The following is a 45,255-nucleotide window of genomic DNA, read 5'->3' on the forward strand; positions in this document are numbered from 1 at the left end:
ATAGCGTGAGGGGTACGCCCGGTTACTTTCCGAACCCGGAAGCTAAGCCTTGCTGCGCCGATGGTACTGCATGGGGGACCGTGTGGGAGAGTAGGACGCCGCCGAACAATTCTTGATGAGAGGCCCCGCCGGGGGTGAGAATTCCCGGCGGGGCCTCTTGCTGTTTTCCGCCGGGCGGGCAGGATGTTCTTATGTCATCACCATCCCAGCCCGATGTGCTCTGGTCCCCGGATTTCCGGCTTGTGGGGTACGGCATTCATCTGCGGCAGTGGGCGGATGAGGATCTGGCCGGCATGGTGGAACTCTTCGACGATCCCGATGTGGCCCGATGGACGCCGCTGGCCTCACCATTCGATCTGGAGGCGGCCCGGGCCTATGTCGTCAAGGCGCGGGCGCTGCGGGCCGGCGGACAGGGGGTGAATCTGGCGGTCACCCTCGACGGCGGTGAGGCGCTCGGCGGAGCGGTGATGTTCCGGAACGCCGAGGAGGAACGGGAAATCGAGCTGGGGTATGTGATCGGGCCCCGGCACCGGGGGCGCGGGCTGGCGCGGCGGGCGCTCAGGCTGCTGGCGGAACATGCCCGGGCGGCGGACTTCGGGCGGATCGTGCTCCGCATAGAGCCGGGCAATCTGGCGAGTACGGCGGTGGCACGGGCGGCCGGGTTCCGGCTCACCGAGGAGCGGGCGGACCGCGAGCTCAAGGGGGAGACCACGGTGCTGGAGACCTGGGTGCTGCCGTAGCGGCGGCCCCGGGCGGCGGGGTGAGGACTCAGAGGCGGCCGGCGCTCTTGAGCGCGAGGTAGGCGTCGGCGACGGCGGGCGGCAGGTCCTCGGGCGGGGCCTCGACAACGGTGACGCCCATCCTGCGGATGCGCTCGATGGTGCGCCGGCGTTCCGCCACGTGGGAGGCCGCGGCGGCGGCCTCGTAGACGCCGGGGACCGTGCCCCGGGTGCCGGCCATCTCCCGGATGCGGGGGTCGCCGACGGCGGCCACCAGCACCGTGTGGCGGCGCAGCAGGCGCGGCAGAACGGGCAGCAGGCCGCTCTCCACCGGGCCGGTGTCCAGGCCGGTGAAAAGCACCAGCAGCGAGCGGTGCGGCGCGGACTCCAGGGCCGCGCCGGCCAGGGCACGGTGATCGGTCTCGATCAGCGCCGGCTCCAGGGCCGACAGCGACTGGACGACGGCGGGCAGCACATCCTTGCCGGTCCGGCCGCGCACCGTCGCCCGCACGCGGCGGTCGTAGGCCAGCAGGTCGACCCGGTCCCCGGCGTGCGAGGCGAGCGCGGTGAGCAGCAGGGCGGCGTCCATGGCCGCGTCCAGCCGGGGCACGTCGCCGACCCGGCCCGCCGAGGTGCGGCCGGTGTCCAGGACCAGCAGCAGATGCCGGTCGCGCTCCGGCCGCCAGGTGCGCACGGCCACGGTGGACTGGCGCGCGGTGGCCCGCCAGTCGATGGAGCGGACATCGTCACCGGGGACGTACTCGCGCAGGGAGTCGAATTCGGTGCCCTCGCCGCGGATGAGGACGGTGGTGCGGCCGTCCAGCTCGCGCAGCCGGGCCAGTTTGGCGGGCAGATGCTTGCGGCTGGTGAACGGCGGCAGCACGCGGACCGTCCAGGGCACGGCATGGGAGCCCTGGCGGGCGGCCAGGCCGAGCGGGCCGTAGGAGCGGACGGTGATCCGCCGGGCGGAGTGGTCGCCGCGCCGGGTGGGCCGCAGCACGGTGGTCAGCCGGCGGCGTTCCCCGGCGGGGACGGTGACCCGGTGCCGGGACGCCTCCCAGGCGGCCTTCGGCGGCCAGCTGCTGGGCGGCCAGGCGTCCCGCAGATCGGCCCGCAGGAGGCGCCCGGAGGGGTTGGCCAGGGTGAGAGTGACGGCGGCCTCCTCGTTGAGCCGGACCGAGGTGGCGCCGGAGCGGCTCAGGGCCAGTCCGCGGACCGGTGCCGCGGCGGCCAGATCGGCCAGGACCGCGGCCAGCAGCGGCAGGCCGACGGCGGCGATGCCGTGCGGGCCGGGCAGCAGCAGGCCGACGATCAGTGCGCCGAGGGCGGCGATGAGTGCGGTGCGTCCGGTGAGTGCCATGGCGGTGTCCGCGGGTGCCGGGGCCGGGGCCGGGTCAGCGGGGGACGGCGACCTGGGCGAGCAGGCCGGTGAGGACGTGGTCGGCGGTGTGGCCCTCCATCTCGGCCTCGGGACGCAGCCGGACCCGGTGCCGCAGGGTGGGCAGGGCGAGCGCCTTGACGTCGTCGGGGGTGACATAGTCCCGGCCGGTGAGCCAGGCCCAGGCGCGGGCGGTGCTGAGCAGGGCGGTGGCGCCGCGCGGGGAGACGCCCAGGGCCAGGGAGGGTGATTCGCGGGTGGCCCGGCACAGGTCGACGATGTATCCGGTGATCTCCGGGGCGACGGTGACCTGTGCCACGGCCCGGCGCGCGGCGGCCAGATCGCCGGGGCCGGCCACCGGGCGCAGGCCGGCGGCGGCCAGGTCGCGCGGGTCGAAGCCGGCGGCGTGCCGGGTGAGCACATCGATCTCGTGCTCCCGGCCGGGGACGTTGAGGATCAGTTTGAGCAGGAAGCGGTCGAGCTGGGCCTCGGGCAGCGGATAGGTGCCCTCGTACTCGATCGGGTTCTGGGTGGCGGCCACCAGGAAGGGCTCGGGGAGCGGGCGCGGCTTGCCGTCCACCGACACCTGGCGTTCCTCCATGGCCTCCAGCAGGGACGCCTGGGTCTTGGGCGGGGTGCGGTTGATCTCGTCGGCGAGCAGCAGATTGGTGAAGACCGGCCCGGCCTGGAAGGAGAACTCGGCGGTGCGGGCGTCGTAGACCAGCGAGCCGGTGACGTCGCTGGGCATCAGGTCGGGGGTGAACTGGACCCGCTTGGTGTCCACGTCCAGGGCGGTGGCCAGGGCGCGGACCAGCAGGGTCTTGGCGACGCCGGGGACGCCTTCGAGCAGCACGTGGCCGCGGCAGAGCAGGGCGATGACCAGGCCGGTGACGGCGGCGTCCTGGCCGACGACGGCCTTGCCGATCTCACCGCGCAGGGATTCCAGAGCGGTGTGCGAGCGGTCGTCCGGGCCGGGGGCGCCGGCGTCGGCGGCGGGGAAGTCGGTGGTCACGGGCGTCCTCGTGGTGGGTCGGGTTCGGTCGTCGCGGTGGCCGGGGCGGCGTCGGCGCCGGTGCCGGTTGCGGTTGCGGCTGCGGCTGCGGCTGTGGTGGCTGCGGTGGCCGGGCCGAGGCGGCGTTCCAGTGCGTCCAGCTCGTCGGCGAGGCGGACCAGCGCCGGGTCGTCGGCGGGTGCGGGGCCGTACAGCAGGTGGTGGACGGCTGCCGCGGAGGCGCCGGTGCGGGCGGCGACGGCGGCGGGCAGGGCGGTGGCATCCCGCGAGCCGGCGGTGGTCACGCCGAGCAGCGGGGCGATGCGGTGGCGGGTGGCGTCGCGCAGCGCCTCGGCGGCGCGGTCGCGGGCACCCGCCCGGTGGTAGAGGCGGGCGCGGCCCTCGGTGGTCTCGGCGGCGCGGACCACCACCGGGAGCGGTTCGGTGACCGCCGGGCCGAGGCGGCGCATCCGCCAGAGGGCGGCCAGCGCGGCGGCGATGCCCAGTTGCAGGGCGGCCCAGCGCCAGCCGGCGGGCAGCAGGTCGAGCAGGCCCTCGCTGCCCAGGAAGGGCAGCTCCTCGCGTTCGCCGTCCGGGCCGACCGGGACGTCGTCCGGGGAGGGCAGGTACCAGACCAGATGCGGGCGGGCGCCCAGCAGCTGCATGGCCAGGGAGGCGTTGCCCAGGTCGTCGAGGTGTTCGTTCTGCAGCGGGTCGGGGGTGCCGAGCAGCACGGTCTCGTCGTCCGGGCCGCCCTCCTCGGGGGCGGTGAGGCCGGTGAGGGTGACCAGGGAGGGCAGGCCGTCGGCGCGGTAGCAGCCGGTGAGGCGGTCCGCTGCGGCGGCGGCGCCCGGGCCGGAGAGGTAGGTCCAGCCGCCCAGGCGGGCGGAGCCGGCCCGGGTGGCGGCCGGGTCGGTGCAGCCGGGGTCGCGTTCGCCGGGCTCGGCATAGCCGTCGATCTGCACGCCGGGGGCGAAGCGGTCAAGGGCGGGCGGGGTGGGGCCGAGCAGTACGGTGCGGACGCCGCTGCCGGCCGCGGCGCCGTACAGGGTGTCCCACTGGGACTCGGCGAGCAGTTCCGGTACGGCGACCACCAGGGTGGTGTCCGGGCCGGCCGCGGCGGCGGCCTCGGCGGTGGTGGTGACCACGGTGGTGTCGACGCCGTGACCGGCCAGCAGCCGGGCCACGGCGCGGGTGCCGCCGGGGGTGGGGGAGCGGGGGTCGAGGCGTCCGCCGTCGCCGCCCCGCAGCAGGCCCAGCACCAGGCCGGCGAGCAGCACCACGGCGATGCCGGCCAGCGGGCCGCGGGCGCGGCGGAAGAGGTCGCCGGCGGTGGGCGAGACCGAGGTGGCGGCGGGCGCGGCGGTGGCGGGGGCCGGGGCGGTCATCGGCGGCCTCCGCCGCCGGGGGCGGTCCAGGCGGCGGCCGGGGCGGCGGTGTCGCCGGGCTGCCGCGGCCTGGTGCGGCGCTGCTCCTCGTCCAGCTCGCGCAGCGCGGCGTGGTCCGACGGGCCGGCCGGGACGCCGCCGTAGGTGACGTCGTCGAAGGTGCGGGCGGCGGCGCGCAGCCGCGGGCCCAGCGCGGGCAGGGCACGGGCGGCCTCGGTGGCGGCCTCGTCGGCGGTGCGGCCGGGGCGGGGTTCCAGCAGGGCGCGTTCCTCCTGGGAGCGGACGATGGCCCGCATCCGTTCCTGTACGGCTTCGGTCCAGCGGCCGGCCGCGGCGTGGGCGTCGGCGGCGGCCCGGTGTTCGGCGGCGGTGCGCGGCGGGCCGGTGAGCAGGCCGGGGCGGGCGGTGGAGGCGGCCGATTTCAGCGCGCCGAGACGCTTGCGCAGGGCGAACAGCAGGGCGAGCGCGATGCCGCCGAGCAGCAGCAGCCCCAGCCAGCCGCCGGGGGTGGACAGGGTGCTGGTCAGGACCGGGTCGAGCAGGTGGTCGTAGAGCCAGTCGCTGATCCGGCGCAGCAGGCTGGGCCGGTGCTGTCGGTAGATCTCCTGGGTGAGCTCGTCCCGGGCGGCCTCGCGGGCTTCGTCCCGGCCGATGACCACGGGCGGCCGGTCGCCGTCGGCGGTGACTGCGCGGAAGACGCCCGCGGCCATCCGCTCACCCCTGCGGTGCGGCCGGTCCGGCCGCACCGCCCGGCGTGGCGGGGCCGTCGGCTCCGGCGGCGCGGGCCAGCTCCAGGTCCAGGGCCTCGCGGCGGATGCGCTGGTCCATGTAGAGCAGGGCGGTGACGCCGGCGCTGATGGGCAGGGTGACGGTGGACGAGAGCACCCCGCCGACACCGGTGATGGCCAGGTAGGTCCAGCTCAGCTCCAGCGAGCCGGTGAGGAAGTCGCCCTCGTCACCGCTGACCAGCCGCGCGACGACGTCGATGGGCAGTTCGATCATGCCGGAGACGAAGAGCAGCAGGATGAAGGCGAGCAGCTGGATGCCGAAGATCCGCCACCAGGAGCCGGCGACCAGCTTCCAGGAGCGGCGCATGGCGTGGAACACCCCCTGGCGCTCCAGCATCAGGGCGGGTGCGGCGAGCGAGAACTGCACCATCAGCCACAGCATCAGCGCCACCGCACCGAGCCCGACCAGCACGACCAGCGGGGCGAAGCCGGTGAGCGCGGCCAGCAGCAGCGGAACGGCCACGGCGACGGCGCCGATCAGCGGGAGCAGCACGACCAGGCCGAGCAGCCGCAGCACCTGGCCGCGGGACTCCGCCCAGGCCTCGCCCACGGTGACGCCGCGGCCCAGCACCGCGCGGCTGACCACCATGGTCAGCATGGCGGTGGCCAGGACCACGCCGAGGATGGTGACCACCCCCGTGATGGAGGTGAAGGCGAAGAGGTCGCCGAACGCGGCGCGCAGCTCCTCGTCGGTGGGCTCGGTGCGCTCCGTCAGGGCCGCGAAGTCGGACTCCTCGCCCAGGAAGGCCCGCATGGCGGGCAGCGTGACGACCTGCACCACGACCGAGATGGCCAGCGAGATGGCGAGCACCGGGCGCCAGTGGGCGCGGGCGGTGGAGACCGCGCCGTCCAGGATCTCGCCCACCCCGAGGGGGCGGAGCGGGATCACACCGGGCTTGGGCGCGGCGGGCGGACCCCAGCCGGGCGCTCCCCAGCCGGGGCCGGACCAGCCCTGCTGCGGTGGGGGCGCGCCGGGGCCGCCGGGCGCCCCCGGGCCGCTCCAGCCGGCGGGCGGCGGTGGGTTCTCGCTCCAGCCCTGCGGGGGTGTCTTGTCGAGCCGGGGCTGCTCGGCGGACCCCTGCTGCTGCGGTTCGTCCTCCGGCTGAGGAGACCCGGGCGAGGTCCAGCGGTCGCTCATCGTCGCTCCTTGTATGGGATCCTGCCGCCCATCGTGCCATGCGTCCCGTGGCTTGTACCCGGCGGAGGCGGTTTGGTGATCAGTCCGTTCCCGGGCCGTCCGCCGGGCCGTCCGCCGGGTGGTTCTCCGGGCCAAAGGCCCTGCACGGCGGTCTGCCGGGGCTCTAGGCTTCGAGGATGGCGCGGCGCCGGGCGGCGTCGCGGGCGAGCGGCCCACCGGGCCGGCCGCCGGCGCCCGGCGGCGGAGGAGTCGTCCTGGCCGGACGTCCTTCCGCAGCTCAGGGCGTGTTCCCGGGGGACGGGCACGCCGTCCCCGTGACCGGGATCACCACCGGTCACATGTTCGGAAGAGGCAATGGGATGATGAAGGCATGAAGGGACGCGTACTGGTCGTCGACGACGACACCGCTCTGGCCGAGATGCTGGGCATCGTGCTGCGCGGCGAGGGGTTCGAGCCGTCGTTCGTCGCGGACGGTGACAAGGCGCTGGCCGCGTTCCGGGAGATCAAGCCCGATCTCGTGCTGCTCGATCTGATGCTGCCCGGCCGGGACGGCATCGAGGTGTGCCGGCTGATCCGCGCCGAATCGGGCGTGCCGATCGTGATGCTCACCGCCAAGAGCGACACCGTGGACGTGGTGGTCGGCCTGGAGTCCGGCGCGGACGACTACATCGTCAAGCCGTTCAAGCCCAAGGAGCTGATCGCCCGCATCCGGGCGCGGCTGCGGCGTTCCGAGGAGCCCGCGCCGGAGCAGCTCGCCATCGGTGATCTGGTGATCGACGTGGCCGGGCACTCGGTGAAGCGGGGCAGCCAGACGATCCAGCTCACCCCCCTGGAATTCGACCTGCTGGTGGCGCTGGCCCGCAAGCCGTGGCAGGTGTTCACCCGCGAGGTGCTGCTGGAGCAGGTGTGGGGATACCGGCACGCGGCCGACACCCGCCTGGTCAATGTGCATGTGCAGCGGCTGCGCTCCAAGATCGAGCGGGACCCGGAGCACCCGGAGATCGTGGTGACCGTGCGCGGCGTGGGATACAAGGCGGGTTCGAGCTGACGTGACGGAGTCGTCGGTGGCGCCGGAGGCGGCCGGAGTGCCGGAGGCGGCCGGGGAGCGCGGACCGCGCGGCGCGGCCGACGCCACCGGCCCGGCCGGCGGCCCCGGCGCCCGGTCCTGGCGCAGCACGCTGCTGCCCGAGGGCGCGACCGGCGGCCGGGCACAGCCCGCCATCCGGATCTTCGGCCGCTGGGCGCGCGGTCCGCTGCTGCCCGCCGTCCGGCTGTGGCGGCGCAATCTCCAGCTCCGCGTGGTGGCCTCCACCCTGCTGCTGTCCCTGGCCGTGGTGCTGGTGCTGGGCGTGGTGGTCATCGGGCAGGTGCGCAACGGCCTGCTGGACGCCAAGCGGCAGATCGCGCAGAGCCAGGCCGAGGGCGGCTTCGCGGTGGCCGCGGAGCGCGCCGCCGCGCCCGACGCCACCGCCGAGGGCACCGGCCCCGCCGGGGACCCGGGCACCTGGCTGACCGGCCTGGTCTCCCAGCTCGCCAGCGGCGGGCAGGGCGTCTACTCGGTGGTGGCGCTCAGCTCCGACCTGGACGACTCCCGGTTCGGCTCGGACGGCATCGGCGGGCCGCGCGGCCCCCGGGCCTCCTCCGACATCCGCCCCGAGCAGTCCATCTCCCTGGAGATGCGCGAGGCCGTCGACGCCAGCCCCGAGCTGCACTGGCAGTACGGCACGGTGGTGCGGCAGGACGGCTCCACCCAGCCGGCGCTGATCGTGGGCAAACGCCTCAGCGACATCCACGGCAACAACTACCAGCTCTACTACCTCTTCCCCTTCACCCAGGAGGACGAGTCGCTGAGCCTGGTGAAGACCACCATCGCCACCGCCGGAGTGTTCCTGGTGGTGCTGCTGGGCGTGATCGCCTGGCTGGTGGTGCGCCAGGTGGTGACCCCGGTGCGGATGGCCGCCCGGATCGCCGAGCGGCTGGCGGCCGGCCGGCTCCAGGAACGGATGAAGGTCAGCGGCGAGGACGACATCGCCCGCCTCGGCGAGTCCTTCAACAAGATGGCGCGCTCCCTCCAGCGTCAGATCCAGCAGCTGGAGGAGCTGTCCCGGATGCAGCGCCGCTTCGTCTCGGACGTCTCGCACGAGCTGCGCACCCCGCTGACCACGGTGCGGATGGCGGCCGATGTCATCCATACCGCCCGGGAGGACTTCGATCCGGTGACCGCGCGCTCCGCCGAACTGCTGATCGGCCAGCTCGACCGCTTCGAGGCGCTGCTCGCCGACCTGCTGGAGATCAGCCGGTTCGACGCGGGCGCCGCCCTGCTGGAGGCCGAGCCCACCGACCTGCGGACCGTGGTGCGGCGGGTGGTGGAAGGCGCCGAGCCGCTGGCCGAACGCAAGGGCAGCCGGCTGGTGGTGCTGGGCGACGCCTGGCCGGTGCGGGCCGAGGTCGACGCCCGGCGGATCGAGCGGGTGCTGCGGAATCTGGTGGTCAACGCGATCGAGCACGGCGAGGGCCGGGACGTGGTGGTACGGCTGTCGGAAGGGCTCGGCGAGGACGCCGCGGTGGCGGTCGCGGTGCGCGACTACGGCATCGGGCTGCGGCCGGGCGAGGCGGAGCGGGTGTTCAACCGTTTCTGGCGGGCCGACCCGGCGCGGGCCCGGACCACCGGCGGCACCGGCCTCGGGCTGTCCATCTCGCTGGAGGACACCCATCTGCACGGCGGCCGGCTGGAGGCGTGGGGCGAGCCGGGCGGCGGCTCCCAGTTCCGGCTGACGCTGCCGCGCACCGCCGGGTCGCCGCTGCGCGAATCGCCGATCCCGCTGGTGCCGGACGACTCCCGGGCGGCGCGCGCCCGGGCCCAGGCCCTGGCGCAGGCCCGGGCGGTGGAGGTGACCGCCGGGGCGGGCGCGGCCACCAGCGCGCCCGGGGCCGTACCCGCCGCCCTGCCGCATCTGCTGCCGGACGCGGCCCGGGACCCGGGCCGGGACCCGGCCCGGGATGCGGGGACGGTGCACGACGGGCAGGACGGCGGCAAGGCGGCCGGCCGGCGGCCGGAGGAGGACGGCCATGACCGCTGAGGGACGTGAGGGACGGCGGCGCCGGGGCCGGGCCGCCCGCCGTCTGCTGGGCTGCGCCGCCGGGGCGCTGCTGCTCGCCGGCTGTGCCTCCATGCCGGGCAGCGGCGATGTGCACCGGGTGGACTCCGCGCAGCGGCCCGAGGGCGACGGCCAGGTCCGGGTGTTCGGCGTGCCGCCGGAGGAGGGCGCGGTTCCGCAGGAGATCGTGCTCGGGTTTCTGGAGGCCACCACCAGCGACGAGGCGGACTTCGCCACCGCCCGGCAGTATCTGACCCCCCAGGCGCAGGACACCTGGCGGCCGCTGGCCAGCACCACCGTGCTGCGCGGCTCGCCGCTCCCCACCAGCCTGGGCGGCGAGCAGACCGACGACGGCGAGAGCCGCCTGTTCGAGGTCACCGGGACCCGGCTGGCCACGGTCGACGAAGGCCGGGTCTTCCACCCCGACGACGAGACCTACCGGGGCCAGTTCCGGCTGCGCCTGGTGGACGGCGAGTGGCGGATCAACGAACTGCCGGACGGGCTGGTGCTGGCAGAGGAGGACTTCCGCCGCAACTACCGCACGGTGGACACCTACTTCTTCGCGGACGCCGGGGCGGCCGCGGCCGAGGTGCCACGGGTGGCCGACACCCTGGTGCCCGACCCGGTGTTCGTGCGCAGCCGGGTGGACCCGGTGGGCGAGGCGGTGTCCATGGTGCTGCGCGGCCCGAGCGAATGGCTGGCGCCGGTGGTCCGCAGCTACTTCCCGGCCTCCGCCCGCCCGGCCGGCGACCAGCGGCTGACCGTGACCGAGGCCGGTCTGCTGTCGGTGCGGCTGACCGGGGTGCCGGAGGATCTGCCGGCCGGACGCTGCGAGCGGATGGCCGCGCAGGTGCTGTTCACCGTGCGGGACCTGGGGGTGGGTGAACCCGGCGTGGTGGAGCTGGCCGACGAGGACGGTTCCCGCCACTGCTCGCTGACCGAGTCCGAGGCGCTGAACTGGCGGCCCGGGCTGCTGGTCGGCAGCCAGGACCGGCAGTACTTCCTGAACGAGGACCGGCGGCTGGTCTCGGTGGGCGAGGAGGCCGACCAGGCGCGCGTCGTGCCGGGCCCGCTGCAGGACGCGCAGCTCCGGTCGGTCGCGGTCAGCCGGGACGAGGAACTCGCGGCCGGCGTGTCCGTGGGCGGCGCCGAGCTGTATGTGGCCGGGCTGACCGGCTCCGAACCGCTGCCGGAGCCCGTCCATGTCACCGAGCCCGGCGGCGAGGGCCCGGGCGCGGACGGGAACGAGGGCGAGAACGGGAGCGAGAACGGGAGCGGGGGCGAGGACCCGGGCGGGGAGGAGCCGGAGACCGAGCCCGGCGGGCTGTCCACGCCGGGCTGGGACGGGCTCGGGGACCTGTGGTTCGCCGACCGGGGCGGCGACCCGGGGCTGTACCGGATTCCCGGCGGCACCGGCGAGGCGGTGCCGGTGACGGTGGAGGGGCTGCGGGCCAGCCAGCGGATCGAGGAGGTCCGGCCGGCTTCGGACGGGGTGCGGATCGCGCTGCTGCTCAGCCGGGGCGACAAGCGGACGCTGTACCTGGGACGGGTGGAGCGCACCCCCGCGGCCGGAGCCGCCGAGGCCGGCAGCGCGGTGGAGGCGGCACGCGGCACCGACCATGTGGTGACGGTGCGCGATCTGCGGCCGGTCACCCCGCATCTGGACAATGTCACGGCCGCGGCCTGGGCCGGGGACAGCAGGCTGGTGGTGGTCGGCCGGCCCGCGGACGGGGTGGAGCAGCTCCAGTTCGTGTCCACGGACGGCGCCGCGGTCAACACGCCCAGCCTGCCCGGTCTGGGCGAGGTCACCGGGGTGGCGGCCTCCGAGGAGGAGAAGCGGCCGCTGCTCGCCGAGGTCGCCGAGGGCGTGGTGCGGCAGCGGCCCGACGGCCAGTGGCAGATCCTGGCCCCCGGCGGCAGCGATCCCGTCTATCCCGGCTGAGTCCCGGGACCCGGGCGCCCGCCCGGCGCGGGCCGGGGAGTTTTCCACAGGGGTCGCGGGGGCGGGGTGCGGCGGGGCAGGGTGGGGGTGTGTTCGGGGGATGGATGCGGGAGCTCGGCGGCCTGGTGCTGCCGGCCGAGTGCGCGGGCTGCGGCGCGGCGCGGACACCGCTGTGCGCCCAGTGCCGGGCGGCGCTGCCGGCGGGCGGGGCGCGGCGGGTGCGGCCGCGGCCCGAGCCGCCCGGTCTGCCGCCGGTCTACGCCGCCGCCGTTTTCGCCGACCGGGCCCGCGCGGTGCTGCTGGCGCACAAGGAGCGCGGGGCGCTGGGCCTGGCCGGGCCGCTGGGCGCGGCACTGGCCGGGGCGGTACGGGCCGCGGCCGGCCCCGGGCCGGTCGCCGGGGTGCTGCATCTGGTGCCGGTGCCGTCCGCGGCGGCGGCCCGGGCCCGGCGCGGGCACGATCCGGTGCGGCGGACGGCCCGTTCCGCCGCGGCGCGGCTGCGTGCCCGGGGAATGCCGGTGCGGGTCTGGTGTGCGCTGCGGCATCGTCGCCGCGTCGCCGACCAGGCGGGGCTGGACGCCCTGGCCCGGGCGGAGAATCTCAGGGGCGCACTGGCCGGGCCCCGGGGCCGGTCGGCCCTGCCCGGCCCGCTGGTGCTGGTGGACGATCTGATCACCACCGGTGCCACGCTGGCCGAGGCGGCCAGGGCGGTGCGGGAGTCCGGGGCCACCGTGCTGGGCGCGGCCGTGGTCGCGTCGGTCCCCGGTAGCTGACCCAGGAGGAATCGCCATGGACAGGGCCTTGCATACGGGTGACGGCAGTCCATCGTTGGAGGTACGTTCGAGGGCATGGGTATGGTGGATGTCCTGGAAATTCCAGGACAAATCCATACGCACTCCTGAGCCGCTCCATGGGGTCCGCCGGGACAGTGGGCCCCGTTCCTGATTCGCAGGGATGGGGAGCCCGTCGCCGGGGGAGAAGGAGGTGACAGGCGCGCCTGCCGTAGCGCCGGAGAGGTCCGTCCGTCGGGACCTGTCCGGACTTACTGCAAGGATGTGCTCCGCCTCACCGGCGGAGGTGATCCGGGAACGGAGTTCTGCGTGGACATCGTCGTCAAGGGCCGTAAGACAGATGTGCCGGAGCGTTTCCGGCGGCACGTGGCCGAGAAGCTGAAGCTGGACAAGATCCAGAGGATCGACACCAAGATCAACCGGGTCGACGTCGAGGTGTCCAAGGAGCACAACCCGCGGCTGGCCGACCGTTCCGACCGGGTCGAGATCACGGTACGCCACCGCGGCCCGGTGATCCGGGCCGAGGCCGCCGCGGCGGACCCGTACGGAGCCCTCGACCTCGCCGTGGAGCGGCTGGAGAACCGGCTGCGGCGACTGCACGACAAGCGGACCACCCGGCGCGGCAAGGGCCGCATCCCGGCCAGTGAGGTCGGCGCCGTGGTGCCCGGCGCGGCACGGATGAACGGCAACGGCGAGCTGGGCCACCGGCCCGAGCCGGAGGCCGAGGCCCGCCCGGAGAAGAAGGGACCACTGGAGATCGACGGCGAGGGCCCGCTCGTGGTGCGCGAGAAGACCCACACCGCCGCCCCCATGACACTGGACCAGGCCCTGTACGAGATGGAGCTGGTCGGGCACGACTTCTATCTCTTCGTCGACTCCGAGACCAAGGCCCCCAGCGTCGTCTACCGCAGGCGCGGCTACGACTACGGCGTGATCCATCTGGAGACCGACCCCTTCGTCCAGCAGGCGCCGGAGGGCGCCGGCGGAGCGCTGGGCGGCTGACCCGGCGCCCCGCGGGGGCGGCGGGCCGCGGGCCCCCGGCCACGGCGTGCACCGTCCCCGGCCGGATCTCCGTGATCCGGCCGGGGACGCCGTCGTGAAATCATGGGGCGAGCCCGATGGGCCGGGCGCGCGGACGACCGGTGCGCGAAGGCAGCAGGGGGAGATGACGATGACGGACAGCTTCGGCCCGACGATGCCGCACGCCCGCGCCGGGGGGCCGGACGATCCGTTCGCCGCGGGCCGGCCCGCGGAGCCGGTCCGGGTGCTGGTGGTGGACGATCACGAGCTCTTCCGGCGCGGTCTGGAGATCGTCCTCGCCCAGGAGAAGGACATCCAGGTGGTCGGGGAGGCCGGGGACGGCGCCGAGGCCGTGGAGAAGGCCGCCGACCTGCTGCCCGACATCGTGCTGATGGACGTGCGGATGCCCAAGCGCAGCGGCATCGAGGCGTGCACCGCCATCAAGGAGGTGGCCCCCAGCGCGCGGATCATCATGCTGACCATCAGCGACGAGGAGGCCGACCTCTATGACGCGATCAAGGCCGGCGCCACCGGATATCTGCTGAAGGAGATCTCCACCGACGAGGTCACGGCCGCCATCCGGGCGGTGGCCGACGGCCAGTCCCAGATCAGCCCGTCCATGGCGGCCAAGCTGCTCACCGAGTTCAAGGCGCTGATCCAGCGCACCGGGGAGGAGCAGCGGCTGGTGCCCGCGCCCAAGCTCACCGGACGGGAGCTGGAGGTGCTCAAGCTGGTGGCCACCGGCAAGAACAACCGCGAGATAGCCAAGGAGCTGTTCATCAGCGAGAACACGGTGAAGAACCATGTGCGGAACATCCTGGAGAAGCTCCAGCTCCACTCCCGCATGGAGGCCGTGGTCTATGCGATGCGGGAGAAGATCCTCGATCTGGAGAACGGCTGACGGCGGTGGGGCCGGGCCCCGGGCCGGCGCTCAGCGCGGATCGAAGCCCCGGGCGATCGCGGTGGTCAGCGGTTCGCGCAGTTCGCCCGGGGTGACCCGCTCGACGCGGATGTCCCCGGCCCAGCCGACCCAGCCCGCGGCCCAGTGCAGCGCCTCCGCCATCGCCGGCACCGCCCTGGCCGCCTGCCGCGGCGTGCCCTCGAAGCTGGCGTGCCGGGCGACCAGCACCTTGCCCTCGCGGGCCGGGTCCACCCGGCCCAGCAGCCGGCCCCCGGACAGCAGCGGCATGGCGAAGTAGCCGTACACCCGCTTCTCCCTGGGGGTGTAGGCCTCCAGCCGGTGCGTCATGCCGAATATCCGCTCCGTGCGGCGCCGGTCCCAGATCAGGGAGTCGAACGGGGACAGCAGGGTGGTGCGGTGCCGGCCGCGCGGGGGCGTGGCCAGCGCGGCGGGATCGGCCCAGGCCGGGGCCTGCCAGCCGTGGACCGTGACCGGCACCAGCCCGGTGCCCTCGATCACCGCGGCCACCTCGGCCTGGGTCATCCGGTGGTAGTCGGCGAGATCGCCCAGCGTGGCCACGCCCAGCGCGGCGCCCGCCCGGGACACCAGCTGCCGCCGGCACCCCTCGTCAGGCGGCTCCCGGTCGCGCAGCTCGGCCGGGACGGCCCGCTCGGTCAGGTCGTACACCCGCTTCCAGCCGCGCCGCCGGGTGCACACCACCTCTCCCGTGTCCAGCAGCCACTCCACCGCGATCTTGGTCTCCGACCAGTCCCACCAGGGGCCGCCGTTCTTGGCGCCGCCCAGCTCGGCGGAGGTGAGCGGGCCCTCCCCGGCGAGCCGCGCCCGCACCTCGGCCAGGGACCGGGCGGCGTCCTTCATCCGGTGCCAGCGGTGGCCGCGGGCCAGGAAGGCCCGGCGCCGGAAGGCGAACAGCGGCCAGTCCTCCATCGGCAGCACACAGGCCGCGTGCGACCAGTACTCGAAGGCGCTCCGGCCGCTCCAGTAGGCGGCCTCCACGTCCTGCCGCGGCACCGGGCCGAGCCGCGCGAAGGGCACCAGCTCGTGCGAGCGGGCCAGCACGGAGATGGTGTCGAGCTGCACCGCGCCGAGCCGGCGCAGCACCCCGGGCACCCCGGCCCGGCGGTCCGGCCGGCCCATCAGGCCCTGGGCGTGCAGCGCCAGCCGCCGGGCCTCGTCCGCCGACAGCTCGGCCCCGGCCCGGGGCACGGGCACCCGCGCCGCCGCCGGGGCGGCGCGGTCCGGGCCGGCCGCCGGGCCCGGCTCGTCGGGCTGGGAAACGGTGTGCGGGTGCGGGGCAGTCATGCGGGGGATCGTAGGGCCGGGCACTGACACTCCGCTTGCGCCTCGCATACGATGGCCGATGCGGCGGGCACGGAACGCCGCGCCCATGCACCCGACCGTGCAGGGCCGGACAGGCCCTGGGCCGACCGGCAAGGAGACCAGTTCCCGTGTCCCTCTTCAACAAGATCATGCGAGCGGGCGAAGGAAAGATCCTGCGCAAGCTGAACCGCGTCGCACAGCAGGTGAATTCCATTGAAGAGGACTTCCTTGACCTGTCGGACGCCGAGCTGCGTGCCCTGACCGACGAGTACAAGGAACGCCTCGCCGAGGGCGAGAGCCTGGACGATCTGATGCCGGAGGCCTTCGCCACGGTCCGCGAGGCGGCCAAGCGGGTCCTGGGCATGCGCCATTTCGACGTGCAGATCATGGGCGGTGCGGCGCTGCACTACGGCTATGTCGCCGAGATGCGCACCGGTGAGGGAAAGACGCTGGTCAGCACCTTGCCCGCGTATCTGAACGCGCTTGCCGGCGAGGGCGTGCACCTGATCACCACCAATGACTACCTGGCGCAGCGGGACGCCGAGTGGATGGGCCGGGTGCACAAGTTCCTGGGTCTGTCGGTCGGCTGCATCACCTCCGGCATGGCCCCGGCCAAGCGCCGCGAGCAGTACGGCTGCGACATCACCTACGGCACCAACAACGAGTTCGGCTTCGACTATCTGCGCGACAACATGGCGTGGTCGAAGGAGGAGCTGGTCCAGCGCGGCCACAGCTTCGCCATCGTCGACGAGGTGGACTCCATCCTGATCGACGAGGCGCGCACCCCGCTGATCATCTCCGGTCCGGCCGATCAGCCCACCAAGTGGTACGCGGACTTCGCCAAGCTGGTGATCCAGCTGGAAAAGGGCGAGCCGGCCGTGCCCACCAAGGGCGAGGTGGAGACCGGCGACTACGACGTGGACGAGAAGAAGCGCACCGTCGCCATCCATGACGCGGGCGTGGCCAAGGTCGAGGACTGGCTGGGCATCGACAACCTCTACGAGTCGGTCAACACCCCGCTGGTCGGCTATCTCAACAACGCCATCAAGGCCAAGGAGCTGTACAAGCGGGACCGCGACTATGTGGTGCTGGACGGCGAGGTGGTGATCGTCGACGAGCACACCGGCCGCGTGCTGCCGGGCCGCCGCTACAACGAGGGCATGCACCAGGCGATCGAGGCGAAGGAAGGGGTGAAGATCAAGAACGAGAACCAGACCCTCGCGAAGATCACCCTTCAGAATTATTTCCGCCTCTACGGCAAGCTGTCCGGCATGACCGGTACCGCCATGACCGAGGCGGCCGAGTTCAACCAGATCTACAAGCTGGGCGTGGTGCCCATCCCGACCCACAAGCCGGTGGCCCGCACCGACCACGCGGACCTGATCTACCGCACCGAGGTGGCCAAGTTCGAGGCCGTGGTCGAGGACATCGTGGAGCGCCACCGCAACGGCCAGCCGGTGCTGGTCGGCACCACCTCGGTGGAGAAGTCCGAGTACCTCTCCCAGCAGCTCCGCAAGCGGGGCGTGAAGCACGAGGTGCTGAACGCCAAGAACCATGCCCGGGAGGCGGCGATCGTCGCCAAGGCCGGCCGCAAGGGCTCGGTCACCGTGGCCACCAACATGGCGGGCCGCGGTACCGACATCAAGCTGGGCGGCGACCCGGAGGAGCTGGCCGAGAACGAGCTGCGGCGCCGCGGGCTGGACCCGGTGGAGCATGTGGAGGAGTGGACGGCCGCCCTGCCGGAGGCCCTGGAGCGCGCCGAGAAGGCGGTGGCCGCCGAGTTCGAGGAGGTCCGTGACTCGGGCGGGCTGTATGTGCTGGCCACCGAGCGGCACGAGTCGCGGCGGATCGACAACCAGCTCCGCGGCCGGTCCGGACGCCAGGGCGACCCGGGCGAGTCCCGCTTCTATCTCTCGCTGGGCGACGACCTGATGCGGCTGTTCAAGGCGCAGCTCGTCGAGCGGGTGATGTCCATGGCCAATGTGCCGGACGATGTGCCGATCGAGAACAAGATGGTCACCCGGGCCATCGCCTCCGCGCAGGGCCAGGTGGAGCAGCAGAACTTCGAGATCCGCAAGAACGTCCTGAAGTACGACGAGGTGCTCAACCGGCAGCGCGAGGTGATCTACACCGAGCGGCGCCGGGTGCTGGAGGGCGAGGACCTGCACGAGCAGGTGCGTTTCTTCATGGACGACACCATCGACGCCTATGTCCAGGCGGAGACCCAGGAGGGCTTCGCCGAGGAGTGGGACCTGGACCGGCTGTGGAACGCCTTCAAGCAGCTCTACCCGGTCACGGTGACGGTCGAGGAGCTGGAGGCGGAGGTCGGCGAGCGCGAGGGACTGACCGCCGAGTTCATCGCCGAGGCGGTCAAGAAGGACGTCCACGCCCAGTACGACGCCCGGGAGGCCGAGCTGGGCGCCGAGGTGATGCGGGAGCTGGAGCGCCGGGTGGTGCTCTCGGTGCTGGACCGCAAGTGGCGCGAGCACCTCTATGAGATGGACTACCTCCAGGAGGGCATCGGCCTGCGCGCCATGGCGCAGCGCGACCCGGTGGTGGAGTTCCAGCGGGAGGGCTTCGACATGTTCACCGCGATGATGGACGGCATCAAGGAGGAGTCGGTCCGCTACCTGTTCAACCTGGAGGTCCAGGTGGAGAAGAAGGTGGAGGAGGTCCCGGTGCAGGCGGGCGCGCCGGCCGGAGCGCCGGAGGAGGCCGTGCCCGCCGCCCAGCCCCAGGTGCCGGCCGGGCGGCGGCCGGAGATCCGGGCCAAGGGCCTGGAGGCGCCGCAGCGCGCCGACCGGCTGCACTTCTCGGCGCCGACCGTGGACGGCGAGGGCGGGGTCGTGGAGCGCGACCTGACCACGGAGAACGAGACCGCGCCGCAGCAGACGCGTGCCGAGCGCCGCCGCGCCCAGAAGGGCGGACGCCGCCGCAAGAAGTGAGCCGGCGCGCGGCGGCGTTCGCCGCGCACCGGCGAAGCGGGGGCCGCCCGGGGGGCGGCCCCCGCTTCCGTGTGCGGGCCGCGACGCGCTCAGGGGAACGGGGTGTCCAGGTCGAGGGCGGTGCAGTACCAGCGGCCGGCGGGGGCCCGCTCCAGGCGGAAGGCCAGTGCCCGGATCCGGCCGCCGACCGCGATCCGGGCGAACGCCTCGATCACATCCGGGCGGGGGCGGCAGGCGCCCACCCGGCGCAGCGCGGGTGCGCCGCGGGTACCGGCCGGCGGCAGCAGCGGGGTGTGCGGGGCGGCCCGGCCCAGCCGGTCGTACGCCTCGGCGCGGGCGTGGCCGAGCAGCACATGGACCGGCCGCAGGCCGCTGAGCACCAGCAGCAACTGCTGGGCGAACCACTGCTGGGGGTGGCGCGGATCGGGCCGCCGCGGATCGGGTGTCCGCGGCGGTGCGGCGGATGCCGGTGCGGCGGACACCGGGCCGCGGGGACGGCCGCCGCCGGGCCGCCGGCTGTCGCGCCGCCCCGGCGGCGCACCGGCACGGACGGGACGGCCGGTGCCGCGTTCACCGATCCTCAAGACAACCCCTCCCCTCGCCGGACTCCCCGGAAGCTGCCGGGCGGAGTCCTACTGTCCAGTAACAATACGGAGTGTAGGTATCCGGATACGGGGCCGACAAGGAAGGTCGCCCGTCCGGGTGGCGCCCGCCGGACGGCTGACACCGGGTGCCGCCGGGAGCGGCGGCGCTCCGGCGGGGCGGCCGGGGCCGCGAAGGCCGTATTGTGAGCCCCATGCGCGTCTATGTCCCGCTCACGCTCCCGGCGCTGGCCACGCTGAACAGCACCGGAGAGGTCGGTCCGGCGCCGCTGACCGCCTATGCCGTCACCCCCGGTCTGCGCGAGTGGTATCTGTCCGGCACCGAGGAGGAGCTGGAGTACGCGGCCATGGGGCGCGCCGCACAGGCCTCGCTCCGGCTGATCGCCGCCGATCTGGAGATCCCGCCGCGCCGGGTGGTGCTGGCCGCCGATGTCGCGGACGGCACCGTCACCCCGGCCGCCGACCCGGGGCTGGGCCTGGACGCCGTCACCCTGGGCGAGGTGCGGATCGCCGGCACGGTGCCGCTGGCCAAGTGCGCCTCGGTGCATGTGGACGGCGTGGACGCCGAGCCGGACATCACCGCCGCCGCCGAGGCACTGCCCGCCGCCGAGGCCGGTGACGAGGACGCCCGTTTCGTGGTGGACGGCGCCGCCGACCACGAGCTCCTCTGGTACGCCGTCCAGGAGCTGGACAGCCTGCTGTAGCGGCGTCCCGGGCCGTTTTTTGCCGAAACCGCAAGCTTTCTTGCCCGCAGCGTGCGGCAGGCCGCACGGTGGCCACCGTATCCAGAGGAGGTGGCACGCATGGGCGGGCACAACAGCAACGACACAGCCGCGGCCGGAACCGTTCCGGCACACCGCTACGACGTCGCCGTGATCGGCGCCGGCGCCGCCGGACTGAGCGGCGCGCTGATCCTGGGCCGGGCCCGGCGCTCGGTCCTGGTGGTGGACGACGGGCAGCCGCGCAACGCACCGGCCGAGGGGGTGCACGGCTACCTGGGGCACGAGGGCACACCCCCGGCCGAGCTGCTGGCCACCGGCCGCGAGGAGGTCCGCCGCTACGGCGTGGAGTTCCTCACCGGCACCGTCACCGAGGCCGTCCGGGACGGGAAGGACGGGACGAACGGGGAGGACGCCGGCGGCGCAGGCGGCTTCACGCTGCGGCTGGCCGGCCGGCGCACCGTCCGGGCGCGCCGGCTGCTGGTGACCACCGGCCTGACCGACGAACTGCCCGAGGTGCCCGGCCTGGCCGGGCTGTGGGGCCGCGATGTGCTGCACTGCCCCTACTGCCACGGCTGGGAGGTGCGCGACCGGCCGATCGGCGTGCTGGCCACCGGACCCCTGGCCGTGCACCAGGCCCTGATGTGGCGGCAGTGGAGCCCGCATCTCACGCTCTTCCTGCACACCGGGCCGGAGCCGGACGAGCAGCAGCGGGAGCGGCTGGCGGCGCGCGGTATCGAGGTGGTGGCCGGTGAGGTCACCGCCCTGGAGACGGACCCGGCCGGGCGGCTGGCCGGCGTCCGGACGGCCGGCGGCACGGTGGTGCCCTGCCGGGCGCTGGCCGTGGCCACCGGGCTGACCGCCCGGGCCGGTTTCCTGGCGTCGCTCGGGCTGGCCCTTAAGGCCCAGGAGGTGGCCGGCATGGTCATCGGCAGCCGCGTCCCCGCCGATCCGACCGGTCTGACCGCGGTGCCCGGCGTGTGGGTGGCGGGCAATGTCACCCAGGTCACCGAGCAGGTGATCGGGTCGGCCGCGGCCGGGGTGCGGGCCGGCGCGGCCATCAACGCCGATCTGACCGAGGAGGAGACCGCGCTGGCCGTGGCCGCGCGGCGGGAAGGGCGGCTGCCCGTGTCCTGAGCCGGCCCCGGGCCGGGGCGGGGCGGGAGAAAATGGGGTGGGCCGTTGTCAGAGGGTGCCCTTACCGTCGAGGGATGGATTCCGGTACGACTCCGCAGGCCCCGTCCGACAGTTCTCCCGCCCCCGTCCCCGTCCCCGCCCTCGCTCAGGCCCTTGCGCCCGCTCCCGCCTCCGCGCCCGCTGCCGGCCCGTCCGACGGCGGCGGCCCGGCGCACATCGTCTGGGACTGGAACGGCACCCTGCTGCACGACATCGACGTCGTGCTGGAGGCGACCAACGCCTGCTTCGCCGAGCTGGATCTGCCGCAGCTCACGCTGGAGCAGTACCGGGAGATGTTCTGCGTGCCGATACCGGCCTTCTACGAGCGGGTGCTCGGCCGCCGCCCCGGCGAGGAGGAGTACGTGCGGATGGACGCCGCCTTCCACCGCCACTATTTCTCCCGAGCCGCCCGGGCCGGGCTGGCCGAGGGCGCCGCCGAACTGCTGGTCTCCTGGGGCGAGGACGGCGGCACCCACTCGCTGTGCTCCCTCGCCCCGCACCAGCGGCTGCGCTCCTGGGTGAGTGAACTCGGCATCGACGGGCACTTCGTACGGGTGGACGGCGACGCCGGGCACGGCCCGCGGACGGGCAAGGCGCGGCAGATGGCCCGCCATGTGGCCGCCCTGGCCGGTGTCGACCGGAGCCGCACCGTGGTCATCGGCGACGCCACCGATGACGCGCTGGCCGCCGCACACGCCGGCGTGCGGGCCGTGCTGCACACCGGAGGCTCGCACAGCCGCGGCTCCCTGGAGGCGGCCGGGGTGCCGGTGGTGGATTCGCTGGCCGAGGCGGTGAGCCTGGCCGCGGAGCTGGTGCGCCGGCCGGTCGCCCCCGGCCCCGGCCCCCGCCGGGGCACACCGTCAGAACAGCGGTGAGGCCCGGTGCCGCGCGCAGCGGGCCGGGGGGACGAGCCTGTTACGGCGTTGTTCAATCTGTAGGAAAGAGACGTGGAGCTTTGTACATCTGCCAGGAAGGAACGCCCCCCGCGGGAGCGGTAGCCTGAGCCCGTGATCAGCGCGATATCCGCGGATGGCAGTGTCGCCTCCGCCCGCCGCGTGCCGTCGGCCCGCGGCCGTGGCCGTATGCCGTACGGCTTGCCGCTGGTCGCGTTCCCCGGGAGCATCCCCTGCAGGACGACCGAGCGCCGGCCGGTGACCTCTCGGGGCTCCTCCCGGATGTTCCCCCGGGTACTGCCCCGGACGAATTCCCGGCGTCACGCAACGGCGCGCGACAGGAGCCAGAGGACATGCACAGCAAGCTGGACCAGGCCAAGGCGGATCTGCTGGAGAGTGCCGCCGAGGTAGCGGCACAGGGCAGAGCGGGCGGTCCGCCCGCGCCCGGCATGGAGGGCGAGCATCTGCGCCGCTTCCTCCAGCGGTACTACCTGTACGCCGCCCCCGAGGACATCCAGGGCCGCGATCCGGTGGACGTCTACGGCGCCGCCCTGACCCACTGCCGGCTCGCGGCGCACCGCCCGCAGGGCACGGCCAATGTCCGGGTCTACACCCCCACGGTGGACGAGATGGGCTGGGCGTCCAGCCACACCGTGGTCGAGGTGATCACTGATGACATGCCCTTCCTGGTGGACTCGGTGACCAATGAGCTCTCCCGCCAGGACCGCGGCATCCATCTGGTGATCCACCCGCAGATGATCGTCCGCCGGGACGTCACCGGCCGGCTGCTTCAGGTGCTGGACGCCGGCCGCGACCCGGACAGTCCGGCCGCCAACACCTACCACCCCGGGGACCTCCCGCCGGACGCGCTCACCGAGTCCTGGATCCATGTGGAGATCGACCGGGAGACCGACCGCGCCGATCTCAAGCAGATCGAGGCCGATCTGCGCCGGGTGCTCAGCGATGTCCGGGAGTCCGTGGAGGACTGGGAGAAGATGCGCGACCGGGCGGTGCGCATCGCCGAGTCCCTGCCCGCCGAACCCACCGGGCCGGTCGGCGAGCACGAGATCGAGGAGGCCCGGGAGCTGCTGCGCTGGCTGGCGACCGACCACTTCACCTTCCTCGGCTACCGCGAATACCGGCTGACCAGGGTCGACGGCGCCGAGCAGGACACCCTCTCGGCGATCCCCGGCACCGGCCTGGGCATTCTGCGCTCCGACCCGGTGCACCACCTCGACACCCGCTCCGAGGCCGGCACCCCGGAGGACACCGCGGCCACCGAGGGCAGCACCGGGGCGCCCCCCGCCCCGGCCGGCGGGCCCGGCAGGCCCACCTCCGCCGCGTTCAGCCGGCTCTCCCCGCGGGCCCGCGCCAAGGCCCGCGAGCCCCGGCTGCTGATCCTCACCAAGGCCAACAGCCGGGCCACCGTGCACCGCCGCTCCTATCTGGACTACATCGGCGTCAAGACCTTCGACGAGCAGGGCAATGTGGTCGGCGAGCGCCGCTTCCTCGGGCTGTTCTCCTCCACCGCCTACACCGAATCGGTGCGCCGGGTGCCGGTGGTGCGGCGCAAGGTGGCCGAAGTGCTGGCCGCGGCCGGCTTCTCCCCCGACAGCCACAGCGGCCGGGACCTGCTCCAGATCCTGGAGACCTATCCCCGGGACGAGCTGTTCCAGACCCCGGTCGCGGCGCTGCGCTCCATCGCCATGGCCGTGCTCCACCTCCAGGAGCGCCGCCGGCTGCGGCTCTTCCTCCGCCAGGACGACTGGGGCCGCTACTACTCCGCCCTGGTCTATCTGCCGCGCGACCGCTACACCACCACCGTCCGGCTGCGGCTGATCGACATCCTCCGCGAGGAACTGCGCGGCACCAGCGTGGACTTCTCGGCCTGGAACACCGAATCGGTGCTGTCCAGGCTGCACTTCGTCATCCGGGTCGCGCCCGGCACCGAGCTCGCCGAGCTGACCGAGACGGATGTGGACCGCATCGAGTCCCGGCTGGCCGAGGCGTCCCGTTCCTGGACCGACGGCTTCGGCGACGCCCTGCTGGCCGAGCTGGGCGAGGAGCACGCCGCCGAGCTGGGCCGCCGCTTCCACAACGCCTTCCCCGAGGGCTACAAGGCGGACTTCCCGCCGCGCGCCGCCGTGGCCGACCTCCAGCACCTCACCGACCTGCGGCCGCAGGAGGGCCGGGACTTCGCGCTCAGCCTGTACGAGCCGGTGGGCGCCGGGCGCGGCGAGCGGCGCTTCAAGATCTACCGGATCGGCGAGCCGGTCTCGCTCTCCGCCGTGCTGCCCGTGCTCCAGTGCCTGGGCGTGGAGGTGGTGGACGAGCGCCCCTACGAACTCCGCCCGGCCGAGGGGGGCACCGCCTGGATCTACGACTTCGGGCTGCGCGTTCCCGACCATTTCGCCGAGCGGCTCGCGCCCGACGCCCGGGAGCGTTTCCAGGAGGCGTTCACCGCCGTGTGGACCGGCCGCGCGGAGAACGACAACCTCAACGCGCTGGTGCTGGCGGCCAATCTCACCTGGCGCCAGGTGACGGTGCTGCGCGCCTACGCCAAGTACCTGTGGCAGGCCGGCGCCCGGTTCGCCCGGGAGACCATGGAAGAGACCCTGCTGCGCAATGTGCACACCACCCGGCTGCTGGTCAGCCTGTTCGAGGCCCGGCTCGGCCCGGAGCGGCAGAAGGCCGGCCGCGAACTGACCGACGGCCTGCTGGAGGAGCTGGACGGCGCCCTGGACCAGGTCTCCCACCTCGACGAGGACCGCATTCTGCGGGCCTTCCGCACCGTCATCCGGGCCACCCTGCGCTGCAATCACTTCCAGACCGGGCCGGACGGCGAGCCGCGCCCCTGCCTGGCCATGAAGCTGGACCCGCAGGCCATGCCGGACCTGCCCGAGCCCCGCCCGGCCTACGAGATCTGGGTCTACTCCCCGCGTCTGGAGGGCGTGCACCTGCGGTTCGGCAAGGTCGCCCGGGGCGGTCTGCGCTGGTCCGACCGCAGGGAGGACTTCCGCACCGAGATCCTGGGCCTGGTCAAGGCGCAGGAGGTGAAGAACACGGTGATCGTGCCGGTCGGTGCCAAGGGCGGCTTTGTGGCCAAGCGGCTGCCCGACCCGGCCCAGGACCGCGACGCCTGGCTGGCCGAGGGCATCGCCTGCTACCGCACCTTCATCTCCGGCCTGCTGGACCTCACCGACAACATGGTGGCCGGCAAGGTGGTGCCGCCGCGCGATGTGGTGCGGCACGACGGCGACGACCCGTATCTGGTGGTCGCCGCAGACAAGGGCACCGCCACCTTCTCCGACATCGCCAACGGCGTGGCGGACGAGTACCGCTTCTGGCTGGGCGACGCCTTCGCCTCCGGCGGCTCGGCCGGATACGACCACAAGGGCATGGGCATCACCGCCCGGGGCGCCTGGGAATCGGTCAAGCGGCACTTCCGGGAACTGGGCCACGACACCCAGGCCCAGGAGTTCACGGTGGCCGGCATCGGCGACATGTCCGGCGATGTCTTCGGCAACGGCATGCTGCTGTCGGAGCACATCCGGCTGGTGGCCGCCTTCGACCACCGGCACATCTTTCTCGACCCGGACCCCGACCCGGCCGTCTCCTGGGCCGAGCGGCGCCGGCTGTTCGAGCTGCCCCGCTCAAGCTGGGCCGACTACAACCCGGAGCTGATCTCGGCCGGCGGCGGGGTGCACCCGCGCAGCGCCAAGTCCATTCCGCTCACCCCGCAGGTGCGGGCCGCGCTGGGCATCGAGGACGGCACCGGCGCCATGACCCCGGCCGAGCTGATGCGTGCCGTGCTGCGGGCCCCGGTGGACCTGCTGTGGAACGGCGGCATCGGCACCTATGTGAAGTCCTCCGCCGAGACCCACCACGACGTGGGGGACCGCGCCAACGACGCCATCCGGGTGGACGGCCGGGAGCTGCGCGCCAAGGTGGTCGGGGAGGGCGGCAATCTGGGCATGACCCAGCTCGGCCGGATCGAGTTCACCCGGCACGGCGGCCGGTGCAACACCGACGCCATCGACAACAGCGCCGGGGTGGACACCTCCGACCACGAGGTCAACATCAAGATCCTGCTCAACGCGGCGGTCGCCAACGGTGATCTGACGGTCAAGCAGCGCAACAAGCTGCTCGCCGGAATGACCGACGAGGTGGCCGCGCTGGTGCTGCGCACCAACTACGCGCAGAACGTGGTGCTGGCCAACTCGGTGGCCACCGCGGCGGGCCTGCTCCCGGCCCACCAGCGGATGATCCGCAGACTGGAGCACACCGGGCGGCTGGACCGGAAGCTGGAGTTCCTGCCGGACGACGAGGAGATCGCCGACCGCCGGCACGCCGGGCAGGGCCTGACCCAGCCGGAGCTGGCGGTGCTGCTGGCCTACGCCAAGCTGGTCGCCACCGAGGAGCTGCTGGCCACCGACCTGCCGGACGATCCCTATGTGCGGCGGATGCTGGAGGTCTACTTCCCGGCGGCGCTGCGGGAACGGTTCCCCGAGCGGATCGACGGACATGCGCTGCGCCGCGAGATCGTCACCACGGTGCTGGTCAACGACACGGTCAATGTGGGCGGACCGTCCTTCGTGCACCGCATGCAGGAGGAGTCCGGGGCCTCCACGGAGGAGATCGTCCGGGCCCACACCGCGGCCCGGGCCATCTTTAATCTGCATCAGATCTGGGACACCGCGGAGCGGCTGGACAACCAGGTGCCGGCCGAGGTGCTCACCCGCATCCGGCTGCACTCCCGGCGGATGGTGGAGCGCGGCACCCGCTGGCTGCTGAACAACCGTCCGCAGCCGCTGCGCATGGGCGAGACCATCGAGTTCTTCTCCGAGCAGCTCGGCCGGGTCTGGCAGGAGCTGCCCAAGCTGCTGCGCGGGCGCGATCTGGAGACCCATGCCGCCACCCACGACGAGCTGGTGTCGATCGGGGTGCCGGCCGATCTGGCGCAGCAGGTGGCCGGGTTCAACGCGGTCTTCCCGGCGCTGGACGTGGTGGCGGTGGCCGACCGCACCGGCAGCGAACTGCTGGATGTGGCGCGGGTGTACTACCTGCTCGCCGACCAGCTCGGCATCTCGCAGCTCCAGGACCGGATCACCCGGCTGCCGCGGGCGGACCGCTGGCAGTCCATGGCCCGCACCGCGATCCGCGAGGACCTGTACGCCGCGCAGCAGCTCATCACCGCGGATGTGCTGGCGGCCGGCGGGCGGGGGGACGGGCCGGAGGAGAAGGTGGAGGCCTGGGCCCGGCGCAACCACTCGGTGCTGGTGCGGGCGCGGGCCACCCTGGCCGAGATCCAGGGTTCCGACACCTTCGACCTCGCCAACCTCTCCGTCGCCATGCGCACCATGCGCACCCTGCTCCGCAGCAACCGCTGACCCCTCTCCCCCCTGCCGGGTGACCCGGGAGGGGGGATAAAAGGGGTGGGGCGGCAGCGGCTTTCCTACGCTGGTGGCCATGGAGCCCGCACAGACAGTCACCGGTACAGGGATGGCCACCATCGGCAAGCCGGCCGCGCTGCCGCCTCTGGCGGGCGCGGGCCGGCTCGTCACCAGCAGACGGGTGCGGTACCGGGACTGGTCGGGCACCGCGGTCACCGTGGTGATGCCCACCTACAACGAGGCCGCGAATCTGCCCGGGATCGTGGCCGCGCTGATGGCGCTGCCGCTGCCCCGGCTGCGTCTGCTGATCGTGGACGACGACAGCCCCGACGGCACCGGGCGGCTCGCCGACCGGCTGGCCGACCGCTACGCCACCGGCCCCTGCGGCCCCCGGATCGAGGTGCTGCACCGGGACGGCAAGGAGGGCCTGGGCCGCGCCTACGAGGCCGGCCTGCGGCACGCCCTGGCCGCCGGTGCCCCCTATGTGCTCCAGATGGACGCGGACGGCAGCCACCAGGCGACCGCCGTCTGCGCCATGCTGGAGACCGCCCACCGCAGCGGTGCCGGTCTGGTGGTGGGCAGCCGCTATGTGCGCGGCGCCACCGTCTCCGGCCGCTGGGGCGTGCACCGGCGGCTGCTGTCCACCTGGGGCAACTCCTATGCCCGCGCCATTCTCCGGGTCCCGCTGCGCGACCTCACCGGCGGCTTCAACCTCTGGCGCGCCGATGTGCTGCGCACCGTCGGCCTCGGCGGCGCCGAGGCGGCCGGCCGTTCCCTGCGCAGCGCCGGCTACGCGCTCCAGGTGGAGCTGAAGTACCGGGCCACGCGGAAGGGCTTCGAGGCGGTCGAGGTGCCCATCCGCTTCGGTGAACGGCTGCGCGGCTCCTCCAAGATGTCGCTGGCCGTGCAGTGGGAGGCCGCCCTGCTGCCCTGGCGGCTGCTGCTGGCCGGCCTGCGCTGACGCCGCTTCCGGCCTTGCGTCCCGGCCCGGCGGGCTATCGCTCGTACGGGCTGGGGAAGGGGAAGTAGTCCCGGAGGAAGGGCTCCAGCACCGCCCGCCGGGCCGCCATGTCGTCCTCCTCGGAGACGGTGTCGTTGAGGCAGAACACCGTGCGGTTGCGGGCGTGCAGCAGCCGCCCCAGCCGGGCCTCGGTGTGCGGATGCGCCAGGTCGAAGTAGTCGTACGGGATCGCCCCGGCGACCGCGCGGCCGGTCAGGAAGGCGTAGTAGTGGTGCAGCGAGGAGGTCACGGAGATGTCGTCCAGGCTGCGGAAACGATTGCCCGCGGTGGCCCGGTGACGTTCGCCGAACACCTCCTCGATCTCTGCCAGCACGCTGCGCCGCAGCGGATGCGGCACATGCTTCATCTTCTGGGTGATCGTCCGCCCGAACCGCTCCAGCAGCAGTTCCCGGTTGTTCTTGCCGGCCACTGCCACCGGCGCGTCCTGCGCGGCCGGCGGCCCCTGCGGGATGTGCGCCTTGGAGAGGAAGAACCGGGTCAGCCCGCCGGCCAGGAAGAACTCCTGGGGCACGGTCAGGCGTCCGAAGAACACGTCGTCGTTGAGGTAGAGGAAGTGCTCGGCCAGGCCGTCGATGTGGTGGAGCTGGCTCTCGATGGCGTGCGAGTTGAAGGTGGGCAGCAGCGAGCGGTCGGAGAAGATCTCCCGGTGGCCGACCACCGTGATGCCCGGGTGCGAGGTGTCCAGCCAGGCCGGGGTCTGGTCGTCGGTGACCAGGTAGACGTGCCGGATCCAGGGCGCGAACTGGTGCAGCGAGCGCAGTGAGTAGCGCAGCTCGTCATGGCTGACATAGCGGGCCGCGTTGGCGGCCTCGGCGTGGTACGTCTCGCCGGAGTACTCGGCGCGCCGCCGCAGCCAGTCGGGATCGGTGCCGTCCACCCAGGTGTAGACGGCGTCCACGGGGAAGTCGATGTCCTCCGGCAGCCGCTGCGCGAACACCGGCAGCGTCCGGAACGCGTGCGCGTGCGAGTGCGAGTGCGAGTGCGAGTGCGGGGACGGGGACGGGGAGGCGGTGGCGGAGGGACCGGGGCCGGGGGCGGGCAGCAGTGGGGTCAGGCGGGACAGCGGCGCGGTCACGGTCCCGGCCGCGGCCGGGACCCGGTCGGTGCAGCGGTTGCGGCGCGGCGCGGCCAGCAGCTCCGGTGCCTCGGGGTCGGGCGGCCAGAACTCCACCGCGCAGCAGTGGCGTTCGCCGACCGCGGCGATGCCCCGCCGGTCCGTGAAGTACCAGCAGAACCGGGCGGAGCGGGCGCCGGCCAGCGCGCGCCGGGCCGGCGCGGAACTGCCCGGGACGGTGCGCCGGCGGATCCGGCGGCGGTGCCGGCCCCGTCCGCGCACCCCGCCGCCCAGCACCAGATAGCCCGCGGTCTCGGCGCACAGCCGGGTGAGGGCGCGCAGGGCATGGCTGCGCTGGTTCTCCGGAACCCCGACGGTGGCGCTGGACGCGAACAGCCCGCGCACGCAGAAGTGACGGACCCCGGCCGCCTCCAGGGCGTCGCAGACCATGCGCAGTGCCTCGGTCTGGGCCTGGAGCGGGGAGGGATACGGGCGCACATGGGCCGCCTTGGGGTGTCCGCCGACCAGCACCAGGCGGCGGTCCGCGCCGCGGTAGAGGGCGGGCGCCCGCCGCCGGGCCCGTGCGGCGCGCAGCGCGGCCAGGCCCTCGCCCAGCGCCTGAGGTCTGGAGAGGGAGACCTTGAGCCGGGCGCGGGCCGGCAGCGGAATGCGGCCGGCCACCGCGCGACGGGCGCGCAGCGGCATCAGCCGGCGGTAGAGGGCGACCAGCGGCGCCGCCTCGGGATTGCGCGGCGGGGGCGGGGGGTGTCCGGCTCGCGTGCGGCGGGCCCGGCCGGTCTGGGCCGCGGCGCGGCGGTCCCCCTCGGTGTCCGCGTCCTCGGCGGTGTCCGGCCCGGCATACGGGTGCTTGACATGTGCGGTCATGGATGGCGGCTCCCCGGCAGCGTTGTCTGTGGTGCGCCCCGGTGCCCGGGGGCCCGGGGGCCGTCCGGGCTGTCCGGACCGCCCGGGTACCGGGGTTGGCGGTTGACGACACTATCCGCTTATTGAGGGTATTCCGCGTATTTTAGGGGGCTATGGCCGTCGAGGCGGGCCGGGCCGGCCGGGCCGGGCAGCGGCTGCGGCTGTGCCGGGGGCTGCGACAGCGGGCGGGCGGCGCGCCGGGGGCCGGGGTGTGTGCCGCGCTGCTGCCGGGCGGGGCCGCGCATCGCGGCCGGGACCGGGCGGCGGGCCGCCATCGGCACCACCGGCGGGATGCCCCGCCCGTCGAGGAAGACCCGGCGCACCACGCGCTCGGCCGCATAGCCGTCGTCGCAGGGACAGAACCGGCGGCGGAACGCGGCACGCGCCACCGCGGCCCCCGGATCGCTCCACAGCCGGCCGCCGAGGTGGTCCAGCAGTTCCTCCTCGGTGCGGACGACCGGGCCGGGCGGCGCCGCCGGCAGATCGAGGGTGACACCGCGGACCGCGCGGTAGGTCTCCCAGTCCTCCGCGTGGACGACGATCGGCCGGTCCAGGCCGGCGTACTCGAACATCACCGGGTGGTAGTCGGTGACCAGGGCGTCGGCCGCCAGGCAGAGTTCGGTCAGCGGGTGCCCGGTGACATCCCGCACGCCCTCGGCCGGCGGCGGCGCGGCCGTCCCGGCCGGGCGGCGCAGCAGCAGCACGAAGCCGGGGCCCAGGGCGCGGGCCAGCCGCGCGGTGTCCAGCCGGGGCGGGCCCTGGGGCAGATACTCCCGGGGCGCGGGGGCGTAGAGCACGGCGACGGCGCCGTCCGGGACGGCGAGCGCGGCCCGGATCTCGTGGACCCGGCCGGGCGGGGTGGTGTGGAAGGCGTCGGCCCGGGGCGAGCCGTATTCCAGGGTGGTGTACTCGGCCGGATAGGCGGCCTCATGGGTCAGGGTGGAGTGCCGGTTGGCGGAGAGGCAGTAGTCCCAGCGGTCGATCTGGCGCAGCAGCCGGGGGACGTCCAGGGCGCGGGCGGCGGCCGGGCGGCTGCGCAGCTCCAGACCGACGGTGGCCAGCGGGGTGCCCCGGTGGGTCTGCACCCGGCGCTGGCCGGCCCGGTCGGCGGGGACGGCGGGCAGGTCGCCGTCGGTGACCAGGAAACCGGCGCGGGCCAGTGCCCGCCAGGCCGCGGCCGAGCCGGGGCGCAGCCGCCGGGCGCCGGCGGGCAGTCCGCGGGCGCCGTCCGGCACCAGCCAGCGGGTGGCGATGTGCGGGGCGAGCCGGCGCAGCGCCGTCTCGATCGCGGCCAGCTGGCCGTCGGCCCGGTCGGCCCCGTCGGCCCGGTCCGCCGGGTCCTGCGGGACGAAGACGGCCAGCCGGGTGTCGAGCGGGCGGCTCAGCTGCATCCGGTAGTGCAGCCGCAGCAGCGCCGTGCCCAGCCTCCGGCGCACCGTGCCGAGCCGGGCGGCCAGCCGGGCCCCGGCCCGGCCCAGGGCACCGGCCGCGGCGAACGCGCGGGGTGCCCCGAGCCGCAGCAGCAGCCGCGGCAGGCGGCCGGTGCCGGACCGGCCGCCGCCCAGCGCGGTGGCTCCGGCGGGCGGCCGGTGGCGGCGGCACAGCCCGGCGGCGCGTCGGAAGAACTCCTCGCGGCAGGCGGCCGGCAGCAGCCCGGGGGTGCGGCACACCTCGGTGAGCCGGTCGGTCATCCGCCGGTGCAGCGCGGGCTGCCAGCGCCGGTACTCGGCCGGACCGGCCGCCAGAAAGGCGAACAGCCGCTCGTACTGGGCCAGGATGTCGAGCTGGTGCGGTCCGGGGGCGTGCAGCAGGCCGCCGGTGCGGCGCCGCCGGTGGTGTACGCAGACCCGGTCCAGGGCGGCCACCGACTCGGCGGCGATCAGCAGCGGCAGGCTCCAGGGCAGGTACTCATGGGTGCCCGGGGGGAAGCGCAGGCCGGTGCGGCGCAGGAAGTCCCGGCGGCAGAGCCGGTTCCACACGGCCGGTTCCAGGGACAGCAGCCCCGGGTGGTCGGCGAGGGCGAACACGCCGGTGTCGTGCTCGGCCAGGGCGGCGAGCCGGCCGTCCGGCACGGGATCGCCGTCCGGCCGGACGGCGGCATGGTCGAAGAGCAGGAGCTGGGGGTCGCCGGTACGGGCCAGGGCGGCGTCCAGGGCGGCGAGTGCGCCGGGGGCCAGGGTGTCGTCACCGTCGAGGAAGAGCAGATAGTCCCCGGTGGCCGCGTCCGTCCCGGCGTTGCGGGCGCCGCCGGGGCCTGCCGGCCGGTCCAGTCGCAGCGGCCGTACCCGGGGGTCGGCGGCGGCGAATTCCTCGGTGATCTCGCCGCAGGCGTCGGGTGACGCGTCGTCGACGACGATCAGTTCGATGTCCCGGAACCCCTGGGTGAGCACGGAGGCCAGGCAGGAGCGCAGATACGCCTGCACCCGGTGGGCGGGCACGATGACGCTGAAGCGGGGCACGGCGACTCCCCAGAGCGCGAGCGGACTGACGGACAATCCGACAATCGCCGCTCGATGCCCGGATTCCCGGCACTGGCCCGGTGTCGGCCACCCCGGGCCCGGGTTTTTCCGCCATACGGAGCACAGCCGGCGGCCGCGGCGCCGCGGCCGCCGGCTATTTCACGGCGCCGGCCATGACTCCGGAGACGAACTGCCGCTGGAAGGCGAAGAAGATCGCCAGCGGCACCAGGATGGACAGGAACGCGCCCGGCGCCAGCACGTCGATATTGGCCCCGAACTGCCGCATCTCCTGCTGGAGCGCCACCGTCATCGGCGGATTGGCGGAGTCCGCGAAGATCAGCGCGACCAGCAGGTCGTTCCACACCCACATGAACTGGAAAATGGCCAGCGCGAAGACGGCCGGGGCGCCCAGCGGCAGCACCACCCGGGTGAACAGCCGCAGCTCGCCCGCCCCGTCCAGCCGGGCCGCCTCCAGCAGCTCGCGCGGGATCTCGGCGAAGAAGTTGCGCAGCAGGAAGACGGCGAACGGCAGGCCGAAGGCCGAGTGGAACAGCACCACGCCCAGGGTGGTCTCGAAGATGCCCAGCCAGTTGAACAGCTTGGCCACCGGGATCAGCGCCACCTGCACCGGCACCACCAGCAGCCCCACCACCAGCAGGAACCACCAGTCCCGGCCGGGGAAGTCCAGCCAGGCGAAGGCATAGCCGGCCATCGCGCCGACCACCACCACCAGCACCGTGGAGGGCACGGTGATGGCCACCGTCGTCCAGGCGGAGCCGGTGAAGGAGTCGTTCGCCAGCAGGGCGCTGTAATTCTCCGTCGTCCACTGGCCGGGGTCGGTGAGCGCGGTCCACCAGCCGTCGGCGGCGATGTCCCGGCGGTCCCGGAAGGACGAGGCGAGCAGGCCCAGGGTGGGCAGCAGCCAGACCAGGCCGAGCAGGATCAGCACCACCCGCACCGCACCGCCGCCGGCCAGCGAGGCCAGTTTCGAGGCGGTGGAACGCCGGGCGCGCTCCACCGGACCGCGGACGGCGGAGCCGGCGGGCCCGGTGCTCCCGGCGGGCCGCGGTTCGGGAAGCCGGTCCGTACTGGTGTGGACGGTCATCGGGCCCGCTCCCGTCGCAGCCGCCGGATATTGAAGATCATCACGGGCACCACCAGCAGCAGCAGGAACACCGCGATGGCGCTGCCCAGCCCCTGATTGGTGCGGGTGCCGAAGGACACCGTGTAGAGCTGGAGGGCCAGCACATTGGCGTCCGGCTGCACCGAGCCGGGCGCGATCACCAGCACCAGGTCGAACACCTTCAGCACATTGATCATCAGGGTGACCAGCACCACGGCCAGCACGGGGGCCAGCAGCGGCACCGTCACCCGGCGGAACACCTGCCATTCGTTGGCGCCGTCCACCCGGGCCGCCTCCAGCAGCTCCCGGTCCACCCCGGCCAGCCCGGCGGCGATCAGCACCATGGCGAAGCCCGCCCACATCCAGACATAGGAGCCGATGATGGCCGGGGTCACCAGGGTCGGGCCGAGCCAGTCCACGCCGTTGTAGGCTGCCGCGAAGTTGTCGGCGGGCAGGCGGAGTTCCGCACCCGCGGCCTCGGCGGGCAGGCCGAAGGTGCCGTCCTCGGCGGTGGTGGCCGAGGCCACCACCTCGCCGTCGCGCACCGCCTGCACGGTGATGCCGGCCAGGCCCTTCTCGCCGGGATCGATCACCCCCGGCTCACCGCCGCCGCCCTGGGCGAAGTCCAGCCAGACGGTGCCGGTGAGCCGCCCGTCGCCGGGCGGGGGCGCGGCTGCGTCCGCGGCGTCCGCCAGCTCCTGCGGCTTCACCCCGACCAGCGGCAGCAGGGCGGGGGAGCCGGCCGCGGCCGGACCGGGCAGCAGCACGGAGCCGTCGCCGGACGTCTCAAGGGCCCCGTCAGGGCGGGGCCGGGCATCCGGCCAGGGGGCCCCGCTGGTGAAGGCGGAGTGCGCCGTGGTCAGCATGGCGTTGGCCACCCCGCGGTCCGGGTCGGCCTCGTACACCAGGCGGAAGATGATCCCGGCGGCGAGCATGGAGATCGCCATGGGCATGAACACCAGCAGCTTGAACGCGGTGGCCCAGCGGATGCGTTCGGTCAGCACGGCGAAGATCAGGCCCAGCCCGGTGCACACCGCCGGGGCCACCACCACCCAGACGAGATTGTTCTGCAACGCCTGCCGGGTGCCCGGATGGGTGAACATCTCCCGGTAGTTGTCCAGCCCGACGAAGCCGCTGCCGGAGGAGTCGAACAGGCTGCGCCAGAGCGAGTAGCCGATGGGATAGACCACCAGGGCGCCGAGCAGCAGCAGCGCCGGAAGCAGGAAGAGCGCGGCGGCCCAGGGGCGGGTGCGCACCACGCTGCGGACCTGCTTCACCGCTCCCCGCCGCCGGCCGCTGCCGCCGGGACCGGGGGACGTCTCGCCGGCCGGGCGCCCGGTGCCGCCCTGCCCGGTGCTGTCCATGGGATGTGCCATCACCGGCCGGCCGTCACTCGCCGTACGCCGCGGCGGCCTGGGTCTCCAGATACTCCTGGACCCCCTGCACATCCGCCGGGTTGCGCAGGAAGTCCTGAAGGCCCTGCCACATGCCCTGGCCGGTGGTGCCGCCGAACGCCGCCGGGGTCTGGTCCGACAGGTCGAAGCGGAAATCGTCGCCCGCCGCGATCAGCGCCTCCGCCATGGTGCGCTGCACCTCGTCCGGATAGACCTCCGGATCCAGCGACCGATTGGGCGAGATGAAGCCGCCGCGCTCCGCCCACAGCGCCGCCGCGTCGGTGGAGGCGAAGAACCCCAGCAGGGCCTGCTGGGCCTCGCTCGCCTCGCCGCTCTCCGAGATCGCCACCGCCACATCGCCGCCGGAGACCACCGGCGCCTCGTCCCCGACCGCCGGGAACGGGAACACCTGGGCGTCCTCACCGATCACCGCGTCGGTGGAGTCGGAGATCACCGTGCCCACGAAGTCGCCCTCGTAGACCATGGCCGCCTCCGGGCTCTCCAGATCGGCGAACACCTTGGTCACGGAGTTGGGGAAGTCGGTGCGCAGCGCGCCGTCGGTGCCGCCGGCCAGCAGCGCGGGCCTGCCGAACAGCTCGCCGAGCGTGGTCAGGGCATCGGTGACGCTCTGATCGGTCCAGGGAACCTCGTGCGCCGCGAGCCGGTCGTACATCTGCGGGCCGGCCTGGGAGAGATAGATGTTCTCGAACCAGTCGGTGAGCGTCCAGCCGTCCGCGCCGCCCACCGAGACCGGCGGGGTGCCGGAGTCGGAGACGGTGGACGCGGCGGTGATGAAGTCGTCCCAGGTCTCCGGCACCGAGACCCCCGCGGTCTCCAGCGGGCCGGTGCTGTACCAGATCAGCGACTTGTTGGCGGCCTTGATGTAGACCCCGTACTGCTGCTCGTCGTGCGCGCCGAGATTCCTCCAGCCGTCGCCGTAGTTGGCGTCGAGCTGCTCCTCGGCGAGCGCCCCGACCGGGGCCAGCCAGCCCTTGTCGGCGAACTCGTGCAACACGCCGACCTGCGGCAGCAGCACCACATCCGGTGGTGAGCCGCCCGCGATCTTCTGCCCCACGAAGGTGGCCACATTGTCGCCGGTCGGCACGAAGGTGACCTCGGCACCGGTGCGGTCCTCGAACTCCTCGACGGCGGCCATGAAGTTGTCCTGCTCGGCACCGGTCCAGACCGCGGCCACCTCCAGCTTCTGGCCGCTGAGATCGGGCAGTTCGACGGAGGGCGCGTCTCCCCCGCCGCCCCCGCCGGTACCCGACGCGTCGTCATCCCCGCTGCAGGCGGTCAGCGTGAGCGCCGACACCGCCGTGATCGCCGCCACTGCGCGGGCGGCATACCGAGCTGACCGGATCGAACTGCGCATGTGATCGCCTCATCCCTTGCGCGGCCCGGCCCCGGAGCCGGGCGGAACAGCCGCATTGCATGTCCCGTTGGCACTGTCCTACGCCGGGCCCGCCGGGTCGGCAAGGGCGCCGGTCGTGTCAACTCACCATTCGTGATCCGGACGTTACCGACAGGCAGATCTCTTCAGCGGTATACACCAGTACCGCACGCGGTGTCCGGTTGCGCCACTCTTCCGGCCCCGCCGGACGGCCGCGGCGGGCTCAGACCAGGGAGGCGGCAGCCGCCTGATCGGTCTCCCCGGCCCGGGCCGCGGCGCTGGCCAGCAGCGCCACATCGGTCGGACCGTTTCCCAGTTCCCGGACCGGCCGCCGGGCCGGGGGATCCCCGGCCCGCCGCCAGTCCAGCGGTATCACGGTGGGCCGCAGCGTGGCGGTGCGGGGAATCCGCCCGGTGACCCGCCCGGCCTGGAAGAGCACCGGGGCGGGCAGGCGCGCGGTGCGCAACTCGGCGCGGCCCGGCGGCCGTCCGGCCAGCGAGACCGAGGCGGTGGCGGCGACGGCCATGCCCGCCGGGGTCTCCGTCACCGAGGCACCGCCGCCCGGCGAGCGCCCGGAGGCGGTGATCAGATGGACCCCCAGCGGGCCGCCCTCCCGGGCCACCGCGTCCAGTGAGCGCACCACCGACCCGGCCGCCGGACGGCCGGGCGCGCCCAGCGCGGGGCTCAGCAGCGCCTCCAGATCGTCCACCAGCACGACCAGGGCGGGTGGTTGCCCGGCCGGGGGGCCGGCCGGGCCGGGGGGATCGGCGGCACCGGCCGGTTCACCGGCCCGCCGCTGGGTGACCACCCGGGCGGGCCGCTCGGCGGCGCGCCGCTTCAGCTCCTCCCGCAGGCTCTCGGCAAAGGCCCGCATCCGCACCGGATCGGTGGTCGCCACATGCTCGGTGACATGCGGCAGTTCGGCACAGGGCGCCAGCCCGCCGGCCGGGCCGTCCACCAGCAGCAGGGAGAGCCGGCGCGGGCTGCGGGCGGCGGTCAGCGAGGCCGCCAGCGCGCACAGCAGTTCCGTCTTGCCGGAGCCCGGGCCGCCCTCGATGCGCAGCGGGCCGGGCTCGGCGGCCAGATCCAGCACCACCGGGCCGGCCGGTCCGGCCCCGAGCAGCAGCGGCAGCCCGCCGCCGGTGGCGCGCCAGCGCTTGCCCAGGGCGGCGGGGGTGACCCGGGGCAGCTCCAGCAGATCCAGCAGCCGCGCGCTGTCCGGCAGTGGAGCGGCGGCGGCACCGTTCGTGCCGTCACCGGACTCCTCGCGCAGCGGGGCCAGGGCCCGGGCGAAGCGCTCCGCCCACGCGGCGGAGACCGCGTCCACCGTCCCCGCGCCGCCCCCCGGCGGCCGTGCGCCCGGCGCCGGGCCCGCGGCGCGGTGCGGCGCGGCGGCGGGGCCCGCCGCGGAGCCGGCGTGCCGGCCCGGGTCGCGGGCGGCCAGGCCGGATGTGCCGTCGCCGCCGCGGTGCGCGCCGGTGGCCGGACGGAGGCCGGGCCAGGCGGCGGTGCCGCCGGTGGTGGCGACGGCGGCGGCGGTCGGGTCGGTGCGGTGGGTGGCGGAGTCCTCCAGCGGGGCGGGTGAGCGCCCGGCCGGCCCCGGGGCGGCCCCGGCCGGGCCGGCGGTGCCGCGGGGCGGCGGCAGCAGCCGCACCGTGGTGGCGACCTCGCCGGCGAGCACGGCCATGGCGCCGCAGCGGCCGAAGACCGGGGAGGCGTCGCGGGCGGCGGCCAGGGTGTCGGCGACCGGGGAGGTGGCGGTCGCGGCCGGTGCCTCGGCCAGGCAGATCGGATGGACACCGGCCGCCGGGCCCTCCTCGGCGAGCCGCTCGACCGCCGCACGCAGATCCGCGCCGCCGGGATCTCCGTCCACCAGCACCACGGTGCGCCGGGTGCCGCGCGCGGCGGCCGGCCGGCCGGTCAGCTCGGCGATCCGTGCGGTGGCCTGCTCCCGGTCGAAGGCGAGCAGCCGGTGGCAGTCCTGGCCGCCGAGCGGCCGGGTGTGCGGCAGCCAGCCCAGCCAGGCCCAGTCCGCCGCGCGGCCCCGGGCGAGCGCGACGATCTCCAGGGCGCTGGGCGGATGCAGCGCGGCAAGCTGGGCGAGGACCGAGCGGGCCAGCCCGAGCAGCCGGTGCCGCGGCCCGGCCAGACCCAGCGCGCCGGCCGTCGCCAGGCTGACCGAGACGGGCACCAGGGCGCCGCCGATCTGCTGCGCCGTGCCGAGCCGGACCGTCAGGCCCTGCGGCGCCGCGGCCTCCGTGGCCCACAGGCCGCCGCCCACGGGCGGGGCTTCCGCCGCGCCGGGGGCGAGGCCGAGGGCGGTGAGCAGCAGGGCGGGGAGCTCGGGCCCGGCCGGGCCGGCGGCGGGCGGGATGTCCGGCGGGAGCGGCGGCGGCCCGGCCGGGCTCCCCTCGGGGCGCGGAGCGCCCAGCCGCCGGGCGAGGCCCGCCAGCCCGCCCCGCCGCCGGGCCGCCGGCGGGGCGGACCGGCCCGGACGGGGTACCGGGGCAGGCGCCGGAGCCTTTGACGAGGACGAGGACGAGGACGGGGGCGGGGGCGGTGCCTGGGACGAGGGCGGGGGCGGCGCCTGGGGCGGCGCGGTGCCGGCCGCGATCCGCAGGACGGACTCGCCGATCCGCAGCTCACCGCCGGGCGGCAGGGGCACCGGTTCGCCCGAGACCGGCCGGGCCGCGGCCACCCCGCCGCCCGTCCACGGGGCCGCGACCAGGGCGGTGCCGTTGGTGGAACCCAGATCCCGCACGGACATGGAGCCGTCCGCGGCGACCGTGATCTCGCAGTGCAACCGGGAGACATCGGGATCGTCCAGCGGCACATCGGCCCGGCTGGAGCGCCCTATGCGGATCTCACCGCCGTGCAGCAGATGCACACCGCCCGCGTCCGGACCGGAGACCACCAGCAGCCGGGCGGGCGCCTGGTGCGGCCCGGCCGGTTCCACCGGGCGCTGGAAGGCCAGCACCGCGCCGTCCACCAGCGGCGGGCGGCCCAGCAGCACACCGGCCGGATCGAGCCGCCGCGACCCGCAGTACACCGGGCCGGGCGCACCGCCGCCGGGCGCCGCCGCGGCGGCCAGCTCGCCCAGCACCTCGGCGAGCGGGGTGCCGGCGGCAGCGGTGACCGTCACATCGGTGCCCGCGCCGCCCTGCGGCCCGAGAACGGTCAACCAGATCTGCATCGGCCCTCCCGGTCGCATCGACATCTGATGCTTCAAGAATCCTCGCATCAGCCACTGACAGTCCGCGCCGCAAGCAACCCTTCATGATCTTGATTGCTCAGATGTGACCGGAACTGATCGTTGGCTTGGCGTGCAACACCGGCCGCCCGTCCGGCATCCCGGCGCCGAAGCCGGGGATCGGTCGGAACACACCGGTCGCGCAGCAGCCCGGCACCGCGTCGATCAGTCCTGCCGGTCCCGCAGTCCTGCCGGTCCCGCAGTCCCGCCGGTCCCACGATGTCACCGGGCGCATCCGGCCCCGCCCGGTTCCCGGCCATCAGCAGCCGTTTCCGGTCAATATCGGCGCCCTGCGGCGGCGCGCGGCACCGGTTCGGCCATCGTGGCCGGCGCCCGGACGGGGCACGGTCACCATGGGCTCACGGCAACCGGGGCGGCCTGCACCCGGGACCGGTTTCCCGCACCGCACTACAGTAGGGAGGCCGGGGGAGGCGCCTGCGGGCGGCGGCACCGGGGCGGGCCGGGGAGATCTCACCGGGATCGTCACCGCCGTCACCCGCTGTCATGTCAGTCCGGCCCGGCCGGCTCGGACCGGGTGACCCCCGGTTCCGCAGTCCATCATGTCCACCACGGAACACCCAGGGAGCACGCGTGCGGCCGGTTGGCAGCAAGTACCTGCTGGAAGAGCCGCCGCTCGGTCGCGGCGCCACCGGGACCGTCTGGCGTGGCCGCCGGCGGGAGGCCGCCGGTGCGGAGGCGGCCGTGCCCGGGCAGCCCGGCGAGTGGGTGGCGATCAAGGTCCTGAAGGAGGAGCTGGCCCAGGACCCGGATGTGGTGATGCGCTTTCTGCGCGAGCGTTCGGTCCTGCTCCGGCTCGGCCAGGAGGGCCACACCAACATCGTCCGGTTCCGCGACATCGTCGTGGAGGGCGAGCTGCTCGCCCTGGTGATGGACCTGGTCGAGGGCCCCGACCTGCACCGCTATCTGCATGAGAACGGCCCGCTGACCCCGGTCGGGGCCGCTCTGATCACCGCCCAGATCGCCGACGCGCTGGCCGCCGCGCACGCCAGGGGCGTGGTGCACCGCGACCTCAAGCCGGCCAATGTGCTGCTGGCCACCGACCGCGACCCGGCGACCGGCGGCGAGGTGCTGCGGCCGATGCTCACCGACTTCGGCATCGCGCGGCTGGCCGACTCCCCGGGCGTCACCCGCACCCATGAGTTCATCGGCACGCCCTCCTATGTGGCCCCGGAGACCGCGGAGGGCCGGGAACAGACCTCGGCGGTTGACATCTACGGCGCCGGCGTCCTGCTCTACGAGCTGGTCTCCGGCCGTGCCCCGTTCTCCGGCGGCACCGCGCTGGAGGTGATCCAGCGCCATCTGGTGGAGCCGCCGGCCCGGCCCGAGGGCGTGCCCGACCCGCTGTGGACGGTGATCGACCGCTGTCTGCGCAAGCGTCCGGACGAGCGGCCCGGCGCGGAGAGCCTGGGCCGCGCGCTGCGCGTGGTGGCCACCGGCCTCGGCGACTACGCGGGCCCGCAGGAGCGCACCGCCGCCTACGGCGTGGGCGGCATGCTGCTGCCCGACCCCTCGCCGGTGAAGGTGCCCGGCACCGGCACCGCCCCGGTGGGGGCGGCCGAGGCGACGCAGGCGCTGCCCGGCGGCTCGGGCGGCGCGGGACGGCCGCCCGTCTCCGACCCGTCCGCGCCGACCGCCGCCATCCCGCCGGTGGGACCGGGAGCCCCGGGCGGTCCGGGAGCTCCGGGCGGTCCGGGAGAGCGGCCCGGCGGCCGAAGCAGCGGGGTGGACCCCACCCGGGCGATGCCGGTGGCCGGCCACCACGATTCCGGGCCGGACGAGCAGCATCCGTGGCAGAACCAGATGCGGGCCGCCCGGGAGCGCAACGAGGCCACCCGGGTGCAGCCCTTCGACCCGGCCGAGGACCCGCTGTACCGGCAGCCGCAGCGCCGCCCGCAGCGCCGTCCCCAGCCGCCGCAGCAGGCACCGCGCCGGTCCTCGCCCGACCAGGGGGCCGGGGGCTACGGCTATCCGCAGCCGGCGCCGCCGCAGCCGCAGTCCGGCTACGGGTACCGGCAGCCGCCGGGCCAGGGGGGCGGCGGCTACGGCTATCCGCAGTCGCCGCCGCAGCAGCCCGTGCCGCAGGCTCCCGCGCAGCCCTACCCCCGGCCGCAGCAGCCCCAGCGGCGGTCCGCGCCGCCCCGGGAGTCCCGGCCGCCGCGCGAGCCGCGTCCCCCGCGCGAGCCGCGCCGGCGCAGCGCCAACCCGATGCGCATCCCGGGCCTGGGCTGCCTCAAGGGCTGTCTGTTCATGGTGCTGATCCTGGTGGTGATCGGCTTCCTGGTGTGGAACTTCACCCCGGTCCAGGACTGGATCGCCGAGGGGAAGGGCTTCTGGGAGGCGGCCCAGGACTGGTTCGACGACCTGCGGGAGTTCCTCGGCCTGATCGAGGAGGCGCAGCAGACCGTCGACGACGTCCAGCAGAACATCCCGGAGACCGGCAACTGACCGCGCCCGTTCCCTCACCGAGCGGTCAGGTGGGGGATTTATCGACATTCGGAGGTGAATTCGGGCGCGGTGTTCCCGGCGAATCCGGGCAATGCGGATCACCCGCGCCCCCTCCCGCCCCCGCGTCGTCGTAGCCTCGCGCCATGGCACGCAACATCGGCAGCCGCTACACCGCTCACCGGGTGCTGGGCCGCGGCAGCGCCGGCACGGTGTGGCTCGGCGAGGGTCCGGACGGCCCGGTGGCCATCAAGGTGCTCCGGGAGGACCTCGCGGCCGACGCCGACCTGGTGGCGCGCTTCGCCCACGAACGGCACACCCTGCTGGGACTGGAGCACCCGCACATCGTCGGCGTCCGCGACCTGCTCCTCGGCGACGAGGCCGAGGGCGGCGACCTGGCCCTGGTCATGGATCTGGTGCGCGGCCCCGATCTGCGCAGCCACCTCGCCGCCTGCCGCCGGCTGCCCCCGCGGGAGGCCGTGAGCATCGTCGCCGGGGTGGCCGGCGGCCTCGCCGTGGCGCACGCGGCCGGCATCATCCACCGCGATGTCAAGCCGGAGAACATCCTGCTGGACACCTCCGGCCCGGAACCGGTCGCCCTGCTCACCGACTTCGGCGTGGCCCAGTTGATCGAGGAGCCGCGCCGCGGCACCGCAGGCGGTGTGGTCGGCACCCCCGACTACATGGCCCCCGAGATCATCGAGGGCCTGCCCTCCCGCGCCCCGGTGGACATCTACGCCCTGGCCACCGTGCTCTACGAGCTGCTGGCCGGCTTCACCCCGTTCGGCGGCGGCCACTCCGGGGCCGTGCTGCGCCGCCAGGTCACCGAGAAGGCCGCCGAGCTGCCCGGGCTGCCGCCCGCCCTGTGGGAGCTGATCCAGCAGTGTCTGGCCAAGTCCCCCGCCTCCCGGCTGCGCGCCTCCGAGCTGGCCTCCCGGCTGCGCGAGCTGCTGCCCGCCCTGGACGGCCTGCCCGCGCTGGACCTGCTGGACCTGGAGGCCGCCGACCACCGCATGGTGCCGGAGCCGGCCGGGGCCGCCGCGGCCCTGCCCGCACTCCCGGCCGAGGCCGAGGCCGAGGCCGGAACCCCGCGCGGCGCCGTCCCGCTGGTGCGCGGCGCCGTGCCGGACGAGGAGCGGGTCACCCACACCCGGATGCGGGTGCCGGACGCCGAGGAACTGGCCGGCGGCGCGCACGGCACCGCCCGGGTGGCGCGGCGGCCCGGCCAGCCGCGGGCCGGCTCGGCCCGGCACAGCGCGGCGCTCCGGCGGCGCCGGCTGGCCGTGACGGTGGCCGCCGCGGGGGCGCTCGCCCTGGTCCTGCTGCTGGTGCTGCTGCTGGCCCTCGGCTAGCCGGGGACCGGGCGCCGGACCCGGTACCGGACGGAACGTCCGGGCCAGCCGTTAGGCTGGAGGCGTGGCAGTCGTCGATGCATCCGAAGAGCTGAAGTCCCTCACCTCGACCATGGAGTCGATCGAGGCCGTCCTGGACCTCGACAGGCTGAGGGCCGATATCGCCGTGCTCGAGGAGCAGGCGTCGTCCCCGAACCTGTGGAACGACCCGGACAACGCCCAGCAGGTCACCAGCAAGCTGTCCATGCTCCAGGGCCAGCTCCGCAAGACGCAGGAGCTGCGCGGCCGGATCGACGACCTCGGGGTGCTCTTCGAGCTCGCCGAGGCCGAGGGCGACGCCGACACCCTCGCCGAGGCCCGCGCCGAGCTGGAGGCGGTGAAGAAGGACGTCGCCGAGCTGGAGGTGCGCACCCTGCTCTCCGGCGAGTACGACGCCCGCGAGGCCATGGTCTCCATCCGCGCCGAGGCCGGCGGGGTGGACGCCGCGGACTTCGCCGAGCAGCTCCAGCGCATGTACCTGCGCTGGGCCGAGCGCCGCGGCTATCCCTACGAGGTGCTGGACACCTCCTACGCGGAAGAGGCCGGCATCAAGTCGACCACCTTCGCGATCAAGGCGCCGTTCGCCTACGGCACCCTCTCCGTGGAGCAGGGCACCCACCGGCTGGTGCGCATCTCCCCCTTCGACAACCAGGGCCGCCGCCAGACGTCCTTCGCGGGCGTCGAGGTGCTGCCGGTGGTGGAGCAGACCGACCACATCGAGATCCCGGAGAACGAGATCCGGATCGATGTCTTCCGCTCCTCGGGCCCCGGCGGGCAGTCGGTCAACACCACCGACTCGGCGGTGCGCATCACGCACCTGCCGACCGGCATCGTGGTCTCCTGCCAGAACGAGAAGTCGCAGATCCAGAACCGGGCGGCGGCGATGCGCGTGCTCCAGGCCCGCCTGCTGGCCAGGCGGCGCGAGGAGGAGCAGGCCAGGATGAACGCCCTGAAGAGTGACAGCGGCAACTCCTGGGGCAGCCAGATGCGTTCGTATGTTCTGCACCCGTATCAGATGGTGAAGGATCTGCGGACGGAATATGAAGTCGGCAACCCGCAGTCCGTTCTGGACGGCGACATCGACGACTTCCTGGAGGCCGGAATCCGCTGGCGCAAGCAGCAGGAGAAGCAGGCCGCGGAGTGATTTCCCTGGTGAGATAGCCGACTTGACGCAGATAGAGGGAACGGGAAAGCTGTTCGGGCGGTATATCCGTGTGCCGATTGGCGTGACGTGGGGGGCTCGTGAGACATCGCCCGTCTCCCAGCGAGGCTGAGCGGCGGACACGGCTGTTCCGATGACGCGTCATTGTCGATATCTACATCACTACAGGGGGTAGTTACTCACATGGCCAGTTCCAAGGTGCGGGCCAATATGGCCCGTATCACGGCTGCGGCCGTCTTCGCCGCCGGGGCGTCTCTCGCCGTCGCCGGCGTCGCCCAGGCCGACCCCGGCGACCCGGACGTCTGTGTCCCGGAGCCGCCGGACTACGACAACTGCGACGGCGGTACGACCGAGGAGCCGACGAACGGCGGCACCACGGAGGAGCCGACGAACGGCGG

Annotated in this window: 29 protein-coding genes, 1 rRNA gene and 1 pseudogene; 18 read left to right on the forward strand and 13 right to left on the reverse strand. The window is 74.3% G+C overall.

Annotated elements, in window-relative coordinates:
• A 5S ribosomal RNA gene (gene rrf, locus BM242_RS00005) occupies positions 1 to 107 on the forward strand; the annotation flags it as partial.
• Between the two features lie 84 nt (positions 108 to 191).
• Positions 192 to 740: a GNAT family N-acetyltransferase gene (locus BM242_RS00010; RefSeq protein ID WP_093836501.1), complete on the forward strand. Its 549-nt coding sequence runs from the start codon at positions 192 to 194 to the stop codon at positions 738 to 740.
• Between the two features lie 28 nt (positions 741 to 768).
• Here the strand turns inward: BM242_RS00010 and BM242_RS00015 are convergent, their stop codons facing one another.
• The 5 genes from BM242_RS00015 to BM242_RS00035 all read right to left on the reverse strand — a co-directional run bounded on the left by BM242_RS00015 (position 769) and on the right by BM242_RS00035 (position 6,402).
• Positions 769 to 2,079 carry a DUF58 domain-containing protein gene (locus tag BM242_RS00015; protein WP_093836502.1) on the reverse strand — a complete coding sequence of 437 codons (1,311 nt, stop codon included), beginning with the start codon at positions 2,077 to 2,079 and terminating at the stop codon, positions 769 to 771.
• Positions 2,080 to 2,113: 34 nt separating this feature from the next.
• Positions 2,114 to 3,043, reverse strand: coding sequence for an AAA family ATPase (locus tag BM242_RS00020; RefSeq protein WP_245833787.1), 930 nt, complete (start codon positions 3,041 to 3,043; stop codon positions 2,114 to 2,116).
• Between the two features lie 62 nt (positions 3,044 to 3,105).
• Entirely contained in the window at positions 3,106 to 4,476 is a 1,371-nt protein-coding gene (locus tag BM242_RS00025) for a DUF4350 domain-containing protein (RefSeq protein WP_093836504.1), read from the reverse strand.
• On the reverse strand, positions 4,473 to 5,186 hold the full coding sequence (locus tag BM242_RS30690; RefSeq protein ID WP_093837234.1) for a DUF4129 domain-containing protein: 714 nt from the start codon (positions 5,184 to 5,186) through the stop codon (positions 4,473 to 4,475). The genes BM242_RS00025 and BM242_RS30690 overlap by 4 nt, the downstream gene beginning before the upstream one ends.
• 4 nt (positions 5,187 to 5,190) lie before the next feature.
• Positions 5,191 to 6,402 carry a DUF7544 domain-containing protein gene (locus BM242_RS00035; RefSeq protein WP_093836505.1) on the reverse strand — a complete coding sequence of 404 codons (1,212 nt, stop codon included), beginning with the start codon at positions 6,400 to 6,402 and terminating at the stop codon, positions 5,191 to 5,193.
• Between the two features lie 370 nt (positions 6,403 to 6,772).
• Here BM242_RS00035 and mtrA point away from each other — a divergent pair, with 370 nt between their 5' ends.
• The 6 genes from mtrA (at position 6,773) to BM242_RS00065 (ending at position 14,154) form a co-directional block, all read left to right on the forward strand.
• Positions 6,773 to 7,450, forward strand: a complete 678-nt coding sequence (gene mtrA, locus BM242_RS00040) for a two-component system response regulator MtrA (protein ID WP_093836506.1) — start codon at positions 6,773 to 6,775, stop codon at positions 7,448 to 7,450.
• Between the two features lie 130 nt (positions 7,451 to 7,580).
• Positions 7,581 to 9,482: an MtrAB system histidine kinase MtrB gene (mtrB, locus tag BM242_RS00045; protein ID WP_245833789.1), complete on the forward strand. Its 1,902-nt coding sequence runs from the start codon at positions 7,581 to 7,583 to the stop codon at positions 9,480 to 9,482.
• Positions 9,472 to 11,442 (forward strand): LpqB family beta-propeller domain-containing protein, encoded by a 1,971-nt coding sequence (locus BM242_RS00050; RefSeq protein ID WP_093836507.1) that lies wholly within the window; start codon positions 9,472 to 9,474, stop codon positions 11,440 to 11,442. The genes mtrB and BM242_RS00050 overlap by 11 nt, the downstream gene beginning before the upstream one ends.
• An 89-nt stretch (positions 11,443 to 11,531) precedes the next feature.
• Positions 11,532 to 12,215, forward strand: coding sequence for a ComF family protein (locus BM242_RS00055; protein ID WP_342746929.1), 684 nt, complete (start codon positions 11,532 to 11,534; stop codon positions 12,213 to 12,215).
• Positions 12,216 to 12,542: 327 nt separating this feature from the next.
• Positions 12,543 to 13,235 carry a ribosome hibernation-promoting factor, HPF/YfiA family gene (gene hpf, locus BM242_RS00060; RefSeq protein WP_093837235.1) on the forward strand — a complete coding sequence of 231 codons (693 nt, stop codon included), beginning with the start codon at positions 12,543 to 12,545 and terminating at the stop codon, positions 13,233 to 13,235.
• A 169-nt stretch (positions 13,236 to 13,404) separates the two neighbouring features.
• On the forward strand, positions 13,405 to 14,154 hold the full coding sequence (locus tag BM242_RS00065; protein ID WP_093836509.1) for a response regulator: 750 nt from the start codon (positions 13,405 to 13,407) through the stop codon (positions 14,152 to 14,154).
• Positions 14,155 to 14,184: 30 nt separating this feature from the next.
• On the opposite strand, the gene BM242_RS00070 is transcribed toward BM242_RS00065, so the two are convergent.
• Complete coding sequence (locus tag BM242_RS00070) at positions 14,185 to 15,381, reverse strand: winged helix-turn-helix domain-containing protein (protein ID WP_425443801.1); 1,197 nt, start codon at positions 15,379 to 15,381, stop codon at positions 14,185 to 14,187.
• 242 nt (positions 15,382 to 15,623) lie between these two features.
• On the opposite strand from BM242_RS00070, the gene secA reads away from it, so the two are divergent.
• Positions 15,624 to 18,440, forward strand: a complete 2,817-nt coding sequence (gene secA, locus BM242_RS00075) for a preprotein translocase subunit SecA (RefSeq protein WP_093836511.1) — start codon at positions 15,624 to 15,626, stop codon at positions 18,438 to 18,440.
• An 89-nt stretch (positions 18,441 to 18,529) separates the two neighbouring features.
• Here the strand turns inward: secA and BM242_RS00080 are convergent, their stop codons facing one another.
• Positions 18,530 to 19,024, reverse strand: coding sequence for an Rv3235 family protein (locus BM242_RS00080; RefSeq protein WP_093836512.1), 495 nt, complete (start codon positions 19,022 to 19,024; stop codon positions 18,530 to 18,532).
• A gap of 212 nt (positions 19,025 to 19,236) precedes the next feature.
• Between BM242_RS00080 and BM242_RS00085 the strand changes: the two genes are divergently transcribed.
• From BM242_RS00085 to BM242_RS00105, 5 genes are all read left to right on the forward strand, one after another.
• Positions 19,237 to 19,746 (forward strand): DUF6912 family protein, encoded by a 510-nt coding sequence (locus BM242_RS00085; protein WP_093836513.1) that lies wholly within the window; start codon positions 19,237 to 19,239, stop codon positions 19,744 to 19,746.
• Positions 19,747 to 19,845: 99 nt separating this feature from the next.
• Positions 19,846 to 20,898: an NAD(P)/FAD-dependent oxidoreductase gene (locus BM242_RS00090; RefSeq protein WP_093836514.1), complete on the forward strand. Its 1,053-nt coding sequence runs from the start codon at positions 19,846 to 19,848 to the stop codon at positions 20,896 to 20,898.
• Between the two features lie 74 nt (positions 20,899 to 20,972).
• Complete coding sequence (locus BM242_RS00095; RefSeq protein WP_093836515.1) at positions 20,973 to 21,812, forward strand: HAD family hydrolase; 840 nt, start codon at positions 20,973 to 20,975, stop codon at positions 21,810 to 21,812.
• 371 nt (positions 21,813 to 22,183) lie between these two features.
• On the forward strand, positions 22,184 to 27,220 hold the full coding sequence (locus BM242_RS00100; protein WP_093836516.1) for an NAD-glutamate dehydrogenase: 5,037 nt from the start codon (positions 22,184 to 22,186) through the stop codon (positions 27,218 to 27,220).
• 226 nt (positions 27,221 to 27,446) lie between these two features.
• Positions 27,447 to 28,184, forward strand: a complete 738-nt coding sequence (locus BM242_RS00105; protein WP_245833792.1) for a polyprenol monophosphomannose synthase — start codon at positions 27,447 to 27,449, stop codon at positions 28,182 to 28,184.
• Positions 28,185 to 28,218: 34 nt separating this feature from the next.
• Here the strand turns inward: BM242_RS00105 and BM242_RS00110 are convergent, their stop codons facing one another.
• From BM242_RS00110 to BM242_RS00135, 6 genes are all read right to left on the reverse strand, one after another.
• Positions 28,219 to 30,183, reverse strand: coding sequence for a stealth family protein (locus BM242_RS00110; RefSeq protein ID WP_093836518.1), 1,965 nt, complete (start codon positions 30,181 to 30,183; stop codon positions 28,219 to 28,221).
• A gap of 119 nt (positions 30,184 to 30,302) precedes the next feature.
• Entirely contained in the window at positions 30,303 to 32,681 is a 2,379-nt protein-coding gene (locus tag BM242_RS00115) for a CDP-glycerol glycerophosphotransferase family protein (protein ID WP_093836519.1), read from the reverse strand.
• A 154-nt stretch (positions 32,682 to 32,835) separates the two neighbouring features.
• On the reverse strand, positions 32,836 to 33,786 hold the full coding sequence (locus tag BM242_RS00120) for a carbohydrate ABC transporter permease (RefSeq protein WP_093836520.1): 951 nt from the start codon (positions 33,784 to 33,786) through the stop codon (positions 32,836 to 32,838).
• Positions 33,783 to 35,168 carry an ABC transporter permease gene (locus BM242_RS00125; RefSeq protein WP_093836521.1) on the reverse strand — a complete coding sequence of 462 codons (1,386 nt, stop codon included), beginning with the start codon at positions 35,166 to 35,168 and terminating at the stop codon, positions 33,783 to 33,785. The genes BM242_RS00120 and BM242_RS00125 overlap by 4 nt, the downstream gene beginning before the upstream one ends.
• A 25-nt stretch (positions 35,169 to 35,193) precedes the next feature.
• On the reverse strand, positions 35,194 to 36,573 hold the full coding sequence (locus BM242_RS00130; RefSeq protein WP_093836522.1) for an ABC transporter substrate-binding protein: 1,380 nt from the start codon (positions 36,571 to 36,573) through the stop codon (positions 35,194 to 35,196).
• A gap of 241 nt (positions 36,574 to 36,814) precedes the next feature.
• The gene (locus BM242_RS00135) at positions 36,815 to 39,784 is read right to left on the reverse strand and encodes an FtsK/SpoIIIE domain-containing protein (RefSeq protein WP_093836523.1); all 2,970 of its coding nucleotides are present in this window, start codon (positions 39,782 to 39,784) and stop codon (positions 36,815 to 36,817) included.
• A gap of 648 nt (positions 39,785 to 40,432) precedes the next feature.
• Between BM242_RS00135 and BM242_RS00140 the strand changes: the two genes are divergently transcribed.
• From BM242_RS00140 to BM242_RS00155, 4 genes and pseudogenes are all read left to right on the forward strand, one after another.
• Entirely contained in the window at positions 40,433 to 42,307 is a 1,875-nt protein-coding gene (locus BM242_RS00140) for a serine/threonine-protein kinase (protein ID WP_093836524.1), read from the forward strand.
• A 143-nt stretch (positions 42,308 to 42,450) separates the two neighbouring features.
• Positions 42,451 to 43,656, forward strand: a complete 1,206-nt coding sequence (locus BM242_RS00145) for a serine/threonine-protein kinase (RefSeq protein WP_093836525.1) — start codon at positions 42,451 to 42,453, stop codon at positions 43,654 to 43,656.
• 64 nt (positions 43,657 to 43,720) lie between these two features.
• Positions 43,721 to 44,839, forward strand: a complete 1,119-nt coding sequence (gene prfB / locus BM242_RS00150) for a peptide chain release factor 2 (protein WP_093836526.1) — start codon at positions 43,721 to 43,723, stop codon at positions 44,837 to 44,839.
• A gap of 201 nt (positions 44,840 to 45,040) precedes the next feature.
• Positions 45,041 to 45,255 (forward strand): annotated as a pseudogene (locus tag BM242_RS00155) (hypothetical protein); the annotation flags it as partial.

Source organism: Streptomyces aidingensis (assembly GCF_900112355.1).
Taxonomy (GTDB): Bacteria; Actinomycetota; Actinomycetes; order Streptomycetales; family Streptomycetaceae; genus Streptomyces; species Streptomyces aidingensis.

Bases quoted from the DNA above. Each gene is read 5' to 3' on its own strand.
- BM242_RS00105 (WP_245833792.1), top strand. From the start codon at position 27,447: ATGCCCACCTACAACGAGGCCGCGAATCTGCCCGGGATCGTGGCCGCG.
- BM242_RS30690 (WP_093837234.1), bottom strand. From the start codon at position 5,186: ATGGCCGCGGGCGTCTTCCGCGCAGTCACCGCCGACGGCGACCGGCCG.
- BM242_RS00090 (WP_093836514.1), top strand. From the start codon at position 19,846: ATGGGCGGGCACAACAGCAACGACACAGCCGCGGCCGGAACCGTTCCG.
- BM242_RS00035 (WP_093836505.1), bottom strand. From the start codon at position 6,402: ATGAGCGACCGCTGGACCTCGCCCGGGTCTCCTCAGCCGGAGGACGAA.
- mtrA (WP_093836506.1), top strand. From the start codon at position 6,773: ATGAAGGGACGCGTACTGGTCGTCGACGACGACACCGCTCTGGCCGAG.
- BM242_RS00065 (WP_093836509.1), top strand. From the start codon at position 13,405: ATGACGGACAGCTTCGGCCCGACGATGCCGCACGCCCGCGCCGGGGGG.
- BM242_RS00125 (WP_093836521.1), bottom strand. From the start codon at position 35,168: ATGGACAGCACCGGGCAGGGCGGCACCGGGCGCCCGGCCGGCGAGACG.
- BM242_RS00135 (WP_093836523.1), bottom strand. From the start codon at position 39,784: ATGCAGATCTGGTTGACCGTTCTCGGGCCGCAGGGCGGCGCGGGCACC.
- BM242_RS00110 (WP_093836518.1), bottom strand. From the start codon at position 30,183: ATGACCGCACATGTCAAGCACCCGTATGCCGGGCCGGACACCGCCGAG.
- BM242_RS00010 (WP_093836501.1), top strand. From the start codon at position 192: ATGTCATCACCATCCCAGCCCGATGTGCTCTGGTCCCCGGATTTCCGG.
- BM242_RS00095 (WP_093836515.1), top strand. From the start codon at position 20,973: ATGGATTCCGGTACGACTCCGCAGGCCCCGTCCGACAGTTCTCCCGCC.
- BM242_RS00085 (WP_093836513.1), top strand. From the start codon at position 19,237: ATGCGCGTCTATGTCCCGCTCACGCTCCCGGCGCTGGCCACGCTGAAC.
- BM242_RS00130 (WP_093836522.1), bottom strand. From the start codon at position 36,573: ATGCGCAGTTCGATCCGGTCAGCTCGGTATGCCGCCCGCGCAGTGGCG.
- BM242_RS00025 (WP_093836504.1), bottom strand. From the start codon at position 4,476: ATGACCGCCCCGGCCCCCGCCACCGCCGCGCCCGCCGCCACCTCGGTC.
- BM242_RS00015 (WP_093836502.1), bottom strand. From the start codon at position 2,079: ATGGCACTCACCGGACGCACCGCACTCATCGCCGCCCTCGGCGCACTG.
- BM242_RS00120 (WP_093836520.1), bottom strand. From the start codon at position 33,786: ATGACCGTCCACACCAGTACGGACCGGCTTCCCGAACCGCGGCCCGCC.
- BM242_RS00050 (WP_093836507.1), top strand. From the start codon at position 9,472: ATGACCGCTGAGGGACGTGAGGGACGGCGGCGCCGGGGCCGGGCCGCC.
- BM242_RS00145 (WP_093836525.1), top strand. From the start codon at position 42,451: ATGGCACGCAACATCGGCAGCCGCTACACCGCTCACCGGGTGCTGGGC.
- BM242_RS00100 (WP_093836516.1), top strand. From the start codon at position 22,184: ATGCACAGCAAGCTGGACCAGGCCAAGGCGGATCTGCTGGAGAGTGCC.